Source organism: Enterococcus sp. R12, assembly GCF_058135755.1.
In genome coordinates, this window is sequence record NZ_CM176874.1 from 115,343 (window position 1) to 173,013 (window position 57,671).

Genomic DNA, 57,671 nt, shown 5'->3' on the forward strand with positions numbered 1-57,671 from the left:
ATGTTCCTCTGACCGTTATGGTACCGGCGTTTATTATCAGTGAGTTACGAACGGCTTTCAGTATCGGCTTTTTGATTTTTATCCCCTTTTTGATCATTGATCTGGTCGTCTCCAGTATCTTGATGTCGATGGGGATGATGATGCTGTCGCCGATCATGATCTCACTGCCCTTCAAGATCTTACTATTTGTTTTAGTGGATGGCTGGTATCTGATCGTGGAGTCGCTGATCAAGAGCTTTCAATAGCCGCTAAGAAAGGAGCCAAGAGGAAATGACAGTAGAAATGGTACTTGATGTGCTAAGGGAAGCCTTTCTTCGAATTTTAGCGATATCTGGCCCTGCCTTATTAGTCGGCATGCTCGTTGGATTGGTGATCAGTATTTTTCAAGCCACTACCCAAATCCAAGAACAAACGTTGAGCTTTGTGCCGAAACTATTAGCGATTTTTTTGACCTTGATCTTGGCGGGGAATTTTATGCTGAATCTCTTGTTGAATTTTACCAAAATGATCTTCAAGATGATTGCGGCAATGTAAGGAGGAAACCTGATGGCGCCGATTCAAGCGACGGTGTTGATTTTTTGTCGAATATTGGCGTTTGTCGTCCTTTGTCCGATCTTCTCACAGCAAAATTTTCCGTCACTGGCAAAAATCGTGATCGGCATGGCGTTGACGGTCCTATGTCTGCCGACGGCACCTGCGATTCCCGAGCTTTCCCTCTTTATGCTGACGGTTTTCGTCATCAAGGAAGTACTGTTTGGGATGGCGATGGGCTATTTGAGTCAGCTGGTCTTTACTGGTGTGGAAATTGCGGGTCAACTGATCGACTTTCAAGTAGGCTTTTCGATGGCGCAAGCCTATGATCCGACGTTGCAAATCGCCTCTTCCCAGTATGGCAAAACGTACTATTGGCTGACGATCGCTGTGTTTTTTGGACTTGATCTGCATCATCGACTGATCACAGCATTGCTGTTGTCTTTTCGGATCGTGCCCTTAGGCTCTGTGGTGATCCAAGGAACGACGGTTGAAGGCATCGTCAAACTTTTCAGCCAAATGATGGTGATGGCAGTCAATCTTGCGGCACCAATGATCATTGCGCTGCTGTTGGTGGACCTGGTGCTAGGTGTGATTTCTCGGTCGATTCCCCAGATCAATATTTTGATGATGAGTCTTTCGATGAAAACCGCCATCAGTTTTGTGGTGTTTCTCTTGCTACTACCCAATGTCCTTTCGTACTTAGGCAAACACTTGCCAGATACGGTCCGCTATTTGCAGGAGTTTATCGAGTCCTTTCAATAAAGTAACAGGTAGCCAGCAGGAGGTGAGAAGATGGCAGAAAAAGATGGCAAAACCGAACTACCTAGTGCCAAGCGGCTGCGGGATGCCCGCAAACGCGGGGAGGTCCCTAAGACCCAGGAATTAGCAGCAGCTGTTTCGCTATTGGTCTTCTCGTTTTTGATCCTGTCTTTATGGCAGTTTTTCGCAGCTTCTTTTTTGCCTTATTTTTCCCGAAGTTTGGCGCAGCTGGCTGATTATCAAACCAGTTTGGCGGATCTGCCGAAACTGGGGGTGCAGAGTATCTTGCTGCTGCTTTTGTTGTGTGCGCCCGTCTTTCTGGTCGCGCTCGGAGTCGGGCTTATCACGAATTATGCCCAAGTTGGTCTGTTGTTTTCTGGCAAGGCCGTCAAACCAGACTTTAAAAAGCTGAACCCCATCAGCGGGATCAAGCAGCAATTCAGTTTGCGCTCGTTGATGAATTTAGGCAAAACATTGGCGAAATTCGGCGTGATCGTCTACTTGTGCTACCAACAATTTTTAGCCGCCGTCCCTGTTTTACTGGGTTTGAGTGAAGTGGGGTTGGAAAAAACGATCCTGTTCATGCTGCTGCGGGCCAAAGAATTGTTTTTACAGATCTCGATTTTCTTGATCGTTTTGGCCGTAGTCGACTACGGCTACCAACGCTATAGCCATCGTAAGAACTTGATGATGAGCAAGCAGGAAGTCAAAGAAGAGTTCAAGCAAATGGAAGGTGATCCGCAAGTCAAAGCACAGCGCAAAGCGAAGTACCGTGCGATGACCCAAAATGCCATCGCCAACGTCAAAGAAGCGACGGTTTTGATCACCAATCCGACCCATTTCGCCATTGCGATTCGTTACGATGCCAGTAGTGAAGGGGTGCCGCGGGTCCTGGCCAAAGGGGCAGATCAGCTGGCGCAGCGGATGAAAGCAGAAGCACTGAAAGAAAATATTCCACAGATCGAAAACCGTGAAGTGGCACGAGCCCTTTATCGCCAAGTAGAACCCGGGGATCTGATCCCGGTTGAGATGTATGAAGCCATTGCCGAAATCATCGCTTTGGTCTATCAGTTAGAAGAAAGCCAACGCGGCAAGATTTAAGGAAACAGGAGGAACAAAAATGAATGAGGCTGCCTCAAAACCGAAAAAAGGCATTGGTCTGGCGGATATCTTAATCTCGGTGATCGTCCTAGCTATTATTGGTTTGATTATTATTCCATTACCGAGTGCACTATTAGATATTCTGATCATTATCAATTTGACGATCGCGATCAACATTTTACTGATCACCCTGTTTACCAAATCAGTGTTGGAATTCACTACGTTTCCAACCTTGCTGCTGATCACAACGATGTTTCGTTTAGGTTTGAACCTATCTTCCACACGGTTGATCTTGACCCAAGGAAATGGTGGACACGTGATCGATGCCTTCGCCAATGTCGTTGCCGGCAGCAATTACATCGTGGGGATCATTTTGTTCGTGATCATCATGGTGGTTCAGCTAGTCGTCGTGACCAATGGTGCAGGGCGTGTCTCAGAAGTGACTGCTCGCTTCACATTAGATGCGATGCCCGGCAAGCAAATGGCGATCGATTCCGACCTAAATGCCGGTTTGATCACGGAAGCGGATGCCCGCAAACGACGAAAAGATCTGCAGCGAGAAGCTGATTTCTTTGGTTCGATGGATGGTGCCAGCAAGTTTGTCAAAGGGGATGCGATCGCAGGGATCTTGATCACTGTCATCAATTTAGTCGGCGGGGCGATCATTTTCTCCATGGGGGGACAAATGACCGTCATGGAAGCCTTCGCCCAATTCGGGAAACTGGCGATCGGGGATGGCTTGGTCAGCTCGATTCCCTCTTTATTGATTTCCATTGCTTCTGGGGTGATCGTGACTCGTTCTGATAACGATAGTTCCTTTGGTTTGGATATTGCGGCAGATGTGATGCGTAATCCCCAACTGTTTCGGATCGTGGGGGCGATTCTCTTCGTCTTAGCCTTAGTTCCTGGGTTTCCTTTTGTGCCTTTTGTGTTGATTGGCTTAGGCCTTTTCGCAGCCAGCTTTCTGGTTACGCAAAAAGAAGAAAAGCAGCGAGTGGAACAAAAACAATGGGAACAAAAATTGGCACTGGAACGCAAAAAAGAAGCACAGGAAGAAGACGATTCCGTGGCTTCCTTCCAAGTGGAACCAATCTCAGTGGAAATCGGTTATGGTCTGATCCCTATCGTGGATAGTTCGATCGACAACAGTTTGATGAACCGCATCGTGGCGATCCGTAAACAGAGTGCTAGAGAATTAGGGATCTTAGTCAGTCCCGTTCGTATTCGCGACAATCTCTATTTGGATGCCAACGATTACGTGATCAAGATCCGCGGCAACGAAGTCGGCCGCGGCGATATTTACCCGAATAAAGTCATGGTGATCAGTCCGAATGAAGAGCCGTTTCCTTTTCAAGGAATCGCAACAAAAGAACCAGCCTTTCATCTGGATGCTATGTGGATCGATGAATCCGATAAGGAGATGGCGGATCTGCAAGGGTTTACGATTATCGAGCCGTTGACCGTGATCGCAACACACTTAAAAGAAATCATCTATGCCCATGCACCAGAGCTGTTAGGTCGCCAAGAAGTCAAGAAATTATTGGAGGGCATCAAAGAGCAGTACAATGTCGTGATCGATGAATTGATCCCCGATATTTTACGGCTCGGCGAGGTCCAAAAAGTTTTACAAAATTTATTGGATGAACAAATTCCCATCAATGACTTAGCAACGATCTTAGAAACCTTAGCCGATTACGGCGTTGTCACGAAAGACGTAGAAGTTTTGACAGAATATGTTCGCCAAGCACTGAAACGGACGATCGCTGCCAAGTATGCCAATGAGAACCACGAGCTGCAAGTGGCGGTGATCCAGCCGAAACTAGAAGAAATCATCGCTCAAAGTATCCAAAAAACCGCAACTGGCTCGTACCCGGTCTTAAAACCAGATACCGTGACCAAGCTGTTGGATTCCATCAGTGGGATCCAACATGCGGCGATCGCTCAAAATATCAATTTCGTGATTCTGGCATCGCCTAAGATCCGGTTAGCATTCAAAAAAATGATCGTTTTTAATTTTCCAGATATCGCCGTTCTTTCTCTAAATGAGATTCCCAATGAAATTGCGATCGAAACGGTGGGCAGTATTGACATTTAAGCAGAATTTTCTTAGGAAGGGGCATCGCCGATGTATGAAGTCGATCGAGAAGCGGAGATCATCAAGTATCTGCCGCTAGTGGAACGGGTGGTTCAGCGCCTGTCTATCAAAACCGCCGATTATGAATCAGGCGATCTCTACAATATTGGGGTGATTGGGTTGATGGATGCCTTGCGGAAATTCGATCCCTCAAAAAAAGTTCCTTTTGAAAGCTATGCAGCGATTCGCATCAAAGGGGCAATTATTGATGAAGTACGCAAGCACGCCAAAATCTCCCGATACAAAATGGCGGCAGTCAATCAGTTTTATCAAGCACGGCAAGAGTTGGAGCAAAGCCTCAAAAGAGAAGCGACCGACACCGAGATCTGCAAACAGCTGGGAATCAACCAAAGTCAACTAGCGGATATTTATGAGAGTCTGCACTACTTAGCCAGCGTCTCTTTGGAAGATACCTTGTTTGCTTACCAAGAAGAAGGCATGACCTTAAAAGATATGGTTCGGGATCCAGCCGAAAATGTCGAAGAGACCTTGGTCGCTGAAGAAAAACGCACCGCCTTGGTGGCGTGCATCAAAAAATTAGGGGAACGGGAACAATTGATTTTAAGTTTGTACTATACCGAAGAACTGACGTTAAAAGAAATCGCTGAAATCTTAGAAGTCTCGATTCCGCGAGTTTCACAAATTCATGGCAAAACGATTGCCAAATTGCGCACATTGATTGAGGAGGAACTGGCATGATTCGAGGATTGGATGTCTTATCACGGAACATTTCATTATTACAAAAGCGACAAGAGACGACGAGCGGCAATATTGCCAATGTCAATACAACAGGGTATCAAGCAAAAACTTTGTTCCAGTCGGCGCTAGATGAAGTGGCATTGCATAATTACCAAAGCGGGCCCAATGCGGATACCCGCCGTGATATCGGTGGATTGTCTTTAGGGACCCAATTGGCAGGCAGTACCATCAGTCAAGACCAAGGCGCCGTCAAACAGACCGGACAAGCCAGCGATTTTGCACTGCTTTCCGAAGGCTACTTTGTCGTTCAAAACAATGCGGGGCAGCGGTTGTATACGAGAAATGGCGACTTTACCGTCAATCAGCAGAATCAATACGTGACACAAGAAGGCTATCTTGTCTTGGGTGCCAATGGACAAGCAGTCAGCGCCTTGGGACCAGCGAACTTTCTGATCCAAACATTCCCCCCAGAAGCATTGACTACAGCTGGTCAAAACTATGTGACTAGCAACGCAGCAGGAACCACGGTGAATGCACCCGTGATCCAGCAAGGTGCCTTAGAACAAGCCAATGTAGCGGTTGCCGATGAAATGGTGGCGATGATCCAGACTTCTCGCGAATTTGAAGCCAATCAGAAAGCCTTGAGTTCAACGAATCAGACATTGCAAAAAGCGGTCAACGAATTAGGAAAGATTTGAGGATGAGTCAATGAATATCAGTGGATTATTAGGAATCAGCCGTTCTGGGTTGAATCATTTGCAGACAAACTTAGACACGACAGCCAACAACATCGCCAACGTCAATACCAATGGCTATCAAGCACAAACGACCCATTTTCAAGCATTGATGGAAAATGCCATCGGTGCAGAAGAAACGCTATTTAATGGCAACGCCGCCCAATATGGTGCGTCAATGGGGGCAAAAGCGACTACGACTACCAGTTTTGCCCAAGGCAATCTGGCGGGCACCACTCAGCCATTAGATCTCGCGATCCAAGGCAATGGCTTTTTCGGGGTCCGGGACCAAACTGGTCAATTGCTGCTGAGTCGAGCAGGCAATTTTCATTTAAGTGAGAACAAGCAATTAGTCAATAGTGAAGGGTACCCTGTGGCAATGACCACAAACGTACCGACCCCTCAGTGGCCAGATGCGCAGCAAATCGCAATAGATGCCAGCGGTCAGCTGACGACGGAAGAAAATGGTCAGACTCGCGTGTTGGGGCAGCTGACCCTTTATCAGCCGACGAATACAGAAAACATCACGCCAGTGGGCAACCAACTTTACCGTGCCGGTGATCAAGCGTTGCTTACTTCGCAAACCAATCCAGCAGCCTTTGGCAGCGTCTTGCAAGGACAGTTAGAACAGTCGACGGTGGATCTAGCGACGTCCATGACAGACTTGTTAACGACCCAGCGTGCGTATGGATTGAATACGAAAGCCATGCAGACAGCCGATGAGATGTGGTCCGTGATCAATCGTTTTACAGATTAGAGGAGAAAGAACATGATTCGCTTAACCAAGGTCAGTAAAAAATTCAGCAATGGCACGTTGGCATTGGCCGATATTTCTGTTGCGATCCCTCAAGGAGAATTTATCTATGTGGTGGGTCCCAGCGGTGCGGGCAAATCGACCTTATTCAAATTGCTCTTGAAAGAAGAAGAGCTTTCGGCTGGTTCTATCCAAGTCGGCAATGTCTTGTTGGAACAACTCAAAGACCGTCATCTCTATATGGTTCGACGACAAGTCGGTATCGTCGGACAAGAAGACCTTTTGCTTCCTTATCTGACGGTTGCCAAAAACGTCGATTATGCGCTGCAAGTACTAGGCACTCCCCGCAAGCTGCGTCAGGAAAAAACCGCCAAAGCGCTGCAACTGGTGGGCATGTTTCCTCAAAAGGATCACTATCCTGAGGAGCTTTCCGTGGGACAGCGCAAAAAAGTAGCGATTGCGCGGGCGATCGTCACAGAGCCAGCAGTCTTGATCGCCGATGAGCCCACCGCCAATCTAGATGCCAAATCAGCCGTTGAAGTCATGAAACTGCTCTTGCGGATCAATCAAGTCGGTGCCACGATCCTCTTGGCGACCCACGACAGTACGATGGTCAATACGGTCCGTAATCGGGTGGTCGAGCTGCAAAACGGTCGCTTGGTTCGTGATGAATATCAAGGCGGCTATACGCGCTTTGCTGATCCAAAAGATACATATGTCTGGTGAAGATGCTTAACTTTTCTAGCAAAAGATCCGATTAAAGAACTAGAAGATTGTTTTCATAATCGGATAAAGAAGGAGTGACCCAACGATTATCAAGTGAAGAGCGAATCTTGATAAACAGCACGACTGATCATTTTGCATAGGAAAGGATACTGTTATGAAGAAGAAGGTACAAGCTATCATCAAAAAAATCCGCTTGGCGGCGTTGATTCCGCTAGGATTTACCCTGATCGTATTATTAGGATGCTATTTCTTCGTGATCCGCACCCACGGAGACGGACAAGCAGCAAAAAGTTTCTTTATTTTTTCAGTAATCGTACTGCTGCTAGAAATCGCAGTGTTAGTAGGAATGACCTATTTGGTAAAAAAAGAGACCCACTCGGGCATGGATACGTTATTGACAGAACTAGAAGCAGTCGGTTCTGGCGATCTGTCGCATATCGATGAGATCGGCAGCAGCGACCAGACTTCTCTTTTTGGGCAAGTTCAAAATCGTTTTCAAGGGGTTTTAAACACCTTCAAAGCGGTGATCGTTGGTATGCACGAAGAAAGCAGCCGAATGGAAAAAATGGTAGGCGGCCTAACGACAACCTCAAAAAATGCCAAAAATTCAATTGAAAATGTGCGTCAGACGATGAATGCCATCGCAGATGCCACTAGTTCACAAGCCTCCGAAGCGGAACAAACCTCCTTTGATATGGACGAGCTAGCCTTAAGTATCGAAGAGATCCATAAAGAGATCGAATTGATGAATGGCTATGTCGGTCAATCCCAAAGCAGCAATGTCCACAATTCAGAAATGATGTTCCATGTATTTGAAAGCTGGGAGATCGAACGGCAAAACCAAGCAGAATTAGTAGAAAGCATGAACGACATGAACGAAGATGTCCAAAGCATCGGTAAGATCGTTCAGCTGATCAATGACATTTCTGATCAGACCAACTTACTGGCATTGAATGCATCCATCGAAGCAGCTCGAGCTGGAGAAGCAGGCCGAGGGTTTGCCATCGTTGCGGAAGAAGTCCGCAGCTTGGCGGAACAAAGCAGTCAATCAACGAAAAGCATTCGTTCGATCATTGAAACGATCCGCAAAAAATCGGAAAAAGTGGTCTCTGCAGTGACGGATTCCTTTGAAAGCGGCGAAAAACAAACCAACAATATCAACAAAGCGATCGAATCAGCCAATGAGATCTCTGATATTGTTGAAAAATTGGTTTCAAGTATTCAAGCTGTGGAAGCCCATATTACCGGGATCGTTGAGAAAAAAGACATGGTTCAAGTTTCCGTCAGCAACATTTCGGCTGCTGTTTCGGAAACCTCTGCCGGCACCCAAGAAGTAACGGCAAACTTAGAAGACTTCTACTTAGTCATCGAAGACTTTGAACGGAATGTGCAAGAGATCGAAACGATCGCCACTATCCTTAAATTCCAAGTGGATAGTTTCAAATTCTAAAAGGAGCAGTGACGCCAATGGAACAATACGTTGTATTTAAAAGTCATCAACAACTCTTTGCCTTGCGTATCGATTATGTGGTACGGGTCATTGAGGCTGCTTCTTTTACACAGCTGCCAGAAGTGGCGGATTTCGTGCTGGGGATCCAGCCTTTTGAAGAGGCGATGGTGCCGATCATTGACATCCGCAAAAAGCTGTTTGATGAATTTACACCGGAAACCGGGCAAAATGTGGTCTTGTTGTGTCACTGGCAAGAGCAGGCGATCGGCCTTTACGTGGAAGAGATCGTCGGCATTTTACCGCTCGTTGAAAGTCCTAGCAATGCGGAACTAAATACATCAGGACTCAAGCAAAACTATATCGAAGCCTTTCTGAAAAAAGACGATGAACTTGTGCTGGCATTGGAGCTGCCGTTTCTCTTCAGCTATGAACAAGCCGCTGAGATGACGGCGGAGTTAGACGCCTATCAGACAGAGGAATTGGCAGCCGCCAATGACCATGACAATGATGACCGTGAATGAGGAACTGCATGTGGGGATCTCGGAGTATAAGATCGCCCAAGCGCCAACGCGTTTGATCACGGTGGGTTTAGGTTCTTGCATCGGCACGATCATTTACGATGAAGCCAGTCATATCGGCGGCTTGAGTCATATTATGCTGCCAGATAGTCAGCCTTTTTTGCACAAGCGGGAAATCAAGCCCGAGAAGTTTGCGGATTTGGCATTGCCGGCGATGGTGGCTGAGCTGGAACAAAAGATCCGTCGGCCTCGCTTTCAAGCGAAAATCGTTGGCGGCGCCAATATGTTTCAGTTCCAGACGCTTAACGCTGCCAGCAATATTGGCCAGCGCAATATTGAAGCCGTCGAGGAAGTCTTGGCTCGGCTAAACATTCCGATCGTAGCCAAACATGTTGGCGGCAGCGCTGGTCGAACGATGATCGTAGATCTTCAGGATTTCAAGACCATGGTTCGGCAAGTCAAACAAGAAATCGTTTATTTGTAAAAGGAGTACAGGGACATGAAAAAAGTAATGATCGTCGATGATTCGGCATTCATGCGGAAAGTAGTGACAGATTTATTGAATCAGCTGCCTGATATCGAGGTGACCGTCGCTGCCCGCAATGGCAAACAAGCATTGGACTATCTGACCAAAGAAGCGATCGATTTGGTAGTAATGGATGTGGAGATGCCAGTGATGAACGGATTAGAGACCTTGCGGAGGATGAAACAGCAATCAGCCATTCCCGTCATCATGCTTAGTTCATTAACCAATCAAGAAACCACGATTGAGGCATTGGCGCTTGGCGCCCGAGATTTTGTGGAAAAACCCGTCAGTCTATCGATGATCGAAAAAGAATGGATCGCTGAATTTCATCAAAAGATTTTGGCGATGGATCATGAAGTCGGTACGGTTCACCCGCCAGTACCAACGATTGACCAGCCCACTAAGCTGACACAAAACAGCTTGCCGGTATCACTTGATGCGCTAGTCATTGGTGCTTCAACAGGCGGACCCCGTGCTTTGCTGGGAATTATTCGCCGTCTGCCTGCACGTTTGCGTTGCCCGATTTTGATCGTTCAGCATATGCCAGCGGGCTTCACGGCTTCCTTTGCAAAACGCTTAGACACAGAGACAACCGTCCGAGTACAAGAAGCAGTCGACGGCATGCGGATCGAAAATCAAGTGTATCTTTGTCCAGGGGATTACCACATGACGGTCCAACAAGGGAACCTGCAGCTGGACCAGCGAGAAAAACGGCATGGGACGCGGCCAACCGTCGATTATCTTTTTTCCTCAGCAGCTGACTACTATGGCCCGCAACTAGCGGCAGTGGTTTTGACGGGGATGGGAAAAGACGGCACCGCTGGCTTACGACAGATCCAAGCGGCTGGGGGCTATACGATCGTTCAAGACAAAGAAACGTGTACAGTCTTTGGGATGCCGCGGTATGCCATTGAACAAGGAGTCGTAGATGAAGTCCTGCCATTGCAGGGCATTGAAGCAAAAATTGCACAGATGGTCAGGTGAAGAAGATGGAAGAAGAATTTGCCTTATTTAATGCGTGGGTGGATCGCCGATTAGGGATTCCCTTAGCCGCATACAAAGAAAATCAAATGCAGCGCCGCATTCTTACGATCATGGAAAACAGCGGGGCAAAAACGTTGAGGGAGTACCAGCAATTGATCGAAGGCGATGACGGGGTGCGGGCGGCTTTTTTAGCCCATATCACCATTAACGTAACGGAATTTTATCGCAACAAAGAACTGTTTGACGCCTTTGAACGCGTCTTGAAAACCATTGTTCTCCCGAAAACCACGCTGCCCAAAATTTGGAGTGCCGCATGTTCGATTGGGGCAGAACCCTATACGATCGCGATGCTGCTAGAAAAAAACCAAATTGCCGCAGCCAATGTCTTGGCTACCGATATCGATACGCAAATTTTGGCAAAAGCCAAGCAAGGACTCTATCGAGACCACGAATTGCGGAATGTCTCAGCGGCAGAACGTACCCGTTTTTTTGATGCAAAAGAAAAGAACCAGTATCAGATCAAAGCGGAAATCAAACGGCGGGTTCATTTTAAGCAACACGATCTTTTGAAAGACCCGTATAATGGGCCTTTTGATGTGATCGTTTGCCGCAATGTGACGATTTATTTCAAAAGCGATGCTCGGGATGCCGTCTATCAAAAATTCAGCGATGCATTGGTCCCAGGGGGCATTTTGTTTACGGGAGCGACAGAAACGATCAATTTTGCGGAACAATTCGGTCTCAAGAAAATCGATTCGTTTATCTATCAAAAAGTATAATTTTGTAAAGGAGGGACCCATTTGGATGACAATAGTGTCTATCGTACCCTTTTCTTTGAAGAAACAGACGATCATTTAGCGCAGTTGAATGATCATGTCTTGCAATTGGAAAACGATCCAAAAGATAGCGCCTTGCTGAATGATATTTTCCGTTCTGCCCATACCCTTAAAGGGATGGCGGCAACGATGGGCTATGACGTCATGACGCAGCTGACCCATAAAATGGAAAATATTTTTGAGTTATTTAAAACTGGGACCTTGCAAGTGACCCAGCAATCGATCTCATTGATTTTCAAATGTCTGGATCGCCTGTCAGAACTTGTGGAGGACTTGCGGGAAGAACGCGACCTGCAGCCAGTTCAAATTGCCGATTTATTGGCCGAACTTGACCAAACGGAACATTCTGGCGGTATATCAACCGAGACAGAAGCAAGCCAAAACCCCACCGCAGTGGGCGCGTTAACCCCACAGCTTCAACAGATCGATCCTTCTGATCTGTATGTGATCGAACAAGCGGCTGGAGATGGCTATCAAGCGGTCCAAATTGCTGTTCGCTTAGATGCCCAATCCATGTTAAAAGGTGCTCGTGCCTTCTTGATCATGGAAAAGCTTGGCCAAGTAGGGGATGTTCTCTATACAGAACCAGATACCCAAACACTCGAAGAAGGCACCTTTGAATCAGATTTTTCACTGCTGTATTTGACGCAGCAAACACTGGCTGATGTCGAGCAAAACATCGCCAGCAATAGTGAGATCGAAGCCTTCGTGGTGGCACCGTTTGATCCATCAGCCGCTGTGTTGGAGGAGGCAGAAGAGCTGCTTCAACCAGTGCCGACCCCAGAGCCAGAGACTTCTGCTCTTCAACGAGCGACAACAGAAACGAAAGAAAAATCGCCGACGCCCGCGCATCATGCGTCCGCCCAAAATCAATCGATCCGAGTCGACTTGAATCGCTTAGATTCATTCTTGGATCTCGTGTCCGAATTGGTGGTCTATCGCAATCAATTAGAAGATGTCAGTGAGCGGGAAAACATCGAAGCAGTCAAAGACCCCTTAGAGCAAGTTTCACGATTGACCTCTGAGCTGCAAGATTTGGTCTTGCGGATCCGCATGCAGCAAGTCAATGTCGTCTTTAGTCGCTTTCCGCGAATGGTTCGGGACTTATCCAATGAACTGCAAAAGGAAATGGAACTTGTCATTTTTGGGGAAGAAACGGAATTGGATAAAACAGTGGTTTCTGAGTTGAGTGAACCTCTGGTCCATCTATTGCGTAATTCTGTCGATCACGGCATCGAAGCACCCGATGTTCGGGAAAAACTGGGCAAACCGCGCAAGGGCACGATTCGCTTGGCGGCCTACCAAGAAGGCAATCGCGTGATCATTACTTTAGAGGATGATGGCAAAGGCCTTGATCCGCAAGTAATCAAAGCAAGTGCTGAAAAGAAAGGCTTAGCAACGGAAGGTCTTTCCGATGAAGCGTTGCAGCAGCTGATTTTCCATCCTGGTTTTTCAACGGCACAAGAAGTGACTAACATTTCTGGGCGCGGTGTCGGGATGGATGCCGTGCAATCCAAGATCACCCAACTAGGGGGCACGATCGAAATGAAGAGCCAGCCAAATAAAGGCACGCAGTTTGTGATCAAATTGCCATTGACTCTGTCGATCATTCAAGCGTTGATGGTTCGCGTCGGAGCAGAAACCTTTGCGATCCCACTAAATCTCGTCGAACGCGTGGTGATGGTCAAAGAAGAAGAGATCATCCAGACGGTCTCGGATGAGGTCTATCGTTTTCAAGAGGAGTTGATTCCGTTGGTTCGGACCGATCAACTCTTAGCGATCGAAGGCGATCCATCTGAGAAAAAATTCGCCATCATCGTCAACAATGACCAGCAGTTTCACGGCATTTTGGCAGATGAGCTGATCGGCCAGCAAGAAATCGTCATCAAGAAAATCGATCCATTGCTGCAAAAGCTGAATCGCTATCAAGGGGCAACGATTATGGGCAACGGCTCGATCGCACTGATCCTAGACATTCATGCCATCTGTCAGGAAAAAAAGGATGACCGCTTATGAGCTATACAGCGCTGCAGATCGATGGCCTAAAAGAACTGATCAATATCGGCGGTGGTCACGCTGCGACTAGTTTATCAAAGCTCGTCCAACAACCGATCGATATGCGGGTACCGGAAGTCGAGATTCTAACGTATGAGGACCTGTATCAGCAGATCATGGCGGAAGACAAAGAAGTTCATGTGGTGATGAGCCAGATCGAAGGGGCATTTCGAGGGATCTTCTTGTTTGTCTTAACGGATGAATCCGCCGCAAAATTGCGTCAGTTGATGATCCAAGAAAGCGATCCGTCTGAAGAATTGAAGCAATCGGTCATCAACGAGTTGACCAACATTCTTACCAATTCTTTTTTGATCGCGATCGGCCAACTGTTGGAAACTCAGCTGAGTGCGTCTTTACCAAGCGCCAGCTATGATTTCTTTGGCGCAGCGATCAGCTCCATCTATTTGGCGATGGCCCAGTATGATGAGCAGGTGATGGTGATCCGTAATGAGTTCGTCTACGCCAAAGAAACATTAGAGGCATCGTTATTTTTGATTCCAGAAATCGGTGTACTAGAAAACATATTTGATTCATTAGGAATTTGAAAGGGGCAAATACAATGTCAAAAAAAGTATTGATTGTGGATGATGCGGTATTTATGCGCATGAAATTAAAGGATATTTTAGAAAAAAACGGCTATGAAGTCGTGGGGGAAGCCCAAAATGGCCAAGAGGCTTTTGAAAAATACCAAGCAACGACACCAGACTTAGTGACTATGGATATCACGATGCCAGAAGTGGATGGCTTAGAGGCATTAAAAATGATCCGCACGTTTGATGCGCAGGCCAAAGTCGTAATGTGCAGTGCCATGGGACAACAAGGAATGGTGATGGATGCGATTCGCGCCGGTGCGGTGGACTTTATCGTGAAGCCCTTTGACACGGACCGCGTAATCACTGCCATCGACAAAGCCTTTGCCTAATGCCTAGGAGGATAGCGACATGCAGATGATTCTTTTCAAAATGGCTCAGCAGTACTATTTGATCTCAGCGGACTCGGTGGACGAGGTCATTGATGCCCCTTCCTTTACGAAGGTGCCCTTAGCACCAGAGTGGGTGGAAGGGCTGATCAATCTGCGGGGGTCTGTCGTAACGGTGATTCGTTTGGCAAAATTGATTCCCATCATGGAACCAGCCTACGAAAAAAACATATTGATCATGAAGAAGCAAGAGGAGACCAAAGGAGTCCTTGTAGAAGAAGTAATTGAAGTTCTTGATATCACCGAAGACGATATCCAACTGAGCAATCAAGAGACAGAACATGCCGTTGGGGTCGTGACGATCGGTGAAAAAGTAGCCAGTGTGATTCAAATCGATCACATGATTTTTTAAAAAAATGGGGGATTAGTGTGGATCAGGTATTGACGCAGCAAGAGATTGATTTATTGTTGAATGCGATGAGCAGCGGAGAGATCGATCAAGAAATTATTGAGATAGAAGACAAACAAGCCAAAGTGAAAGCCTACGATTTTCGCCGACCAACAAAGCTGTCGAAAGAATACGTCAATACCCTGCACATGATCTTCGAGGATTTCTCGAAGATGAGCAGCAGCATGCTTTCTACCCAACTGCGGACCAATGTTTCTTTGCAGTTGGCAGCTATCGAACAAGTCAGTTATGACGAATTTATCCATTCGATACCAAAATTTACTTTGTTGGGGCTCTTTCATTCGCAGCCTTTGAGCGGGATTCAAATGATCGAGATGAACCCACAACTGTGTATGATGTTGGTGGAGTTGTTGTGCGGCGGCTTGGATGTCTATCAAAACAAGCCGATCGAAATGGATTTTAGCGAGAAAAAAAGTTTTACTGATATTGAAACAGCAATCTTGGAAGAAGTGGTGGCACAATTTGTACGGGTCTACCAAAATGTTTGGAAGGACATCGTTGCCTTGGATTCGGTTTTGGATGGAATCGATACGAATCCGCAATTGATGCAAAACATGTCGCCCAACGAACCCGTCGTGTTAGTGACCTTTACTATCAAAATTTTTGAAGTGAAACATTTTATCAATCTATGTATCCCTTATGTCTTCTTTGAAGGGATCATTGATAAATTAAGTTTCCGCAATTGGTTTGATAGCAATCAGCCAGTCAACCAAGACGATAGCCGCGAGTTGCAAAAAAGTTTGAATGGCGTCGGATTGAATTTAGAAGTTCTGCTGGGCCATGCTCAAATGAGTCTTTCCGAGTTTCTCCACTTAGAAGAAGGCGATGTCATCAAACTAGACAAAAAAATTACTGAACCATTGGAGACCTTCATCGATGGAAAACCTTACTTCCGAGCAAAACCTGGGAAGCAAGAGGACCGTTTAGCCATTGAATTATTAGACAAGTTAGAAGAGGAGCAAGAACTATGAGTGAACGTTTATCCCAAGCAGAAATCGATGCATTGTTGAATCAAAGTGCCCCAGCCCAGCCGCAAGGATTAGAAGAGCAAGTCAAAGTCGACATTATCGGCGAAGTTGGCAATATCTCCATGTCGCAAGCGGCGACGACGTTGTCTTCCATTCTTGATCGTCGGGTCAGCATCACGACTCCCCGGGTGTCTAAAATCAAATTTGGTGAGATCTTAAACGACCTCGTTGCACCAAAAGTAGCGACGACAGTTGAATTTAAAGAAGGCCTTTTAGGCAGTAATTTGATGCTATTAGAAGTCAAAGATGCCATCGTGATCGCCGATTTGATGATGGGTGGAACTGGTGAAACCAGCAACACTCAATTTACGGAATTAGAGCTAAGTGCTGTGGCAGAAGCTATGAACCAAATGATTGGGACTGCCTCGACTTCGATGGCGACGATGATCAGTCGCAAAGTGGATATCTTGCCGCCGATCGTCAAACTATGGGAGACACCAGAAAACATTGAGTATAGCGGGATCGAGGCAGAGGAAGAGATTTATTGTATCTCATTTTCTTTGCGCGTCGAAGGTCTGATCGAAAGCAAAATCATGCAGATCTTTACCGATCCTGTGGTCAACGATATCGCCAGTGCGATGCTCTCAGACGAAGCGACTGTCGTTACTCGGGAAACACCAACACCGCAGCCAACGGCACCCGTTGCTGCGCCTACGCCAGAACCAGCGGCTGCATCAAAGCCCGTGGAAGTCAGCAAACCTGCGTTTCAAACATTGGCCTCCAGCGGAGTGAGCGATGGGGATAATTTGGACTTGATTCTTGATGTGCCATTGGATCTAAGTGTCGTGTTAGGCCGCAGCAAAAAAACCATTAAGGACATTTTATCTTTCAATACGGGGTCCGTCATCGAGCTGGAAAAACTGACGGATGAACCGCTAGAGATTTTGTTGAACGGCAAACTGATCGCCACTGGGGAAGTCGTGGTCATCAATGAAAACTTTGGTGTGCGGATCACCAACATTCTTTCGCAAAAACAACGCATCCACAATTTGCATTAATTTGAAGAAATCGCAAAAAGTTAAACATATGGGTTTAACTTTTTTGTGATTTGACCGATAGTAGAGGGTAGAAGAATGAGAACGGAGGAGAACCTATGAAAATCGAAAGAGGTTACGCAGAATACAGCGACAAGGCCATCAAACGTGAAGCGGTCAAACAAGAAAAGCCATCTGCTGCTCAGACAGAAAAAACCGTCGATGTTCAATTGTCCGAAACAGCTCAAGCCATTCAAAAGAGTGCCAATCAAACAGCCAGTCGCAGTGAGCGAGTGGCAGAATTGAAACGAGCGATCAAAGAAGGCACCTACCAAGTATCTGCCGAAACGATCGCAGATAAAATGCTGCAGCAAGATGAAAAGCAGGTCGACTAGATGACAGAACGGGAATTTGAGCGTCAGCTTCAGCAGTTCTTGCGGTTGCTGCAAAAAGAAAAGACCTGCTTGATCAAAAATCAAGCAGAAAAATTACCAGAACTCGTCGAGAAAAAAACCGCCTTCGTACCCGTTTTTTCCACGTATGAAGGAACTCTTTCAGTGGCGATCAAAGAACTCATCCGTCAGATCCAAGTGCAGCAAGCCGAAAATCTCCTGCTGACGGAGCAAGCCATTAGTTTCCAAACTGTTTTGATGGATGCAGTCAAAGAAAATATCAAGACACCGGCAAATACGTATTCGAAATACCAAGAAAAACAAGCTGTCTCAACAGCGATCATCGATCAAAAAATGTAAGGAGTACTTCTATGACAGGACTATTTGGTTCATTAGGCACCGCAACCCGGGGCATGACCGCCAATCAAGCAGCGTTGCAAACCAGCAGCCATAACATTGCAAATACCAATACAGACGGCTACTCAAGACAACGAGTCAACTTGCAAGCCGAAGCGTCTTATCATTTAGCGGGTGTCGGCAGCATCGGTATGGGTGTGAAAGTCGGCAGTGTCGAACGGATCGTCGATGATTTTGTCATTGGACAAGTACGCAATGCCAATTCTACCTATACATATTATGAACAAAAAGCAGACATATTAGGACAGCTGGAAAGTTTAATGAATGAGCCTTCTGACAATGGACTGTCCAAACAGCTGGCAACGATGTTTGATTCTTGGACCGCATTAGCCAACAATCCTGAACTGGATACGTCTAAGACCCTTGTGCTGGAAAACAGCAGTACGTTTGCCGATACCATCAACCAAATGGGCAAACAAATGACGCAGCTGCAAAGCGATACGCTGGATACCATCGAAAAATCCGCGCTGGACTTCAATGAGAAGGTCAAACAGCTGCAATCCTTGAATGAACAGATCTATGGGTTGACGACGAGTGGTGAGACACCCAATGATCTTTTGGATCGTCGAGACAGTCTGTTGAAAGATCTCTCGGGTCTAGCAGGGATCGAAACCAAGACCGATCAGTATGGCCGTGGGTTTGTATCCATGAGCGGACAGACGATTTTAAGTGCGGAGGAACGCAATACCCTTAGTGTGGTGGTGGGACAAAGCGACACAGGCGCCTTGGTTTCCAAAGACGGCAACGCCTTGAATCCTGCCGAAACCATTACAGGGTCTTATCCAGCTGGAACCGTCTTGTTGACGAAAACCACCGACAATGGCGAAACCGCCTATACAGAATTGCCGATCAAAGAAGGCGCGATCGGAGGCCTGCAAGCATCATCTAGTGAAATCGGCAGCCGCTTGACGGAATTGAACAACTTTACGACGACGATCGCGCAAGCCATGAACATGGTCTTTACCGGCGGCGCTTCTCGCACAAGCGGACTATTTGAGATCGGCCAAGATGATACCGGCACAGCGACGACGATTCGGGTCAGCCAAGCACTGTTAGATAACCCAAGTCTGGTGACCGGCGGAACGAGCAATGCAGCAGGAGATGGTTCAAGAGCTGCTGCAATGGCGAAACTCAGCAGTGCCAAATTGGATTTCCCGTTGTCAGAAAAGACGATCGCTTCTTTTGATTCTGAGACATTGACGTTTGCCAATGCAGCATCCGGCATGAGTGTCAGCAGTTATTTTAACAGCATCGTCACCAAAAACGGGATCTCAAAACAGCAAGCCGACAATACAGTCAGTGCCCAATTGTCGCTGCTGAATCAACTAGAATACAAAAATCAATCGGTGTCTGGGGTTTCATTAAATGAAGAAATGTCCGATGTGATTCGTTTCCAACAAGGATTTCAGGCCAATGCCCGCATATTATCGGTCGTTTCTGAAATGTTAGACACATTGATCAATCGAACAGGAGTGTAGACCATGCGTATTTCCAATTCAATCACCTACAATGATTTTTTACGAAATCTAGGAACCAACGCCTCCAAAGTCCAATCCACGTTGAATCAGCTATCGAGCTTAAAAGAAGTCAGCAAGTCCTCGGATAATCCGCTGCTGGTTTCAAAAATCATGGATCTCAATGTGTCGTTAAATCAAAACAAAACTTACAACAATACGATCAAAGACAGTATTTCTTGGACAAAAGCCCAAGATTCTGCTTTAGAAAGCGTCAGTACCTCGATGCTGCGGATTCGCTCGTTGGTTCAATCTTCTGCCAATGCGACAGCTGGCAGTGAGGAATTAGGGGCAAATCGTTCAGAGATCGAGCAAGAGATCGAAGGCATCGTTGAATCATTAAACACCAACTTTGATGGCCGCTATCTATTTAGCGGAACGAATACGACGACGGCGCCTTTTGAGATCGTCAAAGAAAATGACGCCATCGTCGGTATCAAATACAATGGCACGAGCGAAGACTTGCCGCGAGAAATCGCAAATGGGGTCTCGGTGGATCTGTTAGCCAGCGGTGATCGTCTGATGAACGAGACGGGCACCGCTGCGGATCCCCAAAATTTAAGCACCTATTTCAATGATTTGTTGTCTGCATTGCGCAGTGATGATAAAGATGCCTTAGGGGGCGAGCTTTTAACCGCTCATGACCAGCATGCCACTAATGTGGTGAATGTACGGGCGCAGATCGGCACCCTCTACAATCGCTTGGAGGCGGCAGCTGATCGAAATGAGACGGAAAAGCTGAACTTGACCGAAACACTGTCCAACAAACAAGACGTCGATATTGCGGAAAAGTATATGGAATATCAAAATCAAATGACTGCCTACCGTTCAACATTAGCGATGGGAACAAAGATCATGCAGATGTCCATTCTAGATTATTTAAATTAACCCAAAAACTTTTGTTCTTTGCTGAGAGCAAAAGTTTTTTATTTTTTTTAGAAAAAAGGCTTAACCCTGAACGGTTTCTTCCGATAAATAGTAGCAGAGGGAAACCTTAGCGAATAAAAATTAGGAGGAACTACACATGAGAATCAATACAAACGTTTCAGCATTGAATACTTACTCACGCCTAACGGCAGCAAATGCTTCTAAAAGCAATTCTTTGTCTAAATTATCTTCAGGCTTACGCATCAACAAAGCTGGGGACGACGCAGCTGGCTTAGCAATTTCTGAAAAAATGAAAGGCCAAATCGGCGGTTTGTCACAAGCTAAAAGCAACGCACAAGATGGTATTTCATTGATCCAAACAGCAGAAGGTGCATTAAATGAAACCCACAGCATCTTAGGCCGTATGCGTGATCTTGCGGTTCAAAGTTCAAACGGTACGTTAAGTGATGACGACCGCAGTGCGATCAACAAAGAATACACCGCATTGTCTGATGAAATCGACCGTATCAGCAATACCACTGAATTCAATACAAAAAGCTTGTTAACTGGTGAAGGCGATGATGCGAAATCATTCACTTTCCAAATCGGTGCCAACGCAAACCAAACAATGAGCGTTTCAATCAATAACATGAGCTCATCTGCCTTGAAAGTAAAAGGCTTAGATTTAACACAAGCCATTGATACAAGCGATGCCAAAGCTGTTGCTGCAGCAAAAGATAAAGCAGTAGCGACTGCCTTCAAAGCAGATGCTACAACAAAATATGCAGCGGACGGCACAGTTGATGCGGCAGCTGGTAAAACAGTTGCTGAATTACAAACAGCCATCGATACAGCTGCTGATGATACAGCAAAAGCAACAGCTCAAAAAACATACGATGATGCTTTAGCAACATTTACCGCTTCTGATGAAGGCAAAGCAGCAGCGGCAACTGTCAGCGTTGAAAACAACCCAATCACAAAAATCGATGAAGCGATCAAAGCAGTTTCTGCACAACGTGCGGATCTTGGTGCGGCGCAAAACCGTCTAGAACACACAATCAACAACTTAGGTACAACACAAGAAAACCTATCTGAAGCAAACTCACGTATCCGTGACGTTGATATGGCGCAAGAAATGATGAGCTTTACGAAGAGCAACATCCTTTCTCAAGCAGCAACTTCAATGTTGGCACAAGCAAACTCAATGCCTAACAGCGTATTGAGCTTGTTACAAGGATAATTTTTGATCAAGTGAACCACTGACACAAGGACTGCCTAGGGGAAGCGCAGTTCTTGTGTTTTACATAGCAGCACAAAAACGCTTAGAAATGAGGAAGCTCTGATGGATATTCAGCCAATGTCAGGAATACACCCGATCGAAGCCGTTGCGTCGGTCGCTAAAGCACGTCCGATCGAATCCTTAGATCAAGAGAACGCCAACCTTCAGCCGCAACACCAAGAGGGGAAACTGGCGGAGAAAAAGGAACAGACAGCAGTGGCCACTGAACCGCCGATCCACTATTTTTCAGTAGCCGATCAGCACAAGATCGCAGCCTCCGTGGAGGAAGTGAATCAGCGACTACTTGGCAAAGATATGAAATTGGCTTATGAAGTACATGAGCGCACAGGGCGTACGATGGTGCGTTTAGTGGATATGCAGACCAACGAAGTGATCAAAGAGATCCCGCCCGCCAACATGCTAGACGTGATTGGGAAAATATGGGATGACATGGGCATCGCGGTCGATCGAAAGGGATGAAAACATGGCAAGTGTAACCAGCAGTTCAGGAATCAGTACAACGCTAGGGAGTTATTCTGGCGTGACTTCAGAAGATATTGAAAAATTATTGGCGGCAGATGCGATCAACAAGACCCGCGCTGAGAATAAAATCACGTCGCTAAAAGCACAAAAAACGGCATGGAGTGATATCAGCACTCGCTTGACTAACTTTTTGTCAAAAGTCGATGCATTACAAAAAGATGATGCTTATCAAACGAAAAAAGCGACGACCACCAATAGCAGCATCGCTTCAATTGCAGGAACAACGGAAGCTCCAGAAGGCACCTATGATCTAAAAGTCAACCAACTAGCAACAGCCACGAAGGTGACGGGGAGTCAAGTAGCTCAAAGCAGCAAAACGGCCCTAAATGTCAGTGGTCAGCTGTCATTGACCAGTTCGGAAGTCGATGAAGATGGCAAACCGATCACCGCTTCGATCGAGATCACGGCCGAAGACAGCTTAAAAGATGTGGCAGCCAAGATCAATAGCCAAAGCAAGACGACCTTCGTCGCGGCGAGCATCGTGGATAACCGTTTGATTTTAACAAATACCAAAATGGGCGACAAAAATTTCTTGATCGACGGCAATGCCGCCGAAGGGTTAGGGATCGGTTCAACTGCGACAACGACACAAGGCCAACCGGCTATTTTTGAGCTAGACGGCATGAAGATCACTCGCGACAGCAACAGTGTGACGGATGTTATCGATGGTGTCACGCTGACGTTAGCGAAAAAAAGCGAGGAGCATGTGACGCTTTCTTTAGCCAATGATACCTCGAAAGTCGTTGATGCAGTGCAAGGATTAGTGGATCAATACAATAGCTTGATGAGTTTTATCGGCGACAATTTGACCGTGGGAGATCCTAGTAGTGAAAACAACAAGACGGGGACCTTGGTGGGAGACAGTGCATTGACCCGTCTACAGACCCAATTGCGAAATTTGATCACCATTCCAGCCGTCAGCGGCTCAAAGCTGACCGCCAATAAGCTAGGCATCTCCACCGTCGATAATGATGGTACATTGGGATTGGATACGACAAAGTTAAAAGAAGCCTTAGCGGAAGATCCCGCTGCTGTGAAGTCTTTCTTTTATGCAAGTACGAAAACTAAAGAAGCCGATGGCACTGCGAGCACGAAAGAGACTGGCTATACACTAGCCCTAAAAGAATTAGCCAACAGCTATGTCGTCAATACTTCAGCCAATAAAGGGATCATTGCCACCAAATCTGCGACCTATGACAGTACCATCAAGGATTTAAACAAGCAGATCACACGGTTTGATGATATTTTAGCAATGAAAAAAGAGCGTTACATCACAATGTTTACCAAGTTAGACTCCGTGATGATGGAGGCTGAAAATCAGCTGAGCTACCTAAGCAATCAGTTTGCCAATACGTCAAACTAGGCAGGATAGCCGATTAAAGCAGTCATTTTTTCATTCGCATAAGAAACCCTCGTCAACATGAAAGGAAACAACCGATGGAGCCACACGTATCATTAGATGAACGTTTGAATCAGATTTTAACTGGTTTTGCCCAATGGCGCGGCGACAGCGAAGAAGCCAGTCGTTTGATGGCAGCCAATGCAGCGGTCATAGCAGCCATGCAAGCAGAAGCACAGAGCCATAGTCCACAAACCAGTGCATTGGCGCAACAAGTGATCCAAGCGTATCAAGCATTCTTAGACCAGGTCAAAGCCCAGCAGCAAGAGATCAAACAAGAATTGGGGCGTTTGAACCGCAAAAACAATCTTGTCAAAACGTATTTGCAGCAAGAAGACAGTGCCGCCTTCGTCGAATTTGATTTATAGTGAGGAAAAAAAGATGAATTATCAAAAAATGCAAAACAACTATTTGCAGAACCAAGTAATGAGTGCCTCCCCCAACAAACTGATTGAAATGCTGTTGCAAGCAGCGATCAAAAATATCAAATTAGCAGTGATCGCATTGGAAAAAGAAGATTTAAGCCAAGCTCATCAGCAATTTGTCAAGGCGCAGAATATTTTATTGGAATTACGGGTCTCTTTAGACCGTGAGCAAGGTGGCGCTATCGCTGAAGATCTCGATTCTCTGTATGGCTATATGTACGATCAGCTAGTCAGTGCCAATGTCCAAAAAGAGGCAGCCCCTGCAGAAACGGTCGTCCCGCTTTTAAGCGAACTACTGGAAAGCTGGCAAACGATCACCCAATAAATTTGAGAAAAAGCACAGAAACGACCACCTAAAACCTAGAAAAGTTTAGTAATTGGTTAAATTTTTACCATGTATCCCTTTTCACTAAGCTTTCTTTTTCCCCTCCTCGTCCCTATCTGGTACTCTTTTTATGAGCGTACCGAAAAGGTGCAAGGAGGTTTTTTTTTGAAACAAAAAATAGTACAAAAGCCGCTTTTCTGGCAAGTGGTGATTCTGATTGCAATGAGTGGTGTTTTTTTATTGCCGCAGATTTTAGGCCAAGGCATGATTTTGGGCTCTGATGTGGTCTTTCACTTCAATCGTTTTTATGAGACCAGCCAGCAGATCAAAGAGGGCAATTTTCAATATTTTCTTTCTATCTACGGGTTTCAGCAATCTGCTCGTATCGTCAATGCATTATACGGGCCCTTTTTTGCTTATTTCCAAGGACTGCTGGTCTTGCTGAGTCCTTCGTGGTTTTCCTACCAGCTGCTCGCCAACGGGCTGCTCTATTTGTTAGCAGGGTTTTCGATGTTTGGCTTATTAAAGAAATTACGAGTCAATGGTTGGCTGTCAGTGGGGATGAGCGTCCTGTTTATGGCGACCTATTCTGTCCAGTATTGGATTGAGCGACAGGGCTTTTCTGCTTGGGGGGCGGCTGTGCTGCCGCTGTGCCTGATCCCACTGATCGCACTAGGGGAACATAAACGGTTACGGCCTTTTGCGGTAGGGGTTTCCGTGGCGGTCTTATTTCAAATCCATGTGTTTTCAAGCATCTTGTTAGTGTTCTTATACGTGCCCTTTTTCTTACGCGCCTTTTTTGTTGGGACTTCTGGCGAAGAAAAACGACAATTGGTGCTGCGCTTAGCAGGAGCGATCGGGATCTTCTTGCTACTGACCGCCAATATTTGGTTAGGGATGTTGGATCTTTATACGAGTAACACGTTGATCGCGCCTTTTGTGAATCGCAACATGCAGAACAATACCATTACTGGAACCAGCAGCTATTGGTGGACGACTCCGTACCTGCTGCCCATCTTATGTGCTTTGTTCTTTTGTGGTGCGATCCGTGTGTGGCCACGTCTATCTGGCGGCTTCAAATTAATGACGGCAGCTGCAGCAGTCTTTTTCGTTTTATCATCGAACGCTGTTCCTTGGCAATGGCTAGGCAGTCTGGACAATGGTGTAATCAATTTACTGCAATTTCCTTTTCGGTTCTTTGTTCCTGCCACGATTTTGATCTTAGTCGGTTTGTGCCTGCTAGTTCCTTATTATCGGGGCAAGCCATTGGCAAATCCGCGTTGGTTTGTCCTCGTTTTAGTCTTGAGTGTTGGTCAAATCCTGATCCAAAACACGGTCAAAATGCAGGACTGGCACTCCGATGAAGCTGCGGTTTCACTGCGAAACCACACCTATCTGTCGGCGGAATCTGAAGCGCAATTGAAGGAAGCCTATTTTAGTAAAGACAAGTCCTTAGCATTAGCGCTGTATCAACGTTCTACGCCAGATTATCTGCCCCTCTATCAAGAAACCAAGAAGAACAAGTACAATTTGTACGGGGAAGAAATCATTGAAAAGAATGATACCGTGGCAAAAACCGTAGAAAACGGGAAGCTTACTTTACGTTGGCAAGGTGATCAAGAGACGTGGAAGGCGTTACCGATCATCAATTACCGATATACTGAATTGACCCTCAATCAGCAGCCACTAACTGAAAAAGATGTCTCTTTGAGTGCCATTGGTGCCGTTTCTGTCCAACAGCAAGCAGGGGAGAATGTCTTAGTCGTTGATTACGACGCGCCTTGGTTTTTCGACGGAGCTTTATGGCTGACGATCATTTCTTGGCTCGCTTTACTCATCGGCTTTATCAGCTGGAAAACAAGACAGCTGTACCGTCGTCGTAAGGTCGTACAAGCTTTATTGAAAGAATCTGAATAAAATGAATCAGAAAAGAACTTCAGCGAGAGGGCTGAAGTTCTTTTTTTGCTGATCAACAACAGTGTACCTGTTGCTTTTCGTCAGAAACAATAATCGTTGCGCACGCAACGATTATTCCTTATAATAGATTAGACACTTTGAAGAACTAAGAAAGGCAGGAGTGCTCATGGAAGCCATTATCCGCTCAATCAATCATATTGCCCGTCTCGCCACCCTTTATCGGGAAAAAGAATTGAAAAAATTTGGTTTAGGTGGGATGCATCATACCTATATCTTAAACATTTGCCGCCAACCGGGGATCAGTCAAGAAGCCTTAGCCAAGAAGATTTTTGTGAATAAAAGCAATGTTGCCCGTCAACTAGCAATCCTAGAAGAACGAGGATTTGTCACTAGAACCAGCAGTCCCACCGACAAACGACAATTACTGGTTTATCCAACCGAAAAAGCACTCGCCGTCCAACCAGCGATCCAACAGCTGCTTCAAAGCTGGAATGAACAAGTCGTAGCAGGTTTTTCTGCTGCCCAACAGCAGCAGTTGATCGCCGATCTGGAAATCGTCAAAGAAAATTCCCAGCGGCTTTTAGCGAAAGATGAGGCGATGGAATGAATCTTTTGACTCAATATTTAAAACCCTATATCGGCCGCATCTCCCTTGGCGTCAGTATCAAATTCTTCGGCTCCCTGATGGACTTGCTATTGCCTTGGATTTTGGCGTACATCATCGATTCTGTGATCCCCACGAAGCAGGTATCTGCGATTTTTGCTTGGGGTGGGGCGATGGTGGTCTGCTCCATCATCGCAGTCGTCACCAATATCATCGCCAACCGGATGGCCTCCAGTGTTGCTCGCGATACCACCGGTAGTATACGCCATGATTTATTTGAAAAAGTTTCCTATCTGTCGATTCCGCAAGTCGAAGAAGTCGGGATCCCTTCTTTGGTGTCTCGCTTAACGACAGACACTTACAACATCCATCAAACGGTAGGCATGATCCAACGGATGGGGATTCGTGCCCCGATTCTGTTATTAGGGGGGATCATGATCACTGCCACATTAGATCCCGTGTTGACGCTGGTCTTAGTAGGCGTCTTGCCCTTCACTTTAGTGGCGGCAGTCACGATCTCGAAACGGGGGATCCCCTTGTTTGCTTCATTACAAAAGCAAGTGGATGTGTTGGTGCGAACTGTCCGTGAAAATGTGACTGGGGCTCGGGTGATCAAGGCCTTGTCCAAAGCAGATTACGAGAAAAAGCGCTTTGACCACGTCAACCAAGACGTAGTAGCTGCGGAAACCACCGCTAATCGAACGATGGCTGCAACACCGCCCCTGATGGACCTATTTTTGAATATCGGACTGACGCTAGTGATCGTCGTCAGTGCCTTTCGCGTCAATCAAGGATTGACGCAACCAGGCGTCATCATCGCCTTTTTGACCTATTTTACGATCATTTTGAATGCCATGCTCAGTATCACGCGCATCTTTGTGATCGTGTCGAAGGGGCTGGCTTCTGCCGATCGAATCCAATCCGTCTTGCGCCTGCCGCAAAATATGCAAGTCATTGAGGCGCCTGTCAAAGAAGAGTCTGCGCATATCGTTTTTGAAAAAGTTTCCTTCACCTATCCTAACGGTACCCAGGTGCTGAAAGACATCGATTTTTCCTTGCAGCCGGGAGAAACCTTAGGGATTATCGGTGCGACTGGTAGTGGAAAATCAACGATCGTCAAACTACTGCTGCGGCTCTATGACCCAACGAAGGGCATGATTCGCATCGCTGGTCGCGACATTCGCTCCATCGATCCGACGGAGCTGCATCAGTTATTCGGTGTCGTCTTACAAAAAGACGTGCTTTTTGCGGAAACGATCGAAGAAAATATCGCTTTTGGTCGGCGGTTTTCCAAAGAACAGATCGAAGAAGCGGCGGCTCGCGCCCAAGCCAAGGAGTTTATCAATCAACTACCCAAGCGCTTAGCTCATCCACTGCATGCTAAAGGCAGCAATTTAAGCGGGGGGCAAAAGCAGCGGGTCTTGTTATCGCGGGCCTTGGCGGGGGATCCAGAGATTTTGATTTTGGATGATTCTGCCAGTGCGCTGGATTATCGGACCGACGCTCAGTTGCGCAAGGTCCTGAGACAGCAGTTTCAACAGACGACGACGGTCTTGATCGCGCAGCGGATCAGCTCGATCCAGCATGCCGACAAAATTTTGGTACTGGAAAACGGGCAAATGAACGGCTTTGGCAGTCACCGAGAATTACTAGCAGAAAATGCGATCTACCAAGCCATTTATCAAGGTCAGACAGGAGGTGCCGACGATGCCGAAGAAAAAAACGGAAAAACCGCAGGATAGTAAGAAAACACTACGGCGTTTGTGGGGCTATCTCTACGAGTACAAAGGTCTCCTGCTGGCAGCCGCTGTATTGATGATGGCCAGCAACATCTTCGCCTTGGTGGGCCCGTTGCTTTCAGGATACGCCATTGATGCCATTCAACCGGGTCCCGGCAAGGTCATTTTTGATCGAGTCTTCTTTTATTGTGGGCTGATGCTGCTGTTTTATCTTGCGTCTTCCCTTCTTAGTTATCTGATTTCGCTCATGATGATCCGCTTGAGTCAGCGGGTGGTGGCAGCGATGCGCAAGGCGATTTTTGATAAAATCACCGAACTGCCGGTTGGGTATTTTGACCGAGTCGCCACTGGGGATATCATCAGCCGCATCAGTTATGATGTCGATACCATCAATACGTCATTGGCCAGCGATGCCATTCAAGTCCTCAGCAGTCTTGTGACGATCATTGGTTCGTTTGTGATGATGGTTTTGATTTCGCCGCTGCTGGTGCTGATTTTTGTCGTAACGGTTCCCGCTTCGATCTTTTTGACCCGCTTTTTGATGAGCAAATTTCAACCATTGTTTCGCCGTCGTTCCCGCAAATTAGGCGAATTGAACGGCTTTGTGGAAGAGATTATTTCTGGTCAGCAAACGATCAAGCTGTATAACCAAGAAGAAGCGATCATCAGCCGTTTTGACGAAAAAAACCAAGAAGCGGTGGATGCCTATTACAATGCCGAGTACTACGGCAGTATGACTGGTCCTTCCATCAACTTTATCAACAATCTGTCGTTGTCCTTGATCAGTATGTTTGGCGCCTTGCTGTTTTTGTTCGGTCATCTGACATTAGGGAATGTTTCTTCCTTTGTTCTTTACTCCAGAAAATTCTCAGGACCAATCAATGAGTTAGCCAACATCTTCAGCGATTTGCAATCAGCATTGGCGGCGGCAGAACGGATCTTCCGTTTGCTGGATGAAGAACCTGAAGTTTCTGATGTTCCTAGAGCCTACGAATACCACGAGGTGTCTGGTGATGTCGCCTTTGACCATGTGACCTTCGGCTATCAAGCACAGCAGCCCATCATCAAAGACCTTTCGCTACAAGTACCAGCTGGCAGCTTGGTCGCGATCGTCGGACCGACCGGAGCGGGGAAAACCACCATCGTGAACCTCTTGATGCGGTTTTATGACCCTGACCAAGGAGCGATTCGGTTAGACGGTAAAAATATCCGCCAAGCGACACGCCGCAGCTTACGGCAAAGCTATGCGATGGTGCTGCAAGATACCTGGTTGTTCACGGGAACGGTTTTCGACAATTTGGCCTACGGCAAGGCGAATGCGACGTTGGCAGAAGTCCAAGCTGCTGCACAAGCCGCCCATATCCATGACTTTATTATGAGCCTGCCAAAAGGCTATGATACTTTGACCTCTGAAGACGGAACCGGTATCTCACAAGGGCAAAAACAGCTGTTGACGATTGCACGAGCAATGCTGTTGGATGCCGATCTGTTGATTCTTGATGAAGCCACATCGAATGTCGACACGCAAACAGAGCTGCTGATCCAAGCAGCGATGACCAAATTGATGAAAGGCAAAACCTCCTTTGTGATCGCTCATCGCTTGTCCACGATTCGACATGCCGATACGATCCTCGTGGTGGAACAGGGGAATATCGTAGAGCAAGGGACCCACGAAGAGTTATTAGCCAAAGAGGGGCGTTACGCCGCACTCTATCAGGCACAATTTGATGCATGATCCATAGCTAGTCCACATCCTTGCAAGGAGAACGCCACTGCTTGCAAGGATGTTTTTGCGTGCCATCGGCTTTCTTGGCATAGGTACAAAATCTTCTTATGACAAATCAGGCAATTATCGGTATACTTAAGAAAGGGGTATCATCAAACAGAAAGAAGGGAAACAATTGGATCATAAACAACTAAAAGAATTCCCCAATGATTTTTTATGGGGTTCAGCATCAGCAGCCTATCAAGTAGAAGGCGCATGGCAAGAAGACGGCAAAGGCGCTTCGGTTTGGGACGATTTTGTCCGCATTCCAGGAAAAACCTTTAAAGCAACTAACGGAGATGTCGCAGTCGACCATTACCACCGCTTCAAAGAAGATGTTGCCTTGATGAAAGAACAAGGATTGAAAACCTACCGTTTTTCCATTGCTTGGACACGGATTTTTCCAGAAGGACGAGGAGAAGTCAATCAAGCAGGGTTAGACTTTTATTTAGCATTGATCGATGAACTGATAAAAGCAGGGATCGAACCGATGGTGACCTTGTACCATTGGGATCTGCCACGAGCCTTGCAAGAAGAATACGGTGGCTGGGAATCTCGCAAAATCATTGAAGATTTCACCAACTATGCGGCCGTATTGTTTGAAGCCTTTCGCGGCAAAGTCCACTATTGGGTCAGCTTGAATGAACAAAATATCTTTACTTCTTTAGGTTATCTTTTAGCTGCCCATCCACCAGGAGTGACCGATCCTAAACGGATGTATGAAGTCAATCATATCGCTAACTTGGCGAATGCTTCGGTGATCAACAAGTTCCATGAGATGAAAATCCCAGGGAAAATCGGACCAAGTTTCGCCTACTCACCAAACTACCCGATCAACAGCGACCCGAAAAATATTTTGGCAGCTGAAAACGCGGAAGACTTGATGGCGCATTATTGGTTAGACGTCTATCTATGGGGCGAATACCCGATTGCGGCAATGAATTACTTGAAAGAGCAAGGGATCGCACCAACGATTGAACCAGGAGATATGGACTTGCTGCGTTCAGCAAAACCAGATTTCTTAGGGATCAACTATTACCAAACAGCAACAAATGCCTACAATCCATTAGATGGTGTCGGTGCGGGGAAAATGAACACCACTGGGAAAAAAGGCAGCTCCGAAGAAACCGGGACACCAGGAATGTTCAAAAAAGCCGAAAATCCATTTGTGGAACGGACGAATTGGGATTGGGAGATCGATCCTCAAGGGCTGCGGATCGCTTTACGACGAATCACTAGCCGTTATCGGGTGCCTGTGATCATTACAGAAAACGGACTTGGTGAATACGACAAACTAACCGACGATCATCAAATCCATGACCAATACCGCATCGATTATTTAGCAGGGCATGTCCATGCCATTAAAGAAGCGATCAGCGACGGCGCGGAAGTTCTTGGCTATTGCACCTGGTCCTTCACTGATTTGCTAAGCTGGTTGAACGGCTACCAAAAACGCTATGGCTTTGTCTATGTCGACCAAGATGAAACGCAAGAAGGATCTTTGGCACGCTACAAGAAAGACAGCTTCTACTGGTACCAAGAGCTGATCAAAACCAACGGGCAAGAGTGCTAGCCTCCTAAAACCAATACCTGAATAAGCGAAACGATCCCTGCAACGGCAGTGATCGTTTCTTAGAAAAAAGTACGTTCCACCTGTAGCGACCGCCCAAAGGTAGACCAAAAGTCTCGCGTTTTGGGCCGCTTCAAAGGAGAACGTCCTTTTTTTGAGTATTATCGTTGACAAGTGTAAACGATAATTGTAAAGTAGAAGAAGATTACAACTGTAAACATAAAAGGTTAATGGGTTTGCATAGCAAGCAAGGAGGAAGGAAACAATGATCGAAAAGAATTATGGGGTAAAAGGGATGACCTGTGCGTCTTGTTCCCAGACCGTCGAAAAAACAGTCAGCAAGCTGGCGGGGGTCGACCAAGCAGCTGTCAATTTGGCTACTGAAAAATTACATATTCGTTATGATGAGCAGCAGCTCACCGAAGAAACACTCGCTGCGACCATCAAAGCAGCGGGCTATCAACTGATCGGCTCCCAAAGACAAGAGACCTTTGCCATCTCGGGCATGACCTGTGCGTCTTGTGCCCAAACAGTAGAAAAAGCTGTCCGAAAATTAGCGGGTGTGGAGCAAGCCTCCGTCAATCTGGCAACAGAAAAACTGACGGTCAGCTATCAACAAGATCAAGTGACCGCCGCGAAGATCGCAGCTGCCGTGAAAGAGGCGGGCTATGATGCACAGCTGCCGACCGCTTCTGCCGACAAGGTGGATTCAAAACAGGCAGAGATTCGTGCTTTATGGCAACGGTTTTGGCTTTCAGCGCTCTTTACGATCCCCTTGTTCTATTTGACGATGGGGGAAATGATCGGTTTGCCGATCCCTGGCTTTTTAGATCCGATGGCCTATCCAGTCAATTTCGTTACCACTCAATTGCTTTTGGTCTTACCGGTGATGGTCCTCGGTCGCGCCTTTTACATTGCTGGTTTCAAAGCGCTTTGGAAAGGCCATCCCAACATGGATTCCCTCGTCGCATTGGGAACCAGTGCTGCCTTCTTTTATAGTATTTATGGGACCGTGATGGTCTACCTGGGCACGACCCACTATGCGATGCACTTGTACTATGAAACGGCCGCCGTTATTTTGGCATTAGTTACTTTAGGAAAATACCTTGAGTCGGTCTCGAAGGGCAAAACCTCCGAAGCCATCAAGAAGTTGTTGGATCTCGCACCGAAAAAAGCCCGCGTGCTTCGCGGCAGCGGGAATCAAGCCGAAGAAGTCGAAGTGGGTATTGAAGAAGTCGCAGCTGGCGATATCTTAGTCGTACGACCTGGTGAGAAGATTCCTGTGGATGGGATCGTTACCCAAGGGCGCTCTGCCATCGATGAATCAATGATCACTGGAGAAAGCTTACCTATCGAAAAACAAGTCGGTGATCGGGTGATCGGCGCCAGCATCAACAAAAACGGCTCCTTTCAATATGAAGCCACCAATGTGGGAGAAGATTCAACGTTAGCGCAAATCATTCAGTTAGTAGAAAATGCCCAAGGCTCCAAAGCGCCGATTGCCCGCATGGCTGACAAAGTTTCGGGTGTGTTTGTCCCGATCGTCATGGTCTTGGCGGTTTTTGCAGGACTTGCCTGGTTTTTCTTAGGACAAGAAACCTGGATCTTCTCATTGACCATTACGATCTCTGTATTAGTGATTGCCTGTCCGTGTGCCTTAGGATTAGCGACACCGACCGCCATCATGGTGGGTGCGGGCAAAGGGGCAGAAAATGGCGTCTTGATCAAAAGCGGCGATGCGTTAGAAACAGCTAGAAATGTGACGACGATCGTCTTTGATAAAACCGGCACGATCACAGAAGGCAAACCAGTCGTAACCGATCTCCTGCCTGCAGGTAATCACACGCCGACGGAATTGCTGCAGCTGGCGGCTTCTGTTGAAAAAGGCTCAGAACATCCATTAGGCGAAGCGATTGTGATCGAAGCCCGCACGCAAGCTCTCGCCCTACAAGAAGTTGACGGATTTGAAGCGATTCCAGGTCATGGAATTCAAGGAACGATCGCTGGCAGTCCAGTCCTATTAGGCAACCAGAAATGGTTGGAAAAACAAAACGTTGCCATCGCTGGCCTGATCGAGCAAGCCCAACAATTGGCTCACGAAGGGAAAACACCGATGTATGTTGCCAAAGACGGCGAAGCGATCGGGATCATCGCTGTGGCAGATACTATCAAAGAAAGCAGTCGAAAAGCCATTGAACGGTTGCATCAAATGGGCTTGTACGTAGCAATGATCACGGGCGACAATGCCCGAACGGCCCAAGCCATCGCCAAACAAGTCGGTATCGATGAAGTGATCAGTGACGTCTTGCCAGAAGATAAAGCCGCCAAAGTAGCTGGCCTGCAAGCCAAAGGCCAAAAGGTTGCGATGGTAGGTGACGGGATCAATGATGCGCCCGCGTTAGCCCAAGCCGATGTAGGGATCGCGATCGGCTCCGGTACCGATGTCGCCATCGAATCGGCAGACATCGTACTGATGCGCAGCGATCTGATGGACGTCCCATCAGCGATCGAGTTAAGTCGGGCAACCATCAAAAACATCAAAGAAAATCTTTTCTGGGCTTTTGCTTATAACGTCTTAGGCATCCCTGTCGCAATGGGTGTGCTGCATCTTTTCGGTGGTCCCTTGCTCAATCCAATGATCGCTGGGGCGGCCATGAGCTTCAGCTCGGTATCCGTTTTATTAAATGCCTTGCGGCTGAAACGATTCCAACCCTCAGCGAAAAAATAAACGAAGCAACGAATGCACCAACAAAAAGACCTGCCCACGGTTTTCTTCCATAAGAAACCGTGGGCAGGTCTTTTTAGTGCTGGACATCTAAATAAGAGTAGGCCCGCACGTCATAACGGTTGCGACTACGGGAAAATTCGATAGGTGAGCCATTTTTCTGATAGACGATCTGTTCGATCTCTAAGACCGGATCATCGGCTTTACAGTCCAAATACTGTTGATCGTACGCGGTACTTTTATCAGCGGCGATGGTGCGGTAGGCGCCAGCAAACTGGACCCCTAGTTCCTCTTTGACATAACGGTAGATAGAACTTTCTAAATGGCCACGAGTTAAATTGGGCACCAAATGGACGGGCATATAGGTATATTCTAAAATAAACGGTTGGTCTTCAAGAATCCGCAAGCGGACAATACTATAGATCGGCTGTTCTTCCGTTAACATCAACTTTTCTTGGATCGTTTGGTCAGGAAATTCGACTTGAAAATCGATGACCTGACTGACTAGCTTGCGGCCAGCTTTGCCCATTTCCGTTGACAAGCCTTCATAGACCGTTAAAGCAGTGGTGTCTTTTTTTAAGAATGGGTGGTTCAATATTTTTGTTCCAGCGCCCCGCTGAGAATAAACCAGTCCTTCCATGGCTAAAATACCGATGGCTTTTTTGACGGTCATCCGGCTGACTCCGAATTCCTCGACTAAATCAGTTTGATTCGGCAGTAAGCTGTCAGGCGGATACGTTTTGTTTTTGATACGTGTGCGTAAAATATTGGCAATTTCTTGGTATTTTGGCATCTGATCACCTCGCAAGAAGTATAGCTGAAAAAAGCGGTTTCGACAATCAAACCTTGGTTTTTTTATAAAAAGAACGGCTGACTGAAAAAATTCAGCCAGCCGTTGCGCTTAATCGATCGATGGTTCTGCTTGACGATCTAACACACGTAAGAATGGATACCAGATCAAGCCGACGATCACCACGTCAATGACTTGCAGCAAACCACCTAACCAAGAGTTGGTTGCTAAGACACCACTGAAGACCACTGGAACGGTCCAAGGAACAGAAACCCCAGTTGGTGCAGGAACAAGTCCAGCCGCCATCACTAAGTAGTTGAAGGTCGTTACCACAAGAGGTGCTACGACCCAAGGAATCAGGATCGTCGCATTCAAGACGATCGGCATACCGAAGATGGCTGGTTCGTTAACGTTAAAGATTCCTGGTGCTAAAGCCAAACGACCCACATCGCGGTATTGTTTTTTCTTCAATACGAAAGCCATCAAGATAACAACGGCTAACGTCATACCAGAACCGCCTAATCCAACAGTAAAGGTTTCCATAAATGGTTTTGTGACGATATGCGGCAGTGCATCCCCATTTTGATACGCTTCTAAGTTGTCTAACATCAATGTATTCCAAATCGGGTCCATCACAGAGTTGACGATGATTTGACCATGTAGACCGAAGAACCAAAGGAATTGAACAAAGAACAAAGCCAATAGAGTTGCTGGCAAGCTGCTGCCTAGTCCAGTCAATGGTTTTTGGATCAATTCATAAACCAAGTCATGCAAGTTGGCATTGAAGACACCCGTCATGATGGCATTGATCACTAAGAATACCGTTAAGGTGATAATTGCTGGAATCAAAGCGGCAAAAGATTTAGAAACTGCTGGTGGCACCCCATCAGGCATTTTGATCTGCCAGCCGCGTTTTGTGATGCGGCAATAGATTTCAGCTGCCAAAAATGCTGCGATCATCCCGATAAACATCCCTTTTGCGCCAAGACGATCAAGAGACAGCACACCGGAGATCGTTTCGCCAGATTCAGTAGTCATAAAGAAAGGAGTCAAGATCAAAAAGCTGGCAAACGAAACGGCACCACCAAAAATCCCTTCCACATCATATGATTTTGATAAATAATAGCCAATACCGAAAGTAACGAAAACAGTCATGATACTCATTGTTGCATTTTGCCCATTGCCAAACAGTGTTCCTAATGTTCCTTTAGTGGCATCACTGAAGAAGGGCAGGTTGTTTAAAACGACCACGATCGATCCAAACATAGTGATTGGGAACGAAAGCATAAACGCGTCCCGCAAGACGGTCAGGTAGCGATTTTGTCCTAAGGCATTCGCCAAGGGCAAAATCTTTTCAGATAACTTGTCCATAAAACCATTCATTATTATTTCACTCCTTAAATTTCTTTTTGCAATCGATTACATTGATAATGTATCATGTTTTATTTTAAATGTCTATACATTTATTTTAAAAAAGATTGATTTTTGTAACTGCTTCCTTTATGATTAGGGCAGCAAAGAAAAAATGAGGAGTGAATGAAGATGGATTATCAATTTCCAGCAGGCTTTTGGTGGGGGTCAGCCGCTAGTGGCCCACAAACAGAAGGTGTATTTGAAGGCGATGGCAAAGGGGCAAGCATCTGGGATTACTGGTATCAGCAGGAACCAGAGAAATTTTTCAATGGGGTAGGTCCTGAAAAAACCTCGCAAGTCTATACACGCTATCAAGAAGATATTCAACTAATGAAAGAAACCGGCCATACGACGTTTCGGACGTCGATCCAATGGAGCCGTCTCTTCCCGCAAGGCAAAGGAGAAGTCAATCAAAAAGCCGTTGATTTTTACAACGCCTACATTGATGAGCTGATCGCCAATGGGATCGAACCTTTCATGAACCTTTACCACTTCGATATGCCGATGGCGCTGCAAGAAAAAGGCGGCTGGTTGAACCGAGAGACCGTGGATGCCTATGTCGCATTTGCGCAAACCTGCTTTACATTATTTGGTGATCGTGTCAAGAAATGGTTCACTCATAATGAACCGATCGTCCCTGTTGAAGGCGGCTATCTTTACCAATTCCATTATCCGAATGAGATCAACATGAAACATGCAGTCCAAGTTGGGTTCCACGAAACGTTGGCGAGTGCTAAAGCCATCAAAGTCTATCATGAGATGAACCTTGATGGGGAGATCGGCATCATCTTGAACTTGACGCCAAGCTATCCAAGAGATGAGAACGATCCAGAGGATGTCAAAGCAGCGCAAATCGCGGATGCCTTCTTTAATCGTTCTTTCTTAGACCCTGCGGTCAAAGGCACGTTCCCAGAAGAATTAGTGACCATCGTCAAGGAATTGGATATGGTACCAGCGATGGAAGCCGATGATTTACAAACGATTCGCGAAAATACGATCGACTTGTTGGGGATCAATTATTATCAACCTCGTCGTATCATGAAGAAAGAATCACCGATCGATGAAGCGAAAAGTCCAATGCCTGATGATTACTTTGATAACTATGATATGCCGAACAAGAAAATGAACCCGTATCGTGGATGGGAAATCTATGAAAAAGGGATCTATGATATTTTGACGAACACGCGAGAAAACTATGGCAATATCAAGTGCTACATTTCTGAAAATGGCATGGGTGTCGAAGGAGAAGAACGCTTCGTCAATGCTGATGGCGTGATCGAAGATGATTACCGCATCGAATTTGTCTCTGACCACTTGAAGTACGTCCACCAAGCGATCCAAGAAGGAACCAATTGTGTCGGCTACCATATGTGGACCTGCATGGACAACTGGTCATGGACCAATGCTTACAAGAACCGTTACGGATTTATCTCCGTTGACTTAGCAAATGATGCTAAACGAACGGTGAAAAAATCAGGTCGTTGGTTTAAAGAAGTTTCAGATAATAACGGCTTTTAATAACAATGAAAAAAGCAATGCTGTAGGGATAAGCATTGCTTTTTTTTGTGTAAAATCGCGGATTTTTCTGTCTTGTTCCGAAGGGCATTCTCTATTAAAAAACCACCTGTTTTTGCAAATGATAAGCTGAGTTAAATAAAAGCACAGTTTTGATAAATAAAAGACTAGACATGGAAACGTTCTCGTGGTATTCTTTAGTAGAAATCGGTTTCATTATTTTGTTTAGGGTTTGAAAGGAGAAAAAACAATGGATAAATTTATTGGATTTATGGAGAAGCACTTTATTCCGATCGCTTCTAAAATAGGCTCTCAAAGACATCTAGTGGCCATTCGTGACGGATTTATCGTAACGATGCCGTTGATGATCTTAGGCTCTTTTGGGGTATTGATCAACAACTTACCAATCCCTGCCTATATTGATTTTATGAATGGCATTTTTGGTGAAGGAACATGGCAAGCCTTTGGGAACAACTTGTCAGCAGGTACTTTTTCAATACTTGGTCTGTTAATCGCTTTCACAGTAGCGTATAATTTAGCTAAAAGCTACAATCAAGACGCATTAGGTGCTGGGGCGATCTCAGTTGCAAGTTTCTTCGCATTAGGTGCAATGGCGACAGGCCCAGATGGTTTGTTAACAGCTGCCGGACTTGGTTCTCAAGGATTATTTTTAGCATTAATCGTATCGATCATTTCTACTGAGATCTTCCGTCGTCTAGCTGGCAACCCACGCTTAGTCATCAACATGCCTGATGGAGTACCACCAGCAGTTTCACGTTCATTTGCTGCATTATTCCCAGCAATGATCACCGTATCGATCTTTGCTTTGTTTACAGCAATTTTCCAAGCATTTGGTGTGACAAGTATCGTATTGTCCTTCTATGAATTGGTGCAACAACCATTCATGGGCTTGGCAAACTCTTACCCAGCTGCTTTGCTATTAGGTTTTATCTCTGCATTCTTATGGTTCTTTGGTTTACATGGTGCCAACATCATCGACCCGTTCATGCAAACGATCAATGTGCCTGCGATCGAAGCAAACGCACGAGCATTAGAAGCAGGAACAGATTTGCCTTATATCGTGAACAAACCATTCTTTGATTCTTTCGTGAACATCGGCGGAACAGGTGCGACACTAGGTCTTTTGATTGCGATCTTTTTAGTTGCTCGTCATCATAAAGCGTATATGACTGTCGCAAAACTATCCGTTGCACCAGGTGTGTTCATGATCAATGAACCAGTGATGTTTGGGTTGCCAGTTGTCTTAAACCCAATCTTGTTCATCCCATATGTGTTGACCCCACTTGTTTTAGTAACGACTGCTTATTTTGCAACCGCAACTGGCTTAGTTCCTGCAAGTACCGTCATCGCACCATGGACGACGCCACCAATCATCGGCGGTATTTTGTCGACACAAAGTATTGCTGGCGGAATCTTGGCAGCTGTTAACTTGATCTTGTCGATCGTTATCTACTTGCCGTTCGTGAAAATGGCGCAAATTCAAGAAACACGCCGTTTAAAAAATGCGTAATGTCTGATCGAGTCGATTAGAAACAAGCGCCAAACGTAATAGACCTTATCCGGCCGCGATCAGAGTGCAATACCCCTTATCACACTGCTTCATTGGAAGGTGCAGTGGTGTGATGACACTCTTTTCGTTTGGCCGGTTCTTTTCTCGTTTTTCAATCAATACAATACAACACACGTTTTGGAGGTGGCAAAATGCCCAAATATATGGAGATCGCAGATGTTCTGCGTAAAAGAATCAAGGACGGAACTTATCCGAAAGACAGTCTTTTACCTTATCAAACAGAGTTAGTGGAAGAGTTTGGCGTCAGCCGAATGACGATTAAAAATGCGGTGAATATCCTGATTATGGAAGGCTTGCTGCTGACAAAGCGCGGCTTAGGGACCAAAGTTTTGAATCATTCCTTTTGGGGCAAAGATACCTCATCGGTGACAGAATACAAAGGCCTGAGCTATCAGATGAAACAAGAAAAACGGACATTGACTAGCCAAGTCATCACCTTTGAAGTCTGTTTTCCTACAACAAGAATTCAAGAGATGCTTCAGATCACTGCCGAACAACCAATCTATCATGTGATCCGTTTGCGGATCTTAGAAGGCAATCCATACATACTCGAGCATTCCTATATGCCGTTGGATCTGGTCAGCGGTTTGACGAAAGAAATCTTGGAAGAATCCGTCTATGATTATCTACTGCAAGATTTAGGCTACAAATTTGCTGGTGCTTATCGGACCTTTCAGGCTGCCAAAAGCGATGAATACGATCAAACCTATTTAGCGTGCCAAGCAGATGACCCAGTATTGGAATTAGAACAGATCATCTATTTAGAATCGGGACGTCCAGTGGACTATTCCTGCAGCCGCAATCGGTATGATGTTCGTGGCTATTCCATGTTAGACATGAAGCCTGATCTGTTACAGCACCGCAAAAAGTAATGGCTTACAAAATGCTTCTTCAACGAAAAAACGCTTCATAGCTACTGTTGGCTATGGAGCGTTTTTGTTTTGACTTAAGAAGTGGGTTGGTTTTGATCACCTAGTTTGGCTAAGATAGTTTCCGCAACGGCTTTGGGGATGCCAGCTTGCTGGATCTCTTCCACGGAAGCTGCTTGGATGTTTTTTAACGACTTGAAGGTTTTCATCAGCTGTTGCTTGCGTTTTGGTCCTAAGCCAGGAATTTCATCCAGTTTGGAAGAAAAGCTGTTTTTACTGCGCAGTTGGCGATGGAAGGTGATCGCAAAACGATGGACCTCATCTTGGATCCGTTGCAGCAAAAAGAATTCCACAGAATTGCGTTCCAGCTGGATCGGATCTAAAAATTCCCCGAAAATCAACTCGCTGGTTTTGTGTTTGTTGTTCTTCACTAAACCGGCAACGGGAATATCTAAACCTAGCTGGTTATGCAGCACTTCTTGGGCAGCACCGACTTGGGCTTTCCCACCATCGATGATGATCAGATCAGGAAAAGGCAGGTTTTCTTTTAGGACACGAGAGTATCGGCGATAGATGACTTCTTGCATAGAGCCATAATCGTCGCCGCCTTGTGCGGTACGAATCTTATATTTCCGATAATCATCTTTAAACGGCTTCCCGTCGACAAAAACCACCATTGCAGAAACCGGATCGGTCCCCATGATGTGGGAGTTATCGAAGGCTTCGATCCGATAAGGTGTCGCGATCCCCATGGCTTCGCCTAGACGATCCACTGCACCGATCGTCCGTTCTTCGGTACGCTCGATCAACGCAAATTTTTGCGCCAAGGCAATGCGGGCATTTTTATTGGCCAAATCGACCAATTTCTTTTTGTCGCCTCGTTGGGGCTGCAGAACTTTGGTTTCCAGCAGCGCTTCTAACGGTGCAGCATCGACATTTTGCGGAACAAAGACTTCTTTGGGAATGAAGTGTTCATTCTTTTGGTAAAACTGGCCGACGAAGGTCAAGAAATCTTCATCCGCTTCATTGTAGAAAGGAAACAAAGAGACTTCTCGTTCGATCAGCTTTCCTTGACGGATAAAGAAGACTTGGACACACATCCAGCCTTTGTCGACACTGTAGCCAAAGACATCACGGTCCATCAGGTCGGTCAGGGTCATTTTTTGTCGCGTCATGACGGTATCGATCGCTTGGATCTGATCCCGCAGCTCAGCCGCTCGTTCAAACTCTAACGTTTCAATGGCTTCGCCCATCTTCTCTTTCAGGTCTTTCAAAATATCAACGTGACCGCCGTGGAAAAAGTGTTTGACTTGATCAACGATCTTCTGATAATCCTTGGGATCTACATTGTTGACATAAGGACAGACACATTGACCCAAATGATAATAAAGACAAGGCCGCTTTTGAGAAGGACCGCATTTTCGTAAAGGAAAGAGGCGATCCAGTACCCGTTTGGTTTCATTGGCTGCTCGTGCATCAGGATAAGGGCCGAAGTATAAAGCCCCGTCTTTTAAAACTTTACGAGTGATGATCAGACGCGGATAGCGCTCTTTGGTCACTTTAATAAAAGGATACGACTTGTCGTCCTTTAGCATGATATTGTATTTCGGTTTATTTTTTTGAATCAAATTGATTTCCAGCAATAAGGCTTCCGTATTTGATTCGGTAACGACGTACTCAAAATCATTGATTTCTTGAACGAGCCGTTCGGTTTTCGTATCGTGACTGCCGGTAAAGTACGAACGGACACGATTTTTTAAAATTTTGGCTTTCCCAACATAGATGATTTTGTTATTTTTATCTTTCATTAAATAACAACCAGGTTGATCGGGAAGCAGCGCTAATTTGTTCTTGATTTGTTCGTTCATTTCAAGATCCTTTCTTACTGGTTTGCTCACGAACTGCAAAGGTAGTCAAAGGGCGGTCTAAGATCCACCGGAAAGGGGAACATTAGAGCCCATAGCCAGTACTCTTCATTTTAGCACAAATTTCTTAAGAAACAATCAAACGGGCCAGATCGGCAGCGAGGAAACGTAATCGTAAGAAAAGGTTAAGAAATCCCACGAGGCGGTGGTTTCCTCCCTTAAAAACAAGTGAATTTATTTGCTTTCTGCTTGTGAGGAATCCTCTTGCGACCACTCCTGAATGAAGGTCCGCAATCCCTCGATGGCTGGTTCTGTGACGGCTTTGCGCTGGATGAGGTAAAATTGCCGCTCAAAATTTTTATCCAGCAGTTGATAGCCAATGCCGTGGGCGGCTCGCTTGGAAAGGATCGAACAGCCGAAGCCTTGTTTCAGTAAAGCGACGATCAATTCATTGCTGGCGATCTCAATGATCGGTCCTTGAATATTTTGTTCCTCTAGATAGCGCTTAGTGTAATAGTAGACACCAGAACTCGCTTCTCGAACGAGCCAAGGACCGACTTGGGGATCACCAGCTAAGACGAGCTGATCTTTCAAAATCGGGAAACGCAAAATACTTGGTGCAGATAAGGGTTTTTCAATGATCCCTAAATCTAATTGATGTTGTTCAAGGGCTGTTAAGACTTCAGCGGAGTTCATCATCGATACCCGAAAACGCACCGTGGGAAAGGCGTTGTATAAAGCAATCATCAAGTCAGGCATCAAGGCCATCGCATAGGTATGAGAGATGCCTAGGGCACAGTGGCTTTGATGCTGCGTGTTGGTATGGATCTCGCTGGCGATCGTCGACCACTCATCCAATAAATTCAGTGCCTTTTCGTAAAGGTACTCTGCTTGGGGCGTGGCGATCACGTTTTTGCGACCATTGCGTAAAAAAAGCGGTGTATCCAGGTCTTGTTCCAACTGCTTGATCTGAGCAGAAACCGTGGGCTGCGAAATAAACAGTAATTCGGCAGCTTTCGAAAAATTTTTCGTTTCATAGACCATCTTGAAGGTCTCCAGTAATTTTAACATTGCAATCCCTTCCATTAGAAAATTCAATCATAACTATTATACCAATAAATCCTACTGATCGGTCAATCTGTGTATAATGGATGTTATATGAAAGGATGAAAGCAATGAAGCAACGACAAACAGCTTTGATACTTCCCGGTTTGTTCCTATCCTTTTCGGTAGCCGTCATCGCCCGAATCATGGCTTTGGCTGTGCCAAAATTAGGGGGAGCAACCCTTGCTATTTTATTAGGAATCATTTTAGGAAATACACTGTTCAAGCAAGAACGCTATCAAGTCGGAACGAAGGTTGCGGAAAGTCGGCTCTTGGAATATTCGGTGGTTTTGCTGGGCTTTACCGTCACTTTCCAGACCATCAGTGAAATGGGCCTTCGGGGCTTTCTCTTTATATTGCTGATGATGAGTTTGGTCATTACCGCTGCTTATTTGATAGGGAAAAAAATGGGCTTTAATCAAAAGATGAGCCTGATGATGGCAGGCGGCAACGCTGTCTGCGGGTCCTCTGCGATTGCGGCGATCGCACCAGCCATTGATGCCGATGATGAAGAAAAAGGGCAGATCATCACCTTGGTCAATCTTTTAGGAACAGTGATGATGCTGACGCTGCCGTTTTTAGGATTGGCCTTATACGGCGATGATCTGTTGCAAAAAAGCGCCTTACTTGGTGGCACGCTGCAATCCGTCGGACAAGTCGTGGCGGGGGCTAGTTTGATTGATGCCGACACCGTCAAATACGCGATGCTCTTTAAAATCGCGCGCATCATCATGTTGGCAGTCGTCGTCATTGTTTTTGAACGAATGACGACAAAGACCCCCACCAAAACCAAAGCCAAAGGCAAGCTGCGGCTGCCGATCCCTTGGTATGTGTTGGGCTTCTTGACCATCTGTATCTTGAACAGCTTCTTGCCGCTGCCTAGCTGGTTGAATGAGGGCGCTCATTTTATCAGTACGTGGTTTGAAACGACGGCGTTGGCAGCCATTGGTTTGCGCTTGGATTTCCGCAAGTTTTTAAAAGAAGGCCCACGCTTTTTATTCTATGGTCTTTCCGTTGGTGCTGTCCAAACCGTGGGTGCTGTTGCATTGATTTGGTTGCTGCGGCTCTAATTCACAAGAGGCACGACCCATAAAGCACGTTTGAAGCGCACGATTGTTTAACGAAAAAAGCCACGACGGTTGATCGAAGGGCACGCTTTGCTGTTTCTGTTGAAAGAGGCAGCAAGGCGTGACTTTTCAGATCAACTGTCGGGCTTTTTTTAGCGGCAAAGAAGGTTAGACGGGTACTTGGATGACTTGAACACCTTGTTGCTCAATCAAATCGATGACTTTGGGATCAGAATAATGATCGGTGATCAGCAGATCGATATCCGCAATTGCGCCAATCGTAAAATTGGATTGCTTACCGATTTTGCGATAATCCGCGATAACGATCAACTTGCCAGAATTTTCGATGATTTTCGCATTGACTTTGGCTTCGTGGATTACTGAAGTGGAAATGCCGGTCTGTAAATCTAACCCACTACAGCCAATGATCGTAACATCAGAACGAACGTGAGAAAATGACTCCACGGCGATGTCTCCTGACAATGCCGCTTTAGGGTAACGTATTTCGCCGCCACTTAAAACAATCGTTGATTTTGGATGGTGTTCCATTTGGATCACACTCGTGTTGTTTGTCAGCAAACTGATTCGTTTGTCTGTGAGATGGCGCAACGTTTGAGCCGCACTGGTACTCGTATTGACGAAAAGGGTATCGCCATCTTTTACTTGGCGAGCCGCTTCTTTGGCCAGTCGATCTTTGATGTACTCGATCGAGTCGGTGGGATGCGCTTCATCTTCATAAGCTTCACAGTATTCGATTTTTCCGTGGGTTTGTTTGATCTGACCCATCTCACTGAGGACAGTACAGTCTCTGCGGATCGTCATCTCTGATACTCCCAACTGATGACTGAGGGTCCTCACATCAGAAAGACCAGATGCTTTTATCAAATCGATCAATTGTTTTCTTCTTTGCCTCACTTCTTCATTGGAACGTTTCACGATACTTCCTCCTCACATGCGCTTTTTTCTATTATTGTCTTCTATCATTTGTCCAGCTTGCAATTATCTTGTGCAGCAAAATCACGTGTCTCTTTCTCACGAATTCGCGGGATAATCGCACAGCCGTCGTTTAGAAACTGCCATTTTTTTATCGTTTCTTCTTTCGAACTCATTTTAACATATCACAGAAACATTACCATATATATTAAATAATCACATTTATTTCTCGGTAAATTAACATATAATAAGATAAATTAACATAAAACTTGATTGAAAGCGTTTTTCTATATGTTAGAATCAAGGTGTAAATAAGCAAGGGAGGAACAAAGATGGTACACGTAAATGATGTTTCGAAAGAGAGTTGGCTGTTAAATACGTTTCCAGAATGGGGAACCTATTTAAACGAGGAGATCGAAAGTGAACTTGTGAAAGAAGGCACAGTTTCCATGTGGTGGCTAGGCTGTACGGGCATTTGGTTAAAGAGTGCGGAAGGAACCAACATTTTATGCGACCTTTGGTGCGGCACTGGCAAACGCAGTCATGGGAATGGGCAAATGAAAAAAGGCCATCAAATGATGCGGATGAGTGGTGTACAGGAAATGCAGCCTAATTTACGGACGCAGCCCTTTGTGATCGATCCATTTGAAATCAAAGGAGTGGATGCGTTAGTGGTGACCCATATTCATTCCGATCATTTAGACATCAATACCGCAGCTGCAGTCCATCAAAATTGTCCAGAAGCAAAATTCGTCGGTCCCCATGAAGTCGTTGCAACTTGGTTGAAATGGGGAATACCAGAAGAAAAAACCATCGTGGTCAAACCAGGGGATGAAGTGTCCATTGGGCAGGTGAAAATCGTCGCTTTAGAAGCATTCGATCGAACCGCTCTGATTACTTGTGAAGATCCGGATACCAGCTTGAAAGGAAAAATGCCACAGGACATGGATCGTATCGCAGTCAATTACTTGTTTGAGACTTCCGGTGGGGCGATTTATCACGCTGGAGATTCTCATTATTCGAATGTATTTGCTAAACATGGGAATCAGTACAAGATCGATGTTTGCTTAGGTGCATATGGCGAAAACCCGCGGGGCATCACCGACAAGGTTACTTCAGTCGATATGTTGCGGATGGCAGAATCCCTCAATGCCAAAGTAGTGATACCTGTACACTATGATATCTGGTCCAATTTTATGGCTGATCCAAAGGAGATCACTGAGATTTGGAAGTTTAAAAAAGATCGTTTGCACTATGAGTTTAAACCGTATATTTGGCAAGTTGGCGGCAAATTTACCTACCCAACGAATAAAGATGATCTTGAATTTAATTTCTATCGCGGCTTCAAAGATGTGTTTTCGGTCGATAATGATACGCCATTCCCTTCTTTTTTATAAAAGAAGGGGGGATGCTGCAAAAGCCAAATTTGAAAGGAGCAAAGGTAATGCTGCGTTATTTTTATGAAAATGAGTTGGTTGCGATCAATCATGAACAGCCCGAAGATTGGGAAGCCGCTATCTGGGCGAGTGGCGAAGGATTAAAGCAAAAGGCGTTGATCACGGATCAGTATATTGAAGATGTCATTCGGGATATTCATCAATACGGTCCTTATATTGTGATCATTCCCAAAGTAGCCATGCCCCATTCTTCAGCAGAAAGCAAAGGCGTCTTAGGAACGGGGATCGGATTGACGATTTTTCCAGCCCCCGTTTCATTTCAAGATGATGACCCCGACAAAGAGGCGCAGTTGTTCTTTATGCTCGCTGCCAAAAACGCTGAAGCACATATGAACAATATCGCTAGTTTATCCGAAATGCTGATGGAAGAAGGGCTGGTGGAAGATTTACTAGGTGTAAAAACAATGGCAGATTTTGAAGCGGTGATGGAGAAATATGACCAAAAAGAAAGCAGGGATTAGATGGAAATGGTAGGAGATTTCTTATTGAGATGCTGGGATTACTTTGCTCAGAATATTTTGATGCAGCCAGCTTTTTTGATCGGTTTTATTGTACTGATTGGTTACTTACTATTGAAACGGCCGTTTGTTGAATGTGTTGCAGGTTTCTTAAAGGCCACCGTTGGTTACTTGATTTTGACGATTGGCTCTGGTGGATTGGTCAATAATTTCCGTCCGATCCTGGTGGGGCTTAAGGAGCGTTTTGAATTAGATGCGATGGTCACTGACCCGTATTTTGGTCAAAATGCGATCACCGCCGGCATTGAAGAACGATTTGGACGCACCTTTGGTGACACGATGCTCTTATTATTGATTGCCTTTGTTTTTAATATCTTACTCGTTCGCTTCAAAAAATATACGAAGCTGCGGGCCGTCTTCACTACTGGAAATGTGCAAGTACAGCAAGCCGCAACGGCCTTTTGGCTGCTGCTATTCTGTTTCCCAGACCTGGGTCGAATCGAAGTCTTACTTGTCATGGGCTTGATCTTAGGCTGCTATTGGGCGGTGGGGTCCAATTTGACCGTTGGCATCTGTCAAGATTTGACGGAAGGTGCTGGTTTTGCGATTGCCCATCAACAGATGTTTGGTGTTTACTTCTTTGCACGACTTGCGGAACGCTTCAAAAAGAACAAATCCAACCGCAAATTAGAAGATGTCGAACTACCGGGTTTTTTATCGGTCTTCAATGAAAACATGGTATCGACTTCGATTTTGATGCTCTTTTTCTTCGGTATCATTTTAGTAACGCTTGGACAAGATTATTTAATAACAGCAGGATTTATGGCAGAAGGACAAAGTTTCTTATTTTATATTTTACAAACTTCACTAATGTTTGCCGTCTATTTAGCAATTCTTCAATTAGGTGTCCGCACCTTCGTTTCTGAATTGACCGAGTCATTCCAAGGAATCTCGAATACGATTTTACCAGGTGCTGTTCCAGGGATCGATATCGCCGCAACCTTTGCCTTTGGGTCGCCAAATGCCGTGACGGTGGGCTTTTTATTCGGTGCATTAGGACAATTCTTAATGATTGCTTTACTGATTTTGTTCCGTTCACCAACGATCGTCATTGCTGGGTTTATCCCACTGTTCTTTGATAACGCAGCGATCGCCGTTTTTGCCAACAACCGCGGAGGCATCAAAGCGGCTTGTCTCTTCCCATTCTTATCCGGCATTATTCAGATCGGTGGTTCGGCATTGATCGCTACTTGGGTAGGGTTGTCTCAATATGGCGGCTATCTTGGGATGTTCGACTGGGCGACCGTCTGGCCATTCTTTACAGTATTGATGAAATTCTTAGGCATCATTGGTGTGGTTCTTGTAGTGGTGATCTTATTAGTGATTCCACAGTTGCAGTACCGCAGAGATCCAGAAGGGTATTTCTTGATCGTAGATGATTATGATGCGTATGTAGAAAAACAAAAATAATGAATTCTTAGGAGGAAAAGAAGATGAGAGTATTGGTATCTTGTGCAAATGGATCAGGAACAAGTTTGATGATGATGCGGAGTGTCGAAAAAGCTTTGAAGTCAGAAGGGATCACGATCACCTCTATTCATCATTGCGCGATTTCTGAAGGCAAAAGCACCGCCAAGAATTACGATGTGGTCTTTACGCCAATGAACTTTGTCAATATGTTCGATAAAGCCAAAGAAAAGGGCGTAACAGTGATCGGAGTCAGAAATGTGATGTCCCCTAAAGAAATTATTGAGCGGGTCAGAGAAGCGGGTCTTTCGAAGGAGTAGTGCATCAGGACGTGACAAGAACAAAAAGATGATCGAACAAAAGAGAGGGGAATTTCATGAGTATACCAAAACTGCAGATCGCTTGCGATCACTCCGATTTAGCTGGTGCACTGGCTGATATCAAAAAAGTTGGCGATGTGGTGGATATCATTGAAGCAGGAACTATTTTACTGTTGCAAGAAGGAGCACAGGTTTTACGCTGCTTCCGAGCGATGTATCCGGAGAAGTTGATCGTAGCAGACACAAAATGTGCCGATGCCGGTGGGACGGTCGCCAAAAACTGCCAGCAAGCTGGCGCGGATTATATGACCGTGATTTGTGCAGCAACGATCCCAACAATGAAGGCAGCGGCAAAAGAAATTGCTGAGATCCAAGTAGAATTATATGGTGACTGGACCTACCAGCAAGCACAGCAGTGGCTAGATGCCGGCATCTCACAAGCTATCTATCATCAAAGTCGTGACGCACTGTTAGCTGGTGAAACATGGGGAGAAAAAGATTTAACGAAAGTCCGTAAATTGATCGATATGGGGTTTCGAGTGTCAGTCACGGGAGGATTGAGCGTCGAGACGTTGGCTCTGTTTGCTGGCATTGATGTGTATACCTTTATCACAGGACGAGGCATCACTGCAGCTGACGATCCGCAACAAGCAGCAGTGGATTTCAAGCAAGAGATTTTACGGATTTGGGGGTAGTTTTCCATGAGTTTGATCGGTCTATATGAAAAAGCAACACCCAAAACCCTCTCTTGGTCGGAACGATTGCAGTTTGTCAAAGACCGAGGCTTCGATTTCATTGAAATGTCCATTGATGAAACCGATGAACGCTTGGCACGCTTAGAGTGGGACCAAGAGCAACGCAAAGAGATCGTCGAGGCAATCTATGCCTCGGGGATCAAAATCTTGTCTTTATGTCTCAGTGGACATCGGCGGTTTCCCTTTGGTTCGATCGATGAAAAAAAGCGCAAGCACGCGATACATCTGATGGAAAAAGCCATTGACCTGGCTTCAGATTTGGGTATTCGCTGCATCCAATTAGCCGGATACGATGTGTACTATGAGGAAAAAAGTCTTTGTAGCCGAGAATGGTTCATTGCCAATCTAAAAGAAGCGGTCGCTAGGGCGTCTGAAAAGGGTGTCGTTTTGTCACTAGAGATCATGGATGATCCGTTTCTAAATTCTATCTCAAAGTATTTACGGATCAAGGAGCAGATCCCTTCGCCCTATCTACAAGTCTATCCAGATGTCGGGAACCTATCGGCCTGGCCAGAAAATGATGTCGGTTATGAATTAGAAAAAGGCATTTGCGAGATAACCCAGATTCATTTGAAAGATACATTGGCGGTTTCAGATAAGTTTCGAGGAAAGTTTAAAGAAGTACCGTTTGGCACTGGGTGTGTTGATTTTGATGGCTGCTTACGCACGCTGAAGCGGTTGAATTATAACGGTTCTTTTGTCATCGAGATGTGGAGTGAGACGAGCGCTGACCCGATTGCGGAAATCGAACAAGCCAAAGCATTTTTATTACCAAAACTAAAGGAGGTCGGTTACCTTGATCAATCAGCTTCAATTGATGAAAGAGCGAGTCTATCAAGCCAATAAGAGACTGCCTGAGGAAGGACTAGTAAAGCTAACTTGGGGAAATGTCAGTGAGATCGATCGAGATTTAGGGATCATCGTCATTAAACCCAGCGGTGTTGATTATCAGACGATGACGGTTGATTCAATGGTAGTTTGCGACTTAGCGGGAACGCCGAAAGAGGCGAAGGCGTTGAAGCCTTCCTCGGATATCAAAACCCATGCGCTATTGTATAAGCACTTCGAAGGCGTCAAGGCGATCGTCCATACGCATTCGACAAATGCGGTAAAATGGGCGCAAGCACAGCGAGACATTCCTGCATATGGAACGACGCATGCGGATACTTTTTATGGTAGTGTCCCTTGCACACGACCGTTACGGGCCTCTGAGGTAACGGCAGACTATGAAAAAGAAACTGGCAAAGTCATTGTCGAGACGTTTGAAAAGCGGGGATTAGATCCACTTGCATGCCCAGCTGTCCTCACAGCGGGACACGGTCCCTTTACTTGGGGGCAATCTGCGGAACAAGCGGTCAGCAATAGTATTGTTTTAGAAGAGGTCGCAGAAATGGCATTAGGTACCGAAGCTTTGACCTTGGATCGAACACCGATCGCTGATTATTTGCTGGATAAACATTATTTCCGCAAGCATGGCGAACATGCTTATTATGGACAAGGATAACGGCAAAGCAGCCATTCCTAGCGATCAAGGAACGGCTGCTTTTCTATTCGTTTTCTTCAGCGAGTGTTTTCACATAAAAGCGATCCATCGTGGTATGCTGTGCTGCCAATAGTGGCTGACACAATGCGCGATAGCCGGCTTTTTGATAGACATGCAAGGCTGCTTCTAGAGAATGATGGGATTCTAAATAGAGTTGCCGATAACCTAGTTCAACAGCTTTGGCCTCGATCTTCGCCAGCAAGGGATAGCTGAGGCGCTGCCCTTTGGCAGCATCACTGAGATAAAATTTTTGCAGCTCGGCGATTTTCCCTTCTGAATCATAAGCGGCAAGACCACCGCCGCCTAAAAGGGTACCCGATTCATTAGTGACGACAAAATAATGGCGGCTAGCAGGATCTGCTGCATAAAATTCACTTAAGTGGTCTAACTCGGGATCAAAATAGGCAGTCCCTGGAACCGCCAACTGGTGGTCGGTCAAGCTTTTGCGAATGATAGCGGCTAAGGGCGCATCATCTTGAGATTGGATCGAACGAAATATCGGCTTCATGCAGCTCCTCCTTAAAGTGAAAGTAAATGAATAGCTATAGTGTACCACAGCATTGAGGTAGTGTTTAGTGATGATAAGAAAAGCCATCCTCGCAATGGCGCCCCTCTTTAATAAAAAAACCGCCCCTCGTTGCCGGGCTCCTAATGTGAAAAGGAGTATGGCGCAACGAGGGGCGGTTTTTGTACGTTAGTCATGGAAGCAGTAATTAGAGCGTTTCACCATTAGAGGCGATCACTTGCTGGTACCACGCAAAGGAATCTTTTTTCAAACGATTCAAGGTTCCTTTGCCAGTATTGTCTTTGTCGACATAGATCATGCCATAGCGTTTCTCCATTTCGCCGCTGCCGAAGCTGACGATATCAATGATCCCCCAAGGCGTATAGCCTAATAACGGTACACCATCTTCAACTACCGCTTTTTCCATCTGTTCGATGTGCTCTTTCAGGTAAGTGATGCGGTAGTCATCATGGACTTGCTGCTCATCGGTTAATTGATCGTAAGCACCGAAGCCATTTTCCACGATAAATAGTGGCAAGTCATAGCGTTGATAGATCGTATTTAACACATAACGCAACCCGACTGGGTCAATAGGCCAGCCCCAATCAGAAGCACTGATATAAGGATTACTCACGATTTTTGCTCCTGGGATATCCTCAGTTGGTGTGCCAGCCACTTCATCAAGGGTTGAGATCGTTCCTGACATGTAATAGCTGAACCCAATATAATCAACGGTTCCCGCTTTTAATAGCGCTTGTTCCTCGGGCGTGATCTCAATCGTGATGCCTTTTTTCGCCCAATATTTTTGCACATAGGTTGGGATCTTGCCTCGTACGTGGACGTCGCTGTAAAAATAGCGACGTTCATTGGCTTTGACGGATGCCATCAAATCAGCGGGTGCGCAAGAGTAGGGGTAGACTGGGACATAGGCCATCATACAGCCAATCTGAAACTCTGGATTGATTTTTTTGCCTTCGATCACCGCTGCCGCACTGGCAATCAACTCATTGACGCCCGCTTGAAAGACGAGTGCTTCTTTTTGACTGTCATCCTCGATGATCATGGCAGAATTGGTCCAAACGTGCAGCGGCTCTTGCCCATCTGCTTGATTATTGATCTCATTGAAGGTCATCCAATACGTTACTTTGTCACGATACCGTTGAAAAACGGTCTTAGCGAATTTGACAAAGAGGGGAATCACTGCTTTGTTAGCAAACCCACCAAATTCTTCATAGAGGGCATAAGGCATTTCAAAGTGGGACAAAGTGATCACGGGTTCGATGCCGTTTGCCTGCAATTCGTCGAAAAGATCATCGTAGTATTGGAGACCGGCTTCATTTGGTTCTTCTTCTGTTCCAGTTGGATAGATCCGACTCCAAGAAATCGATGTCCGTAGACATTTCAAGCCCAGCTCTTTGAATAACTGGATATCTTCTTTGTAACGGTGATAAAAGTCAATGGCTTCATGGTTCGGGTAATACTCTCCTTCAATGACGCCTTTGGTGATTTTACGGGGAATACCGTTGCCGCCGGCCGTCATAACATCAGCGGTACTCATTCCACGGCCAGCAACATTCCAAGCGCCTTCCGCTTGATGGGCAGCGATCGCGCCGCCCCATAAAAAATCTTTTGGCATTTTTGCGGACATAAATTTCATTCCTCCTCGACTCATTCATTTGCTTATAATTCTACTTTTTGGGAACGGTTAGAGGCGATCACGAATGGCAAATAGATCAAGACCGAAATCGCAAGACAAACGACACCGACAACTGCAGCGATCGCATTTCCTCCAGTTCCTAAAAAGAGATTAATGACTCCGGGGGTCGTCCATGGTACCCCAATCGCTGGGGTCGGCATGATCGGCCAGACAACAGTGACAAAATAACCCACTAAAATATTGACCATTGGCGTCAAAATAAACGGAATGATCATGATTGGGTTCAAGACAATCGGTAGACCGAAGATCATCGGCTCATTGATTTGGAAAATTCCTGGAACTAAAGACATCTTAGCGATCTCACGTTGTTCTGGACGTTTTGAAGCGATGAAGATCGCAATGATCAAGCCCAATGTCATACCAGTTCCGCCCATATTTGCGAACATATCATTTAAAACGCCCCAAGTTTCTTTGTAAGGAACGTCCCACAAGGAGCCGCCTTGGTTGATAAAGTCTAGGTTAGCTAGGTCCTGTTCGGTAAAAATCGCTGAACGAACCGCATTTAATGTGTTTGGTCCATGGATCCCGATCGCAAACAACGTAGTTTGCAAGAACGCCAAAATCAAGACACCGACGACATTGCCCCCCAGATCCCGCAATGGACTTTGGATCCCATTATATATCAGTTCATTGATGCCTTCTGGTGCGATCATCAAAACTAAGAAATTGATCAAAGCAGTGACTGCCACGATGATCACGATCGGAATCATGCCAGAAAAGGAGCGAGAAACTGCTGGTGGTACCATTTCAGGCATTTTGATCTGCAGTCGTTTGACTTTGAAAAGCTTCGGCAAGAATTCACCGACCAAACAAGCCACGATCATAGCTACAAACAACCCTTGGGCGCCTAAATATTGTGTGGAGATCACATTGACATCATCTACTGCAAAGGAGGTCGGGTACAAGATCATAAAGGCAGCGACACTTGTCAAACCAACTAGCGTAGCATCTGCTTGGAAATGCTTGGCTAAAAGCTGAGCAACAAGAAACGCAATAAATAAACTCATAATGTTGATGGTCCCGTTCGCCACGGAAGCCAGGACTTGCTGGGCACTTTCCAGATTCGGGAAAAGTCGATTCAGTTGAAATAATTGCACGATGAAACTCTCATTGGAAAATAAAATATTGTTGACCAAAATAACGAGAGAAGAAGCGATGGTCAGTGGGAAAATCAGCATGAACGCATCTCGAATCGCTGCTACGTGGCGTTGATTGTTCAACTTTGTTGCGATTGGTACCAACGAGCGGTCTAACAGGTCATTGAATTTTTGCATAATAATAACACCTTTCATTAATTGATGCCATCATTATAGCGAATGAAAACGACTAAAAGTAAGCGGATACGGATTCCGTACATATCTCTCAAGAAATGAAAAAAATTCCGCAGCTGGAACACAGTGTTACAAAAAAAGATGGTTCAGTAAACTGAACCATCAAGAATGGGTACGATAATCTTGCAAATAGCCGATCAGCGTTTCTAAAATCGCTACTGAAGGCAGTTGACTAGTCAAATCAAGAAAGATGTCTTTGCGTTCCTCTTTGATCGCATACTCGATCGAATAATCGCACAGACGTGCCAACGTACTTTCCCGATTTGGGGTAATGCAGTACTTCTGCACGATCGCCTGATTGTCTAAACCGGTAATGACTTCGATCAGTTCTTTGGTTTCACCAGAGACACTCAAAAAAACCAAAACATTCTTTTGATCTTTTCGTAAAAAGCTTTTGATTGGGTAGGTCAGTTCATCAATGCTGATGCTAAAGTAACCGAGACTGGCTAGTTTGCGGGCAACGTATTGCGCGATCGCACCGGATGCCCCCATCCCCATAAATAAGATCAAATCGGCATCCCGCATCGCTTCGGCGAGTTTTCGTATTTGGTATTCCGCATCAGGGTGGAAGATCTGCATATTCAAGCCTTTGATGCGCGCTTCTAAACCTAAGTGTTCAGGATGCGCATCAAAATGGGCTTTTTCTAAATGATTTTTGATATAGAAGCGAAATTCTGGAAACGACTGAAAGCCGACTTTTTGAATAAAACGAAAGACCGAAGTCGAAGAGACATGGGCATCATCGGCAATGTCGCGCACGCGCATATACGGGATCTTTTCTAAGTGATTGACGATAAAACGGTAGATTTCTTGTTCTACCGCAGAGAGCTTGTTCAAGTTTAATTGTTCAAAAAGCGCCATGCTGGTTCCTCGCTGTCCTAGATAATCAATTTACACCAGTATAGCATATCCGAACTTTTAACGGTGCAGCTGTTGGTGGATCTGATAGACTGCGCCGATCAAGCCGGCGTCGTTTTTCAGCTTCGCTGGACGAACAGGTGCGATGGTTTGTCCGCGCAAATAATTGATCGCTTCATGCCGTGTTTCCGTGATCGTCAAGCGAGCCTGCAGGCGTTCCCAGAAATAAGGATTGGCACTGATGCCGCCGCCGATCAATATCAATTCTGGGTCAAAGCAGCTGATCAAATTGATCAGCCCTACAGACAGATCCGTCAGAAATTGGTCCGTCAGCTTCAGCGCCAACGCTTCGCCTTGCTGCGCGCGGTCAAAAATTTCTTTGGCGTCTTGGGTGGGTTCAAAGCCAGGAACTGCTGCCCCCGCTAAATTGTAGAGGCGAATCAAGCCGCCTACGACGGCAGTTTTTTTATTGATGGAACTTTCCTCGATATTGCCTTCTTCTGGCAGATGATCGATCACCATCCAGCCAAATTCACCAGCCATGCCATGAGCACCTCGGTAGACTTGATTATTGATCACGATCCCACCGCCTACACCAGTGCCTAGGACAAGACACAAATAGTTGGCAGCCTCTTGCGCATTGCCGATCCATTTTTCAGCGATCGCTGCTGCATTGGCATCATTTTCCACCGCCACAGGCAACCCTGTACGCGCTTCCAAGACTGCTTTGAAATTTTCGCCATATAACGATTTGATGGCGCCCGCAGTTAACATAAAGCCGTCTTTTTGAACGATCCCGGGGGCGCTGATCCCAATGCCATCAATCGTGTGGCGGTTCTGGGCATCTTCGATGATCGTGAGTAGATCCTGATAAAACTGGGCTGGTTCATAGCTAGTAGGGATCGCTGATTTTTCAAGGATCACTCCGCTTTCATCTAAAACACCATATTTAATACTTGTTCCGCCAATATCAAATCCTACGTACATTCTTCTTCCTCACCTTCTAAAACATTGTTGCCTTAAGTGTACCATCTGGCAGGAGGAATTTTTTTCTTTTTTTAGCTATTTTTTTGCCTGCCGTTTCCGCTGCATCCAAATAAAACAAAATGTCACTTTTGCCTTCCTGATTGGTTCCTTTGTACACTTCCGTATCCAGACCTCCGATACGAAAGCCTGCTCGCAAGTAGAACAGACAGGCAGAAGGATTGTTGTCCTGTGCTTGCGTGTAGATGCCGCGATAACCTTTGGCAAGGGCCGCTTTCAGTGCCTGGTGGATCAGTAGTTGACCGATTCCTTGCTTACGGTAGTCTGTGTTGACCTTTAAGTCATAGAGGTACAGATACTTGAAAAAAGCGTCTTGAACGATCGCTAAGCCGATGCATTTTCCATCATCATAAGCACCGATAAACAGACTGTTTCGGCTCATTTCGTC

At 45.9% G+C, this 57,671-nt stretch carries 57 protein-coding genes (2 of these 57 running past the window's edge); 46 read left to right on the forward strand and 11 right to left on the reverse strand.

Features of this window, described 5'->3' with window-relative positions; genetic code table 11:
* From fliP to ACTW1R_RS00705, 35 genes are all read left to right on the forward strand, one after another.
* A protein-coding gene (fliP, locus tag ACTW1R_RS00535) for a flagellar type III secretion system pore protein FliP (RefSeq protein ID WP_081117652.1) crosses the window boundary here: on the forward strand, positions 1-245 show its final stretch. 520 nt of this gene lie to the left of the window's left edge; only the last 245 of its 765 coding nucleotides appear in the window; its start codon lies off the left edge, out of view; it ends in the stop codon at positions 243-245.
* Between the two features lie 25 nt (positions 246-270).
* Positions 271-534, forward strand: a complete 264-nt coding sequence (gene fliQ / locus ACTW1R_RS00540) for a flagellar biosynthesis protein FliQ (protein WP_005226613.1) — start codon at positions 271-273, stop codon at positions 532-534.
* A gap of 12 nt (positions 535-546) precedes the next feature.
* Positions 547-1,296 (forward strand): flagellar biosynthetic protein FliR, encoded by a 750-nt coding sequence (fliR, locus tag ACTW1R_RS00545; protein ID WP_005232781.1) that lies wholly within the window; start codon positions 547-549, stop codon positions 1,294-1,296.
* Between the two features lie 30 nt (positions 1,297-1,326).
* On the forward strand, positions 1,327-2,394 hold the full coding sequence (locus tag ACTW1R_RS00550; RefSeq protein WP_016609019.1) for an EscU/YscU/HrcU family type III secretion system export apparatus switch protein: 1,068 nt from the start codon (positions 1,327-1,329) through the stop codon (positions 2,392-2,394).
* Positions 2,395-2,413: 19 nt separating this feature from the next.
* The gene (gene flhA / locus ACTW1R_RS00555; protein WP_005232779.1) at positions 2,414-4,489 is read left to right on the forward strand and encodes a flagellar biosynthesis protein FlhA; all 2,076 of its coding nucleotides are present in this window, start codon (positions 2,414-2,416) and stop codon (positions 4,487-4,489) included.
* A gap of 30 nt (positions 4,490-4,519) precedes the next feature.
* Positions 4,520-5,227, forward strand: coding sequence for a sigma-70 family RNA polymerase sigma factor (locus ACTW1R_RS00560; RefSeq protein WP_005226623.1), 708 nt, complete (start codon positions 4,520-4,522; stop codon positions 5,225-5,227).
* A complete protein-coding gene (locus ACTW1R_RS00565) occupies positions 5,224-5,925 on the forward strand; it encodes a flagellar hook-basal body protein (RefSeq protein ID WP_016609021.1) in 702 nt (233 codons plus the stop codon). The genes ACTW1R_RS00560 and ACTW1R_RS00565 overlap by 4 nt, the downstream gene beginning before the upstream one ends.
* Positions 5,926-5,935: 10 nt before the next feature.
* Positions 5,936-6,718 carry a flagellar hook-basal body protein gene (locus tag ACTW1R_RS00570; protein WP_015508738.1) on the forward strand — a complete coding sequence of 261 codons (783 nt, stop codon included), beginning with the start codon at positions 5,936-5,938 and terminating at the stop codon, positions 6,716-6,718.
* A gap of 12 nt (positions 6,719-6,730) precedes the next feature.
* Positions 6,731-7,441, forward strand: coding sequence for a cell division ATP-binding protein FtsE (locus ACTW1R_RS00575; protein ID WP_005226626.1), 711 nt, complete (start codon positions 6,731-6,733; stop codon positions 7,439-7,441).
* Positions 7,442-7,595: 154 nt separating this feature from the next.
* Positions 7,596-8,891, forward strand: coding sequence for a methyl-accepting chemotaxis protein (locus tag ACTW1R_RS00580; RefSeq protein ID WP_005226627.1), 1,296 nt, complete (start codon positions 7,596-7,598; stop codon positions 8,889-8,891).
* A gap of 17 nt (positions 8,892-8,908) precedes the next feature.
* Positions 8,909-9,412 (forward strand): chemotaxis protein CheW, encoded by a 504-nt coding sequence (locus ACTW1R_RS00585; protein ID WP_010748543.1) that lies wholly within the window; start codon positions 8,909-8,911, stop codon positions 9,410-9,412.
* Positions 9,384-9,893, forward strand: coding sequence for a chemotaxis protein CheD (locus tag ACTW1R_RS00590; protein WP_005226629.1), 510 nt, complete (start codon positions 9,384-9,386; stop codon positions 9,891-9,893). The genes ACTW1R_RS00585 and ACTW1R_RS00590 overlap by 29 nt, the downstream gene beginning before the upstream one ends.
* 15 nt (positions 9,894-9,908) lie before the next feature.
* Positions 9,909-10,919 carry a chemotaxis-specific protein-glutamate methyltransferase CheB gene (cheB, locus tag ACTW1R_RS00595; protein WP_270287850.1) on the forward strand — a complete coding sequence of 337 codons (1,011 nt, stop codon included), beginning with the start codon at positions 9,909-9,911 and terminating at the stop codon, positions 10,917-10,919.
* A 5-nt stretch (positions 10,920-10,924) separates the two neighbouring features.
* Positions 10,925-11,698, forward strand: coding sequence for a CheR family methyltransferase (locus ACTW1R_RS00600; RefSeq protein WP_128488763.1), 774 nt, complete (start codon positions 10,925-10,927; stop codon positions 11,696-11,698).
* 21 nt (positions 11,699-11,719) lie between these two features.
* Positions 11,720-13,771, forward strand: a complete 2,052-nt coding sequence (locus tag ACTW1R_RS00605) for a chemotaxis protein CheA (protein WP_123833505.1) — start codon at positions 11,720-11,722, stop codon at positions 13,769-13,771.
* Complete coding sequence (locus ACTW1R_RS00610; RefSeq protein WP_074934305.1) at positions 13,768-14,355, forward strand: chemotaxis protein CheC; 588 nt, start codon at positions 13,768-13,770, stop codon at positions 14,353-14,355. The genes ACTW1R_RS00605 and ACTW1R_RS00610 overlap by 4 nt, the downstream gene beginning before the upstream one ends.
* A 14-nt stretch (positions 14,356-14,369) precedes the next feature.
* Positions 14,370-14,732, forward strand: coding sequence for a response regulator (locus ACTW1R_RS00615; protein WP_003129084.1), 363 nt, complete (start codon positions 14,370-14,372; stop codon positions 14,730-14,732).
* Between the two features lie 19 nt (positions 14,733-14,751).
* Positions 14,752-15,141 carry a chemotaxis protein CheW gene (locus tag ACTW1R_RS00620; RefSeq protein WP_005226635.1) on the forward strand — a complete coding sequence of 130 codons (390 nt, stop codon included), beginning with the start codon at positions 14,752-14,754 and terminating at the stop codon, positions 15,139-15,141.
* A 17-nt stretch (positions 15,142-15,158) separates the two neighbouring features.
* Positions 15,159-16,169, forward strand: coding sequence for a flagellar motor switch protein FliM (fliM, locus tag ACTW1R_RS00625; RefSeq protein WP_005232756.1), 1,011 nt, complete (start codon positions 15,159-15,161; stop codon positions 16,167-16,169).
* Entirely contained in the window at positions 16,166-17,224 is a 1,059-nt protein-coding gene (fliY, locus tag ACTW1R_RS00630) for a flagellar motor switch phosphatase FliY (RefSeq protein ID WP_005226637.1), read from the forward strand. The genes fliM and fliY overlap by 4 nt, the downstream gene beginning before the upstream one ends.
* 95 nt (positions 17,225-17,319) lie before the next feature.
* A complete protein-coding gene (flgM, locus tag ACTW1R_RS00635) occupies positions 17,320-17,595 on the forward strand; it encodes a flagellar biosynthesis anti-sigma factor FlgM (protein ID WP_005226638.1) in 276 nt (91 codons plus the stop codon).
* Positions 17,596-17,952: a hypothetical protein gene (locus tag ACTW1R_RS00640; protein ID WP_016609029.1), complete on the forward strand. Its 357-nt coding sequence runs from the start codon at positions 17,596-17,598 to the stop codon at positions 17,950-17,952.
* Between the two features lie 11 nt (positions 17,953-17,963).
* Positions 17,964-19,487: a flagellar hook-associated protein FlgK gene (gene flgK / locus ACTW1R_RS00645; RefSeq protein ID WP_016609030.1), complete on the forward strand. Its 1,524-nt coding sequence runs from the start codon at positions 17,964-17,966 to the stop codon at positions 19,485-19,487.
* 3 nt (positions 19,488-19,490) lie between these two features.
* Complete coding sequence (flgL, locus tag ACTW1R_RS00650) at positions 19,491-20,411, forward strand: flagellar hook-associated protein FlgL (protein WP_005226641.1); 921 nt, start codon at positions 19,491-19,493, stop codon at positions 20,409-20,411.
* Positions 20,412-20,547: 136 nt separating this feature from the next.
* On the forward strand, positions 20,548-21,630 hold the full coding sequence (locus ACTW1R_RS00655) for a flagellin N-terminal helical domain-containing protein (RefSeq protein ID WP_005226642.1): 1,083 nt from the start codon (positions 20,548-20,550) through the stop codon (positions 21,628-21,630).
* Positions 21,631-21,732: 102 nt separating this feature from the next.
* Complete coding sequence (locus ACTW1R_RS00660) at positions 21,733-22,149, forward strand: flagellar protein FlaG (protein ID WP_074934302.1); 417 nt, start codon at positions 21,733-21,735, stop codon at positions 22,147-22,149.
* Between the two features lie 4 nt (positions 22,150-22,153).
* Positions 22,154-23,575, forward strand: a complete 1,422-nt coding sequence (gene fliD, locus ACTW1R_RS00665; protein ID WP_005226644.1) for a flagellar filament capping protein FliD — start codon at positions 22,154-22,156, stop codon at positions 23,573-23,575.
* 74 nt (positions 23,576-23,649) lie between these two features.
* Positions 23,650-23,979, forward strand: coding sequence for a hypothetical protein (locus ACTW1R_RS00670; RefSeq protein WP_005232745.1), 330 nt, complete (start codon positions 23,650-23,652; stop codon positions 23,977-23,979).
* A gap of 13 nt (positions 23,980-23,992) precedes the next feature.
* On the forward strand, positions 23,993-24,361 hold the full coding sequence (gene fliS, locus ACTW1R_RS00675; protein ID WP_074535618.1) for a flagellar export chaperone FliS: 369 nt from the start codon (positions 23,993-23,995) through the stop codon (positions 24,359-24,361).
* A 165-nt stretch (positions 24,362-24,526) separates the two neighbouring features.
* The gene (locus tag ACTW1R_RS00680; RefSeq protein WP_081343868.1) at positions 24,527-26,278 is read left to right on the forward strand and encodes a glycosyltransferase family protein; all 1,752 of its coding nucleotides are present in this window, start codon (positions 24,527-24,529) and stop codon (positions 26,276-26,278) included.
* A 166-nt stretch (positions 26,279-26,444) separates the two neighbouring features.
* Positions 26,445-26,885: a MarR family winged helix-turn-helix transcriptional regulator gene (locus ACTW1R_RS00685; RefSeq protein ID WP_010748552.1), complete on the forward strand. Its 441-nt coding sequence runs from the start codon at positions 26,445-26,447 to the stop codon at positions 26,883-26,885.
* Entirely contained in the window at positions 26,882-28,624 is a 1,743-nt protein-coding gene (locus tag ACTW1R_RS00690) for an ABC transporter ATP-binding protein (RefSeq protein ID WP_144808974.1), read from the forward strand. The genes ACTW1R_RS00685 and ACTW1R_RS00690 overlap by 4 nt, the downstream gene beginning before the upstream one ends.
* Positions 28,590-30,356, forward strand: coding sequence for an ABC transporter ATP-binding protein (locus tag ACTW1R_RS00695; protein ID WP_270289980.1), 1,767 nt, complete (start codon positions 28,590-28,592; stop codon positions 30,354-30,356). The genes ACTW1R_RS00690 and ACTW1R_RS00695 overlap by 35 nt, the downstream gene beginning before the upstream one ends.
* Before the next feature lie 166 nt (positions 30,357-30,522).
* Entirely contained in the window at positions 30,523-31,959 is a 1,437-nt protein-coding gene (locus ACTW1R_RS00700) for a glycoside hydrolase family 1 protein (protein ID WP_005226667.1), read from the forward strand.
* Positions 31,960-32,221: 262 nt separating this feature from the next.
* Positions 32,222-34,684 (forward strand): heavy metal translocating P-type ATPase, encoded by a 2,463-nt coding sequence (locus tag ACTW1R_RS00705; RefSeq protein ID WP_270289981.1) that lies wholly within the window; start codon positions 32,222-32,224, stop codon positions 34,682-34,684.
* Between the two features lie 73 nt (positions 34,685-34,757).
* Here the strand turns inward: ACTW1R_RS00705 and ACTW1R_RS00710 are convergent, their stop codons facing one another.
* Both ACTW1R_RS00710 and celB read right to left on the reverse strand, forming a co-directional pair.
* A complete protein-coding gene (locus ACTW1R_RS00710; protein WP_005226669.1) occupies positions 34,758-35,474 on the reverse strand; it encodes a GntR family transcriptional regulator in 717 nt (238 codons plus the stop codon).
* A 108-nt stretch (positions 35,475-35,582) separates the two neighbouring features.
* On the reverse strand, positions 35,583-36,854 hold the full coding sequence (celB, locus tag ACTW1R_RS00715) for a PTS cellobiose transporter subunit IIC (RefSeq protein ID WP_005226670.1): 1,272 nt from the start codon (positions 36,852-36,854) through the stop codon (positions 35,583-35,585).
* 159 nt (positions 36,855-37,013) lie between these two features.
* Between celB and ACTW1R_RS00720 the strand changes: the two genes are divergently transcribed.
* From ACTW1R_RS00720 to ACTW1R_RS00730, 3 genes are all read left to right on the forward strand, one after another.
* On the forward strand, positions 37,014-38,402 hold the full coding sequence (locus tag ACTW1R_RS00720) for a glycoside hydrolase family 1 protein (protein ID WP_010748556.1): 1,389 nt from the start codon (positions 37,014-37,016) through the stop codon (positions 38,400-38,402).
* 247 nt (positions 38,403-38,649) lie between these two features.
* Positions 38,650-39,930, forward strand: a complete 1,281-nt coding sequence (locus tag ACTW1R_RS00725; protein ID WP_005232725.1) for a PTS sugar transporter subunit IIC — start codon at positions 38,650-38,652, stop codon at positions 39,928-39,930.
* 191 nt (positions 39,931-40,121) lie between these two features.
* Positions 40,122-40,862, forward strand: coding sequence for a GntR family transcriptional regulator (locus ACTW1R_RS00730; protein ID WP_008376546.1), 741 nt, complete (start codon positions 40,122-40,124; stop codon positions 40,860-40,862).
* A 74-nt stretch (positions 40,863-40,936) separates the two neighbouring features.
* Here ACTW1R_RS00730 and uvrC read toward each other — a convergent pair whose 3' ends face one another.
* Both uvrC and ACTW1R_RS00740 read right to left on the reverse strand, forming a co-directional pair.
* On the reverse strand, positions 40,937-42,727 hold the full coding sequence (uvrC, locus tag ACTW1R_RS00735) for an excinuclease ABC subunit UvrC (RefSeq protein WP_015508751.1): 1,791 nt from the start codon (positions 42,725-42,727) through the stop codon (positions 40,937-40,939).
* 231 nt (positions 42,728-42,958) lie between these two features.
* Entirely contained in the window at positions 42,959-43,810 is an 852-nt protein-coding gene (locus tag ACTW1R_RS00740; RefSeq protein ID WP_034870186.1) for a LysR family transcriptional regulator, read from the reverse strand.
* A 65-nt stretch (positions 43,811-43,875) separates the two neighbouring features.
* Here ACTW1R_RS00740 and ACTW1R_RS00745 point away from each other — a divergent pair, with 65 nt between their 5' ends.
* Positions 43,876-44,898 (forward strand): YeiH family protein, encoded by a 1,023-nt coding sequence (locus tag ACTW1R_RS00745; protein WP_060791641.1) that lies wholly within the window; start codon positions 43,876-43,878, stop codon positions 44,896-44,898.
* 165 nt (positions 44,899-45,063) lie between these two features.
* Here ACTW1R_RS00745 and ACTW1R_RS00750 read toward each other — a convergent pair whose 3' ends face one another.
* Complete coding sequence (locus ACTW1R_RS00750; protein WP_010748560.1) at positions 45,064-45,831, reverse strand: DeoR/GlpR family DNA-binding transcription regulator; 768 nt, start codon at positions 45,829-45,831, stop codon at positions 45,064-45,066.
* A gap of 329 nt (positions 45,832-46,160) precedes the next feature.
* Here ACTW1R_RS00750 and ulaG point away from each other — a divergent pair, with 329 nt between their 5' ends.
* The 7 genes from ulaG to araD are packed head-to-tail and all read left to right on the forward strand — an operon-like array spanning position 46,161 to position 51,789.
* A complete protein-coding gene (gene ulaG / locus ACTW1R_RS00755; protein ID WP_270289982.1) occupies positions 46,161-47,225 on the forward strand; it encodes an L-ascorbate 6-phosphate lactonase in 1,065 nt (354 codons plus the stop codon).
* Positions 47,226-47,272: 47 nt separating this feature from the next.
* Positions 47,273-47,746, forward strand: coding sequence for a PTS sugar transporter subunit IIA (locus tag ACTW1R_RS00760; protein ID WP_270289983.1), 474 nt, complete (start codon positions 47,273-47,275; stop codon positions 47,744-47,746).
* Complete coding sequence (gene ulaA, locus ACTW1R_RS00765) at positions 47,747-49,213, forward strand: PTS ascorbate transporter subunit IIC (RefSeq protein WP_016609056.1); 1,467 nt, start codon at positions 47,747-47,749, stop codon at positions 49,211-49,213. It abuts the gene before it with no gap.
* Positions 49,214-49,236: 23 nt separating this feature from the next.
* Positions 49,237-49,530 (forward strand): PTS sugar transporter subunit IIB, encoded by a 294-nt coding sequence (locus ACTW1R_RS00770; RefSeq protein WP_008376531.1) that lies wholly within the window; start codon positions 49,237-49,239, stop codon positions 49,528-49,530.
* 56 nt (positions 49,531-49,586) lie between these two features.
* The gene (locus tag ACTW1R_RS00775; RefSeq protein WP_010748564.1) at positions 49,587-50,225 is read left to right on the forward strand and encodes a 3-keto-L-gulonate-6-phosphate decarboxylase UlaD; all 639 of its coding nucleotides are present in this window, start codon (positions 49,587-49,589) and stop codon (positions 50,223-50,225) included.
* A 6-nt stretch (positions 50,226-50,231) separates the two neighbouring features.
* Positions 50,232-51,131, forward strand: coding sequence for an L-ribulose-5-phosphate 3-epimerase (locus tag ACTW1R_RS00780; protein WP_270289984.1), 900 nt, complete (start codon positions 50,232-50,234; stop codon positions 51,129-51,131).
* Positions 51,103-51,789 (forward strand): L-ribulose-5-phosphate 4-epimerase AraD, encoded by a 687-nt coding sequence (araD, locus tag ACTW1R_RS00785; protein ID WP_016609058.1) that lies wholly within the window; start codon positions 51,103-51,105, stop codon positions 51,787-51,789. The genes ACTW1R_RS00780 and araD overlap by 29 nt, the downstream gene beginning before the upstream one ends.
* Positions 51,790-51,832: 43 nt before the next feature.
* Here araD and ACTW1R_RS00790 read toward each other — a convergent pair whose 3' ends face one another.
* The 6 genes from ACTW1R_RS00790 to ACTW1R_RS00815 all read right to left on the reverse strand — a co-directional run.
* Positions 51,833-52,336 (reverse strand): GNAT family N-acetyltransferase, encoded by a 504-nt coding sequence (locus ACTW1R_RS00790; protein WP_010748567.1) that lies wholly within the window; start codon positions 52,334-52,336, stop codon positions 51,833-51,835.
* 205 nt (positions 52,337-52,541) lie between these two features.
* Complete coding sequence (locus tag ACTW1R_RS00795) at positions 52,542-53,981, reverse strand: 6-phospho-beta-glucosidase (protein ID WP_270289985.1); 1,440 nt, start codon at positions 53,979-53,981, stop codon at positions 52,542-52,544.
* Positions 53,982-54,013: 32 nt separating this feature from the next.
* Positions 54,014-55,324, reverse strand: a complete 1,311-nt coding sequence (locus ACTW1R_RS00800) for a PTS sugar transporter subunit IIC (protein WP_087626727.1) — start codon at positions 55,322-55,324, stop codon at positions 54,014-54,016.
* A 159-nt stretch (positions 55,325-55,483) separates the two neighbouring features.
* Positions 55,484-56,242 carry a MurR/RpiR family transcriptional regulator gene (locus ACTW1R_RS00805; RefSeq protein ID WP_010748570.1) on the reverse strand — a complete coding sequence of 253 codons (759 nt, stop codon included), beginning with the start codon at positions 56,240-56,242 and terminating at the stop codon, positions 55,484-55,486.
* Positions 56,243-56,299: 57 nt separating this feature from the next.
* On the reverse strand, positions 56,300-57,226 hold the full coding sequence (locus ACTW1R_RS00810; protein WP_087626728.1) for an ROK family protein: 927 nt from the start codon (positions 57,224-57,226) through the stop codon (positions 56,300-56,302).
* 16 nt (positions 57,227-57,242) lie between these two features.
* Positions 57,243-57,671 carry the 3' portion of a GNAT family N-acetyltransferase gene (locus tag ACTW1R_RS00815; protein WP_249270001.1) on the reverse strand. It continues 183 nt past the right edge of the window, so only the last 429 of its 612 coding nucleotides appear in the window; its start codon lies beyond the right edge, outside the window — the gene reads right to left on this strand; its stop codon occupies positions 57,243-57,245.

What these genes read in the sequence shown, in the direction of transcription:
- fliQ (WP_005226613.1), top strand. Translation starts at nt 271, where the DNA reads ATGACAGTAGAAATGGTACTTGATGTGCTAAGGGAAGCCTTTCTTCGA.
- fliR (WP_005232781.1), top strand. Translation starts at nt 547, where the DNA reads ATGGCGCCGATTCAAGCGACGGTGTTGATTTTTTGTCGAATATTGGCG.
- ACTW1R_RS00550 (WP_016609019.1), top strand. Translation starts at nt 1,327, where the DNA reads ATGGCAGAAAAAGATGGCAAAACCGAACTACCTAGTGCCAAGCGGCTG.
- flhA (WP_005232779.1), top strand. Translation starts at nt 2,414, where the DNA reads ATGAATGAGGCTGCCTCAAAACCGAAAAAAGGCATTGGTCTGGCGGAT.
- ACTW1R_RS00560 (WP_005226623.1), top strand. Translation starts at nt 4,520, where the DNA reads ATGTATGAAGTCGATCGAGAAGCGGAGATCATCAAGTATCTGCCGCTA.
- ACTW1R_RS00565 (WP_016609021.1), top strand. Translation starts at nt 5,224, where the DNA reads ATGATTCGAGGATTGGATGTCTTATCACGGAACATTTCATTATTACAA.
- ACTW1R_RS00570 (WP_015508738.1), top strand. Translation starts at nt 5,936, where the DNA reads ATGAATATCAGTGGATTATTAGGAATCAGCCGTTCTGGGTTGAATCAT.
- ACTW1R_RS00575 (WP_005226626.1), top strand. Translation starts at nt 6,731, where the DNA reads ATGATTCGCTTAACCAAGGTCAGTAAAAAATTCAGCAATGGCACGTTG.
- ACTW1R_RS00580 (WP_005226627.1), top strand. Translation starts at nt 7,596, where the DNA reads ATGAAGAAGAAGGTACAAGCTATCATCAAAAAAATCCGCTTGGCGGCG.
- ACTW1R_RS00585 (WP_010748543.1), top strand. Translation starts at nt 8,909, where the DNA reads ATGGAACAATACGTTGTATTTAAAAGTCATCAACAACTCTTTGCCTTG.
- ACTW1R_RS00590 (WP_005226629.1), top strand. Translation starts at nt 9,384, where the DNA reads ATGACCATGACAATGATGACCGTGAATGAGGAACTGCATGTGGGGATC.
- cheB (WP_270287850.1), top strand. Translation starts at nt 9,909, where the DNA reads ATGAAAAAAGTAATGATCGTCGATGATTCGGCATTCATGCGGAAAGTA.
- ACTW1R_RS00600 (WP_128488763.1), top strand. Translation starts at nt 10,925, where the DNA reads ATGGAAGAAGAATTTGCCTTATTTAATGCGTGGGTGGATCGCCGATTA.
- ACTW1R_RS00610 (WP_074934305.1), top strand. Translation starts at nt 13,768, where the DNA reads ATGAGCTATACAGCGCTGCAGATCGATGGCCTAAAAGAACTGATCAAT.
- ACTW1R_RS00615 (WP_003129084.1), top strand. Translation starts at nt 14,370, where the DNA reads ATGTCAAAAAAAGTATTGATTGTGGATGATGCGGTATTTATGCGCATG.
- ACTW1R_RS00620 (WP_005226635.1), top strand. Translation starts at nt 14,752, where the DNA reads ATGCAGATGATTCTTTTCAAAATGGCTCAGCAGTACTATTTGATCTCA.
- fliY (WP_005226637.1), top strand. Translation starts at nt 16,166, where the DNA reads ATGAGTGAACGTTTATCCCAAGCAGAAATCGATGCATTGTTGAATCAA.
- flgM (WP_005226638.1), top strand. Translation starts at nt 17,320, where the DNA reads ATGAAAATCGAAAGAGGTTACGCAGAATACAGCGACAAGGCCATCAAA.
- ACTW1R_RS00640 (WP_016609029.1), top strand. Translation starts at nt 17,596, where the DNA reads ATGACAGAACGGGAATTTGAGCGTCAGCTTCAGCAGTTCTTGCGGTTG.
- flgK (WP_016609030.1), top strand. Translation starts at nt 17,964, where the DNA reads ATGACAGGACTATTTGGTTCATTAGGCACCGCAACCCGGGGCATGACC.
- flgL (WP_005226641.1), top strand. Translation starts at nt 19,491, where the DNA reads ATGCGTATTTCCAATTCAATCACCTACAATGATTTTTTACGAAATCTA.
- ACTW1R_RS00655 (WP_005226642.1), top strand. Translation starts at nt 20,548, where the DNA reads ATGAGAATCAATACAAACGTTTCAGCATTGAATACTTACTCACGCCTA.
- ACTW1R_RS00660 (WP_074934302.1), top strand. Translation starts at nt 21,733, where the DNA reads ATGGATATTCAGCCAATGTCAGGAATACACCCGATCGAAGCCGTTGCG.
- fliD (WP_005226644.1), top strand. Translation starts at nt 22,154, where the DNA reads ATGGCAAGTGTAACCAGCAGTTCAGGAATCAGTACAACGCTAGGGAGT.
- ACTW1R_RS00670 (WP_005232745.1), top strand. Translation starts at nt 23,650, where the DNA reads ATGGAGCCACACGTATCATTAGATGAACGTTTGAATCAGATTTTAACT.
- fliS (WP_074535618.1), top strand. Translation starts at nt 23,993, where the DNA reads ATGAATTATCAAAAAATGCAAAACAACTATTTGCAGAACCAAGTAATG.
- ACTW1R_RS00685 (WP_010748552.1), top strand. Translation starts at nt 26,445, where the DNA reads ATGGAAGCCATTATCCGCTCAATCAATCATATTGCCCGTCTCGCCACC.
- ACTW1R_RS00690 (WP_144808974.1), top strand. Translation starts at nt 26,882, where the DNA reads ATGAATCTTTTGACTCAATATTTAAAACCCTATATCGGCCGCATCTCC.
- ACTW1R_RS00695 (WP_270289980.1), top strand. Translation starts at nt 28,590, where the DNA reads ATGCCGAAGAAAAAAACGGAAAAACCGCAGGATAGTAAGAAAACACTA.
- ACTW1R_RS00705 (WP_270289981.1), top strand. Translation starts at nt 32,222, where the DNA reads ATGATCGAAAAGAATTATGGGGTAAAAGGGATGACCTGTGCGTCTTGT.
- ACTW1R_RS00710 (WP_005226669.1), bottom strand. Translation starts at nt 35,474, where the DNA reads ATGCCAAAATACCAAGAAATTGCCAATATTTTACGCACACGTATCAAA.
- celB (WP_005226670.1), bottom strand. Translation starts at nt 36,854, where the DNA reads ATGAATGGTTTTATGGACAAGTTATCTGAAAAGATTTTGCCCTTGGCG.
- ACTW1R_RS00720 (WP_010748556.1), top strand. Translation starts at nt 37,014, where the DNA reads ATGGATTATCAATTTCCAGCAGGCTTTTGGTGGGGGTCAGCCGCTAGT.
- ACTW1R_RS00725 (WP_005232725.1), top strand. Translation starts at nt 38,650, where the DNA reads ATGGATAAATTTATTGGATTTATGGAGAAGCACTTTATTCCGATCGCT.
- ACTW1R_RS00730 (WP_008376546.1), top strand. Translation starts at nt 40,122, where the DNA reads ATGCCCAAATATATGGAGATCGCAGATGTTCTGCGTAAAAGAATCAAG.
- uvrC (WP_015508751.1), bottom strand. Translation starts at nt 42,727, where the DNA reads ATGAACGAACAAATCAAGAACAAATTAGCGCTGCTTCCCGATCAACCT.
- ACTW1R_RS00740 (WP_034870186.1), bottom strand. Translation starts at nt 43,810, where the DNA reads ATGGAAGGGATTGCAATGTTAAAATTACTGGAGACCTTCAAGATGGTC.
- ACTW1R_RS00745 (WP_060791641.1), top strand. Translation starts at nt 43,876, where the DNA reads ATGTTATATGAAAGGATGAAAGCAATGAAGCAACGACAAACAGCTTTG.
- ulaG (WP_270289982.1), top strand. Translation starts at nt 46,161, where the DNA reads ATGGTACACGTAAATGATGTTTCGAAAGAGAGTTGGCTGTTAAATACG.
- ACTW1R_RS00760 (WP_270289983.1), top strand. Translation starts at nt 47,273, where the DNA reads ATGCTGCGTTATTTTTATGAAAATGAGTTGGTTGCGATCAATCATGAA.
- ulaA (WP_016609056.1), top strand. Translation starts at nt 47,747, where the DNA reads ATGGAAATGGTAGGAGATTTCTTATTGAGATGCTGGGATTACTTTGCT.
- ACTW1R_RS00770 (WP_008376531.1), top strand. Translation starts at nt 49,237, where the DNA reads ATGAGAGTATTGGTATCTTGTGCAAATGGATCAGGAACAAGTTTGATG.
- ACTW1R_RS00775 (WP_010748564.1), top strand. Translation starts at nt 49,587, where the DNA reads ATGAGTATACCAAAACTGCAGATCGCTTGCGATCACTCCGATTTAGCT.
- ACTW1R_RS00780 (WP_270289984.1), top strand. Translation starts at nt 50,232, where the DNA reads ATGAGTTTGATCGGTCTATATGAAAAAGCAACACCCAAAACCCTCTCT.
- araD (WP_016609058.1), top strand. Translation starts at nt 51,103, where the DNA reads ATGAAAGAGCGAGTCTATCAAGCCAATAAGAGACTGCCTGAGGAAGGA.
- ACTW1R_RS00790 (WP_010748567.1), bottom strand. Translation starts at nt 52,336, where the DNA reads ATGAAGCCGATATTTCGTTCGATCCAATCTCAAGATGATGCGCCCTTA.
- ACTW1R_RS00795 (WP_270289985.1), bottom strand. Translation starts at nt 53,981, where the DNA reads ATGTCCGCAAAAATGCCAAAAGATTTTTTATGGGGCGGCGCGATCGCT.
- ACTW1R_RS00800 (WP_087626727.1), bottom strand. Translation starts at nt 55,324, where the DNA reads ATGCAAAAATTCAATGACCTGTTAGACCGCTCGTTGGTACCAATCGCA.
- ACTW1R_RS00805 (WP_010748570.1), bottom strand. Translation starts at nt 56,242, where the DNA reads ATGGCGCTTTTTGAACAATTAAACTTGAACAAGCTCTCTGCGGTAGAA.
- ACTW1R_RS00810 (WP_087626728.1), bottom strand. Translation starts at nt 57,226, where the DNA reads ATGTACGTAGGATTTGATATTGGCGGAACAAGTATTAAATATGGTGTT.